Origin of the sequence: Roseicella aerolata (assembly GCF_020523605.1) — a bacterium.
Lineage (GTDB): Bacteria > Pseudomonadota > Alphaproteobacteria > Acetobacterales > Acetobacteraceae > Paracraurococcus > Paracraurococcus aerolatus.
Genome location: NZ_JAJAQI010000033.1, coordinates 1 through 55,371 on the forward strand (window position 1 = coordinate 1; position 55,371 = coordinate 55,371).

Consider the following 55,371-nt stretch of genomic DNA (forward strand, 5'->3'; position numbering starts at 1 on the left):
CGCCGATGAGGTCTACGCAGCCCCATACAACGAGCGCAGTTAGGATATGCCGCGCGCGTCGTTGCGTGCGGCCTTTCACCGCACGCTCCCGTGAGGTGCGGCTGCTACATAAGACCGGATATTTCCGCGCGCCGGAAAAGACGCGGGCCCTGTTCGACGGCTCCTGGCTGGAGAGCGGCGACCGTGCCTACATCGCCGGCGGCGACATCCATATCACCGGCCGGATCAAGGACATGATCATCCGGGCCGGCCGGAACATCTACCCGCAGGAGCTGGAGGAGCTGATCGGCACCCTGGAGGGGGTGCGCCGGGGCTGCGTCGCCGTGATCGCCAGCCCCGACCCCGGCAGCGGCACCGAGCGCCTGGTGGTGGTGGCGGAGACCCGGCTGCGCGACCCGGCGGGCCAGGAGGCGCTGCGCCAACGGATCGCCGAGGCCTCCCGCGCCATCCTGCCGGACATGCCACCGGAGGAGGTGATCCTTGCGCCGCCGCATGCGATCCCGAAGACCTCCAGCGGCAAGCTCCGCCGGGCCGCGACGCGCAGCCTGCATGAAAGCGGCGAGCTCGGCCGGCCGCGGCGGCGGGTCTGGTGGCAGTTGGCCCGGCTCTCGGCGGCCGGAATCGGTCCGCGGCTGCGGCGCGGGGCCTCCCGTGCCGGCACGCTGCTCTATGCGGGGTGGTGGTGGACGCTGCTGGTCGGCATGGCGGTGCCGGTCTGGCTGCTGGTGATGGCGCTGCCGCGGCGGCGCTGGCGGCAGGCGGTGGTGCGCCGTGCCATGCGTACCTTTTTCCGGCTGACCGGCACTCCGCTGGCGATGGAAGCGGAGGCGCCGCTGCCGGCGGGAGCCGCGATCCTTGCCGGCAACCATGGCAGCTATCTCGACGTCGCCGTGCTGTCGGCGCTCCTGCCCGGCCCCCTGGTCTTCGCGGCCAAGCAGGAACTGGCGGGGCAGCGCATCGCCGGCCCCTTCCTGCGCCGCCTCGGCACTGTCTTCCTGCGGCGCCAGGATGCGGCCAGCGGCATCGCCGATGCCGAGGCGGCGCTGCCCGTGCTGCGCGAGGGGCAGCACCTCGTGTGGTTCCCGGAAGGCACCCTCACCCGGATGCCGGGGCTGCTCCGCTTCCACCTGGGGGCCTTCCGCGTCGCCGCCGAGGCCGGCCTACCGGTGGTGCCGGTGACGATCCGGGGCACCCGCGCGGCGCTGCGCGGCGGCCAGTGGTTCCCGCGGCGCGCGACCATTGCCGTCCATATCGGGCGGCCGATACTGCCTGAAGGCCAGGATTTCGCGGCGGCGCTGCGCCTGCGCGACCGGGTGCGGGCCGCCATCCTGGCGCGGTCCGGCGAGCCGGACCTGTCGCACGAGCACGCGGTGCCGACGGTGCGGCCCCCGGGCGGTGGATAGCGGCCGCGCGGCCTTGTCGAAGGCGCTCACGCTCGGCCGCGGGCCTGCGACCCGGGAGAGGCTCGGGGATGATGGCGGGAGTATTCCCGCAGCGAAGGCCAAGCCGCCGGGGGGGGTGGCGTCCCATAGGGGATTCGAACCCCTGTTGCCGCCGTGAGAGGGCGGTGTCCTAGGCCTCTAGACGAATGGGACCTGGGAACTGACCTGACGGGCTTGCCGGAACGGGCCGGCAGCCTGCCGCGACATCAGTTCAACGCTTACGTGCCGTCGCTGGCGTCCCATAGGGGATTCGAACCCCTGTTGCCGCCGTGAGAGGGCGGTGTCCTAGGCCTCTAGACGAATGGGACGTGGAGGCGACGTGGGCGGGCTTCTAGGGGCGCGGCGGCGGGGGGTCAAGCATTCTTCGCAGCTTTTCCGGCCGCGGGCCGGGCCGCCCCGTAGCGCCCGTCCCGGCAGGCCTCCGAGCAGTAGCGCACGGTCCCCCAGTCGCGGGCCCATTTCTTCCGCCAGGCAAAGCGCCGGCCGCAGGCCGCGCAGGCCTTCTCCGGCAGGTGCGGCTTGCGGTGCGCCATGCGCCGCCCTAACGCCCTGGCCGGATCTCGCCGACCACCCGGCCGCGCCGCGGGTCCACCACCAGGACCCGGTCGCCATCCGGCCGCGTCACCCACACCCCGATGCCCTGCTCGGTCGCGGCGATGCCGGCAATCCGCGTCCCCTCCGGCTGCTCCAGCGCGGCTTCCCACCTCGCGCCAGCGGCCGGACCACCCATGCGCTGGACGAGCAGCACCGCAAGGGCCACGGTGCCGCCGACGATCAGCACCCCCATGACGACGACGAGAACCTTGAGCGCGCGCACCGAACCCTCCCCTGACTCCACGACCGGCGAGACCATCACCCTGACGGCGGCGCCCGAGCAGGCCGGCCTGCGGGCCGACCGATTCCTCGCGGAGGCGATAGGTTCGCTCTCGCGCTCCCGCGTCAAGGCGCTGATCGCGGCCGGCGGCGCCAGCCGGGACGGCAAGCCCCTGCGCGACGCTGCCGAGGCCGTGCGCCCTGGCAGCGTCTATTCGCTGGCGATCCCGGCCGCCGCCCCCGCCTTGCCCGTCCCGCAGGACATCCCGCTGGCCATCCTGTTCGAGGATGCCGACCTGATTGTGCTGGACAAGCCAGCCGGGCTGGTGGTCCACCCCGCGCCCGGCAACCAGGACGGTACGCTGGTCAATGCCCTGCTCGCCCATGCGGGGGAGGACCTGCCGGGCATCGGCGGGGAGAAGCGGCCGGGTATCGTCCACCGGCTGGACAAGGACACCTCAGGAGTGATGGTGGTGGCGAAGACCGAGCGCGCCCACCGCGCCCTGTCGGACGCCTTCGCCACCCGCGACCTGGACCGTGAATACCTCGCCCTGGTCTGGGGCGTCCCGACCCCGACGGCCGGAGAGATCGAGGCGGCGATCGGCCGCCACCCGACCGACCGGAAGCGCATGGCGGTGGTGCAGAAGGGCGGCAAGCCGGCGCTCACCCGCTATGCGACGGAGCGCGCCTGGGGCACCGCCTGCGCCCTGCTGCGCTGCCGGCTGGCGACCGGCCGGACCCATCAGATCAGGGTCCACCTAGCCGAGATTAACCATCCTTTAATCGGGGACCCGGTGTATCTTCGGCGGGTACCAGCCGCCGCCCGCAGCTTGGCGGAGCCGGTCCGGCAGGCGCTTCTGGCCTTTCCTCGTCAGGCCCTGCACGCCGCGTCCCTGGGCTTCCGGCACCCCGTCACGGGTCGGGAATTGAGCTTTTCGGTCCCGCCACCCCCGGATTTCGTTTCGCTTATCACATTGCTGTCTGGTAACACTTAGTAACCAAGCGGGATACTTGGTTTTTCTGGACAAGCGGCACCGTTGGCGGTACAAACCGCCAGTGGCAGCGCATCGGGTGCCGAAAATGCCGGACCCGCCGTCCTTACTCGCCCCGTCGTGACCGGGGCAGGCGACGTCCGGTGGGCCTGCATGACGTTCGAACTGCCAGGATCGGTCGCGGACCGGGCACCGCCGTCACGGGGTGACCCTCCGCGCGCAGGAGGCAGATGTCCCCAATGGCTTCCAGCTCGGTCATTCCAATCGCCCCGGAGGGCAATCTCTCCCGCTACCTGCAGGAGATCCGCAAATTCCCCATGCTCTCGCCGGAGGAAGAACTGAACCTCGCCCGGCGCTGGCGTGACAACGGCGACGAACGTGCCGCGCACAAGCTCGTCACCAGCCATCTCCGGCTCGTGGCCAAGATCGCGATGGGCTACCGCGGCTATGGCCTGCCGGTCGGCGAGCTCATCTCAGAGGGCAATGTCGGCATGATGCAGGCGGTGAAGCGGTTCGATCCGGACCGCGGGTTCCGCCTCGCCACCTATGCCATGTGGTGGATCCGTGCCGCCATCCAGGAATACATCCTCCACAGCTGGTCGCTGGTGAAGATGGGGACGACGGCCGCCCAGAAAAAGCTCTTTTTCAATCTCAGGCGCTTGAAGGGCCAGATGGCCGCGCTCGAGGACGGCGACCTGAAGCCGGAGCAGGTGGAAAAGATCGCCCGCGTCCTGCAGGTGCCGGAGCAGGACGTGGTCTCCATGAACCGCCGCCTGGCCTCCCCCGATCATTCGCTGAACGCGCCGGTGCGCGCGGACAGCGAGGGCGAGTGGCAGGACTGGCTGGTGGATGAGCAGGAGACGCAGGAAAGCGAGCTTTCCGAGCGGGAGGACCTCACCAATCGCCGCATGCTGCTCGGCGAGGCGTTGAAGACGCTGAACGAGCGGGAGCGGCACATCCTGATCGAGCGGCGCCTGAAGGACGAGCCGACGACGCTGGAGGAGCTCTCGCAGCAGTACAACATCAGCCGCGAGCGCGTGCGCCAGATCGAGGTGCGCGCCTTCGAGAAGCTGCAGAAGAGCATGAAGACGCAGATCGTCGAGCGGCGGCTCGCGGTCTGAGGCTGCGTCGGCTCGCGGTCTGATCGGGCCGGCCGAAGGCCCGGCAGGCTCGCAGCCCGGGCCTTCTGCTTGGCGCGTCACCCTGGCCCTGGTCATCCTTCAGGGATCGGGAGCCAGGCGGTGGCGCGGCGGCCGCTCCCGCACGGCCCGCCGGTTCCTGACGGCTGGCCTGGGCACTCCGCGCGGCGGGCCTGGCGGCATGTCGCCGAACTCCGCAGGCCGGGTCCGGGATGGGATGCTGCCGTCATTCCCGCGCCCCATGCCGCTCATTGCCACCCGCGATTGGCGCTCCGCCCCGCCCGGAGGCATTCATCCCGGTGAGACGAGGAGCCCTCCATGCCCGACACCCTCCCCCAGCCCGGCCCGGCCGCCGCCATCCATCCGCAGGTCCGCATCGGCCATGTCCATCTGAAGGTCGCCGATCTCGACCGCGCCCTGGCCTTCTGGCGGGACGTCATCGGCATGGAGGTGCAGCAGCGCATGGGCGACCAGGCGGCCTTCCTCTCGGCCGGCGGCTACCACCACCATATCGCGCTGAATACCTGGGAAAGCGCCGGCGGTCCGCCACCGCCCCGCGGCACCACCGGCCTCTACCATGTCGCCCTGCTCTACCCGGACAGGCCCTCGCTCGCCGCCGCGCTGCTTCGCGTGCTGCAGGCCGGCGTGCCGCTGGAGGGCGCCTCCGACCATGGCGTCTCGGAGGCCATCTATCTCCGCGACCCCGACGGCAACGGCATCGAGCTCTATCGCGACCGGCCGCGCAGCGAATGGCCGCGCGACGCCGAGGGCCGGCTCCGGATGACCAACCGCCATTTCGATCTTCAGGCGCTGCTCGCCGAACTGCCAGGGGTGGCCGCGGGCTAGCCCTCGGCACGCCGCGGGGCGGATTCGGGCCGGGCCGGCCCCGCCATGCCGGGCATCCGCGCGGCCCCACGTTCCAGCGGGGACACCACGCGGATCACGGCCCACCCGGCCGGCATCCACCCTGGCCGCTGGCGCTCAGGCCCGGGCGGCCACTGCCGGAACGGCATGCCGGTTGCGCGCCCGGCATCCTGCCATCGCCGCGTCCTGTCGCCCCCGCAGCCGGAACAGCCGCACCAGGCCTGCCGCCTGCCTTCGCCGTGATTGGCCGGCCGGGAACCTTCAAGCTACCGAGACGCAGACGGAGAGACGGCCGAAGCAGCTGGGACGCGCGCGATGATGGCACCGAAGACTCCACACGCGACCTGGCGGGCCACCGCCTCCCGCTTCTGGGCGATTGCCGGCGGCTTCTGGTACCGGCCGGAAAGCCGGCGCCAGGCTTTCGGCCTCGTCACCGTCCTGCTGCTGCTGGCCGCCACCGAAGTGGCGCTGATGCTGCGGTTCAACACCTGGAACCGCCACCTGTTCGATGCGCTGGAGCGCCGCGACGCCCAGGCCGTGCTGGCCGAATGCGGCGTCCTCCTCCTCATCGTCGCCGGCTTCTGCGTGGCGAGCGCCGGCCAGCTCCTCTGCCGCCGGCGCCTCGCCCTCGGCTGGCGCGCCTGGCTCGGCTATCGCCTCACCGCCGGCTGGGTAGCGTCCGGGGGCGGCAACGCGGCCGACAACCTCGATGGCCGCATTGCCGAGGATGCCCGGGTGGCGACGGAGGAGGCGGTGGAACTCGCCGCGTCCTTCACCCATGCCCTGATGACGCTCGGCCTCTTCGTCGGTGTGCTCTGGGCGCTGTCGGACCACCCGCCGATCGTGCTCGGCGGCGTCTCCTTCGCCCTGCCCGGCTACCTGCTCTGGCTGGCCGTGCTCTATGCCCTGCTCGGCATGGCCATCGCGGTGCTGGCCGGACGGCCGCTGACCCGCAGCACGGACCACCGCCAGGCGAAGGAGGCCGATTACCGTGCCGCCCTGGTCCGCACCCGTGACGGCGGGCGGGCGGGGCGGGAGGAGGAGGGGCTGCTGGCCCGCCTCTTCGGCGACCTCGCCTCGGCCTTCGAGCGGCAGAGCCGCGCCTTCGCCCGGCTGGAATTCTTCGTCTGCGCCGTCACCCGGACCGGGCTCGGCCTGCCCTTCCTGGTGGCGACGCCCGCCTATCTGGCCGGGGTGGCGACGCTGGGCTGGCTGATGCAGGCGGCGCAGGCCTTCCAGACCGTGTCGGAGGCGCTGCGCTGGCCGGTTCAGCACATGCCGCGGCTGGCCACCTGGCGTGCCTCGGCGGAGCGCGTGATCGTGCTGGCCGACGCGGCGCCACCCCCGACGGGCGCGGTGCCGGCGGGCGCCACGCCGGCCGGTGCTGGGCCCGAGCCGGCCCCGCTGCCCGCCACCGCTCCGGTCGGGTCGTAGCCGCAGGCGGCCCGCCCCGGGCCTGGCGGCGACCCGCTCCGGCTGCGATGGCTCCCCGCCCGGGTTCTGACCGGGTTGCAGCCGCCGCGCTGGCGCCGGCGGACGGGAGAGCCTACATGCGGGGCCTGCCCAGAGATTGCCGCCCGCCGCCCCCCAGGGACACCCAAGAGGATTCATGGATCTCGCCGCCGACATCACCGACCGTGCCGCCTCCGGCGCGATGGACAGGGTCGCGCCGGAAGGCGCGCGGGATAAGGTCGCCGCCGAAGCCTCCCGCCGACGGACCTTCGCCATTATCGCCCATCCGGATGCCGGCAAGACCACGCTGACCGAGAAGCTGCTGCTGAAGGGCGGCGCCATCCAGCTGGCCGGCGCCGTCCGCGCCAAGGGCAATGCCCGCCGCACGCGTTCGGACTGGATGAAGATCGAGCAGGATCGCGGCATCTCGGTCGCGACATCCGTGATGACCTTCGAGCGCGGGGGGCTGGTCTTCAACCTGCTGGACACGCCGGGCCACGAGGATTTCTCGGAGGATACCTACCGTACCCTCACCGCCGTCGATGCGGCCGTGATGGTTCTCGACGCGGCGAAAGGCATCGAGAGCCAGACGAGAAAGCTCTTCGAGGTCTGCCGCCTGCGCGACATCCCGATCATCACCTTCGTCAACAAGATGGACCGGGAGGCGCGCGACCCCTTCGAGCTGATCGACGAGATCGAGAAGACCCTGGCCCTGGATGCCGCCCCGGTTGCCTGGCCGGTGGGCCGCGCCAGCGAATTCGCCGGGACCTATGATCTGCTGGAAAGGCGCTTCCTGCCGGTGGATGCCGATGACAGCGCGGCGATCGACCTGAATGGCCTGGACGACCCGAAGCTGGAGGCGCTGGTCGGCCCCGAGCGCGCCGCGGCGCTGCGCGAGGAGGCCGAGCTGGCCGAGGCGGGCCTGAACGCCTTCGACCTGGAGGCCTTCCGCGAGGGCCACCTCACCCCGGTCTTCTTCGGCTCCGCCCTGCGGGATTTCGGCGTCGGCCACCTGCTGGATGGCCTGTCGTGCTACGCCCCGCCGCCCGGCGCCCGCGCCGGCGACCCGCGCGAGGTGCAGCCGGGCGAGGAGAAGCTGACCGGCTTCGTCTTCAAGGTGCAGGCGAACATGGACCCGAACCACCGGGACCGGGTCGCTTTCGTCCGGCTCTGCTCCGGCAAGCTGGTCAAGGGCATGCGCCTGAAGCAGGTCCGGACGGGCAAGCAGGTGCCGGTCAACGCGCCGCTGTTCTTCTTCGCCAAGGACCGGCAGGTGGCCGAAGAGGCCTGGCCGGGCGATGTGGTGGGGGTGGCAAACCATGGCACGCTGCGCATCGGCGACACCCTGACCGAAGGCGAGGAGCTGAATTTCCGCGGCGTCCCGAGCTTCGCCCCGGAGATCCTCCGCCATGTCCAGCTCGAGGACCCGATGCTGGCGAAGAAGCTGAAGACCGCGCTCGACCAGCTGGCCGAGGAAGGGGTGGTGCAGCTTTTCCGCCCGCTCGATGGCTCCCTGCCCGTCGTCGGCGTCGTCGGCCAGTTGCAGCTCGATGTGCTGCAGTCCCGGCTGAAGGTCGAATACGGCGTTCCCGCACGGTTCCAGGAGACGATGTGGTCCATGATGCGCTGGGTGACCGGCGAGGACCGCACGGCGCTGGAGCGCTTCGCCAGCCTGAACCGCCGCGATGCCGGGGAGGACCATGACGGCGAGCTGGTCGCCTTCTTCGGCTCGGACTGGCGGCGCAAGCGGGCCGAGGAGGAATGGCCCATGCTGAAATTCCACGCGGTGCGGGAACAGCACGGGCTGGTCGCGGCGAAGCGCTGAGGCGCCCGCCCCGACCTGGACGGGCCGCGCCCGTCCCCTATCGTCGCAGCACGGCCTCGTCGCGCGGCGAGGCCGGGACCGGTTCCGGCTCCCGCCCCAGGGCGATATCCACCGCCCAGGCCCCCGGCCCCGCCGCGACGAAGTAGAGGAAGACGAAGCAGAACAGGATCGCGGCATCCCCGCCGTTCAGGACGGGGAAGAAGCTTCGCGGCGCATGCGCCATCCAGTAGGCGAAGGCCATCTCGCCGGCGGCGACGAAGGCCGCCGGCCTGGTGAACAGCCCGAGCACCAGCAGCAGCCCGAGCACCAGTTCCAGCACCGCCGCGAACCAGTGCAGGCTGAAGGCATCCGGCCCCGCCGCGCCGCCGGCCATGGGTGGAAAGCCGAACAGTTTCTGCGTCCCGTGCTCGAGGAAGAGCAGCGCCGCCATTATGCGCAGGATCGCGCGCATCCGGGGCGCCATGACGGCCATGTCCCACATGCGTCAGCGCCCTTGCGATGCGCGCAGCGGGCGCGCGGCCATCGTCATGCGGATCATTCGGCCTCTCCTTGCGTGGGACCCCATCGCCGGCACAACGTGCTCCCGCTTCCCGGGCTGCATCCGCGGCCCCGGGAAACTGACCGGGATCGCGGGTGTTCTGGCCTCTCCGATGCGGGCCTGGGATCGCCTCGTCTGCCGGGTTCCCCCCTGCGGATCCGCAGCCACTGACCACCCTGCCCCCCTTCAGGCCCGTCCCCTTCAGGAGAGACGCGTGACGCCAACCACCGACGCCGCCCTGGCGAGGCTTTCGCTCGCCGCCTATTCCGACATGCCTGCCGCGCTGCCCGCCGGCTTCACCGCGCTCGACATCGCAAACTTCCACCTGCCGCTCGCCTCCGGCGAAAGCTTCTCCAACGGCGTGTTCAAGAGCGGCAACGGCGCGGCGCTGGTCACGGTGGCCGAGGTCGAGGGCCTGCCGAGCATCGTGGTTGCCTTCCGCGGCAGCGACGATGTGGTGGACAGCCAGCAGAACCTGAACGGCATCAACCAGGCCTATGCCTCCTTCGGCACGCTTGTCGCCACGCTGGACCAGGCTTCGCAGAACTGGGGCATGCCGGTGATCGTCACCGGCCATAGCCTAGGCGGCGCGATGGCGCAGATCTACATGGCGGACCATCCGAACCAGCCCGGCGAGCCGGGACGCACGGCGATCACCTTCGGCTCCCCGGGCGCGATCCTGCCGCCAGGAGAGGATGAGCGCATCGCCAACTATGTCATCGCCGATGATCCGGCGGTCGTGCTGGGCGCCCAGCGGGCGGAGGTGGGCGAGCTGCTGCGCGGCAACCCCGTGCTGGCCAACCTCGTCGCCGAGCGCATCGCGGCGGAATTGCCGGGCCTGACGCGGGAGCAGGCGTTGGCCTCGTTGCCTAACCTCACCACGAACTACGACAACCGTGGTGCCATCGTGCTGCTGCCGACCAAGGATGGGCGGCTGGATCGCGAGGGGGTGGTGGCCGGCCTCGCGCAGCGCGATCCGGAGCGGCACACGCCGGAACTCTATGTGGCCGAGGTGGCCGATGCCTGGAGCGCCCCGGGACAGTCCCGGGTGGTGCCGGCGACGCCGACGCCCGACGAGGAACTCACCTTCCTGCATGCCCTGTACGACGGCGACGGGCGCAACCCGCAACTGACCGAGGGAGTGGTGCGGGAGTTGGTAGGTGCCTGGGCCGGCAACCTCGCCAGCGGGCTCCAGGCCGGGCTGGACAACCTCACCACCGCAGCAGGTCGCGACCTGGATCTGCTCTGAGGCTTGTGCCCTCCGGGGGCGGCGCCCGGCAGATGCCTACAACCTCGCCGGCATGGGGGCCGTGGCTCTCCCGCTCCCCTGCATGCGCGGCGGGATCAAGCCGGAGCCATAATTCAGTGGCGCTTCAAGGCCAGGCCGGGAAAAGCTGCGCCTGCCATCGGGGAGGACGCCATGCCCTTCACCCTGATCAAGGGGAGCTTCCACGTCGTCGGCTACGCGCCGGATGGCGACTCCATCCGCTTCGGCCCCGATGATCCAACCTTGCTCGATGACCTGATCGGCCCCGCGGCCGAGCTGAACTCCCAGTTGCATGTACAACTTCGGATCGAGGGCATCGATGCCCTCGAGACGCATTACCGGCCCCAGGGCGGCCGCGGGAATCTCCACCAGCCGAAGGCGCAGGCGATCGCCGCGCGCACGGCGCTGCTGGAGTTCCTCGGCATCGGCGGCGTGGTGTGGAATGCGGATGAGACCCGGGTAGTGGCGGCGCAGGACGGCGTCCGGGGCTGCATCCTGACCCGCGCGGTGGAGAAGAACCGGCGGCCCGTGGCCTTCGCTTATGCCGGCGACCCCGCCGGGCAGGACGGCGCGGCGGTTCATCTCGATGTGCCGCGCCTCAAGGGAAGCTGGAACTACCACGCCGTCGCGCGCGGGCTTGCCTATCCCACTTTCTATACCGGGCTGTTCGAGGATTTGCGCGCCGCGATGATCGAGGCGACGGAGCAGGCCCGGATGGGCGGCACGGGGCTGTTCGCCGAGGACACCACGACTGAGTGGTTCCTCGCCGACAGCATCGCGGCAATCACCGAGGATGCCGTGATCATGCCGAAGCTGTTCCGCCGGCTGGCAACCCATCTCTCGCGCACCGGCGGCCTTGCCGGGTTCAAGGCGGCGCTCCAGGCCTCGCGCGAGAGGCTGCTGGATCTGCGCCGCAGCAACTTCACGCATTTCGACAGTTTCGTCGAGGAGCACCCGGATGGCCGACGCATCCGCATGACGCGGCGGCCGGAGGAACTGGTCTTCGACGAGATGCGCCAGCGCACGGGCAATATCTTCTGAACCGTGAATGGCGCCGCCAGGAAGGCTGCGTCTGGTTTTCAATGCGGCAACACACACGGGGCAGTATGAGCCCGCCCCAACCACGCCAGGAATGCATCGCGCCGGGGCATGAACGCCCCGGCGCGAAGTCCTGCTCTGCAACCCGGGATCAGCAGTGGATCGGCGTTGCCAATGAACGCTGGCCGCTGCGGCGCGGGAACGGCTTCAGGGCCTGGTGTAGTTCACCCCGAAGCGCGCCACGAAATCGTTGAAGGCGTAGCGATCGACACGCGCCAGGCAGGGTTCGCCATCGGTGTGTCGGAACTCGTAGATCAGCACATCGGCACCCGAGAGGGCGATGCGGCAGAAGACCTCCTCCGGCCTGGCATTGCTGCCGGGGCAGAGATCGAGATCCATATGCGGGACCTTCTCCTCGAACTCCGCATAGCGGAGGAAGCAGGCCTTCTCCGCCTGGGCGGCGCCGGCCAGCAGCAGCATGAGGGTGATGAGGATCCGCATGTCGCCTCTCCTTCTCCCGGGCCTACCCCGCGAAGGGGTCGCGCAACGTGATGGTGTCATCGCGGTCGGGGCTCGTCGAGAGCAGCACGACCGGCGCCTCCACCAGCTCCTCGATCCGCCGGACATACTTCACCGCCGCCGCCGGGAGGTCGGCATAGCTGCGCGCGCCGCGGGTGCTGCCGCTCCAGCCCTCCAGCGTCTCGTAGATCGGCTCGGCCGCGGCCTGCGCGGCCATGGCGAAGGGCAGCCGGCGCACCGTCTCGCCATTGATCCGATAGCCGGTGCAGATCTTCAGCTCCGCGAGGCCGTCCAGCACGTCGAGCTTGGTGAGCGCCAGGCCCTGCACGCCGCCGATCTTCACCGCCTGGCGCACCATGCAGGCATCGAACCAGCCGCAGCGCCGGCGTCGGCCGGTCACGGTGCCGAATTCATGCCCGCGGTCGCCAAGGCCCTTGCCGATCTCGTCATGCAGCTCGGTCGGGAAAGGCCCGCTGCCGACGCGCGTGGTGTAGGCCTTGGCGATGCCCAGCACCATGCCGACCGCATCCGGCCCGACTCCCGAGCCCGCCGCGGCATTGCCCGCCACGGTGTTGGAGGAGGTGACATAGGGATAGGTGCCGTGGTCGACATCCAGCATCACCGCCTGCGCGCCCTCGAACAGCACGCGCTGGCCGGTGTGCCGGGCCGCGTCCAGCCGCTCCCACACCGCCTCGGCGAAGGGCAGCAGCTTCGGCGCCCAGGCCAGCAGCTGGTCCAGCAGGCCCTGCTTCTCGAACTCCGGCGCGCCCAGGCCGCGCAGCAGCGAATTGTGGTGCAGCAGCAGCTCGTCGAGCTTCTTCGAGAGCGTCTCGGGCTCGCCCAGATCGCAGAGCCGGATGGAGCGGCGGCCCACCTTGTCCTCATAGGCCGGGCCGATGCCGCGCCCGGTGGTGCCGATCTTGTCGCCGCCGCGCGCCGCCTCCCGCGCCTTGTCCAGCGCCGGGTGCAGGGGGAGGATCAGCGGCACGTTCTCGGCGATGCGCAGGTTCTCCGGCGTCACCGTCAGGCCCTGCGCCGTCACCTTGGCGATCTCGTCCAGCAGCGCCTGCGGGTCCAGCACCACGCCGTTGCCGATGATGCCGATCTTGCCGCGCACCACGCCGGAGGGCAGCAGGGACAGCTTGTAGGTCTGGTCCCCCACCACCAGCGTGTGGCCGGCATTGTGGCCGCCCTGGAAGCGCACGACGAGATCGGCGCGGCTGGCCAGCCAGTCCACCACCTTGCCCTTGCCCTCGTCGCCCCACTGGGCGCCGATCACGGCGACATTGGCCATGGGCCTTCAGTCCTCTTGCAAGAAAGGTTGGGCGGGCCGATTCACGGCTCCGCGCTCTTGTCCGGGGGCCCCGCGGCGCGGCGCATCGCCGGATGGCCTGGCGCTCCGCCGACCGGACCGCGGATGCTGGCCGGGCCACTTCACAGTTCCGCGCCCTCCGGCGCTCCACCAAGGGGAACAGCCTGGCCGTCCCGCAGGATGTGGGTGCAACGGAGCGCGCGCGGCGCATCCGCGGGCGAAAGCGCATAGACGGTGGCGAAGCCCTGGGCGCGCAGCGGGGCCAGTTCCGCCTCCGTCGTGTTCAGCGGGGCGAAGATCCGCGGCCTGGGCGCAACCACCGGCGCGGCGCGCTGCACCGCATCCGGATAGAGGCTCATCCCCGTTGCCGGCTCCTCGCCGAGCGAGCGGTAGCGGCCGCCACGGCCCAGTTCCCCCGTCGTGCCCGGGCCGAACACCGTGAAGGCAACGCCGGTGTGGTACTGGAAGCCGCGGAACTCCATCGGGTCCAGCGTGATGCGGAGGCCCGGGTCGCGCGCCCGGATGGCGGCGATGACCGCCACGGCATTGTCGGCGATGGCGCGCGCCGCCGGGGGCAGCGGCATCCCGGCCAGCGCCGCCAGCGCCGCATCGGCCGGGCCGGCGGCCTGCAGCAGGCGGGGCAGCAGGTCCGCCAGATCCACGGCCAGTGGCGCGGCGCGCTCGGCGATGGTCAGCACGGCCACCGGGTCCTTGCGGTCGATGCCCTGGCGGAGCGCCGCGACCATGTCCCGCGCCGGCTTCGGCTTCACCCCGCGTGCCTCCAGCGCCTCCAGGGTCAGGCCGGCCGCCTCCAGCAGCGTGCCCGCCATGGTCGGCAGGCTGATGTCGAGGGTGATGCCGGTAACGCCCGCACGCGCCAGGGCCTCGGCCGCCACCACCGCCACCTCGGCATCCGCCGCCGCGGCCTCACTGCCGATCAGTTCGATCCCGACCTGGGGCAGTTGCCGTTCGGGGGCGATCTGGGTGCCACGCACCCGCAGCACCTGGCCGGCATAACAGAGCCTGAGGGGCCGGGCCTCGAGGCCGAGCCGCGTCGCGGCGATGCGGGCCACCTGGGGGGTGGTGTCGGCGCGCAGCCCCATCATCCGCTGGCTGACAGGGTCCATCAGGCGGAAGGTCTGCTCCGCCACGGCGGCGCCGGAACCGGCCAGCAGGCTGTCCTCGAATTCCAGCAGCGGCGGCTTGACCCGCTCATAGCCATGCGCGCCGAAGGCCGCCATGAGGATCTCGACCAGCGCGGCCTCGCGCTCGGCCTCGGGCGGCAGCAGGTCCATGAGCCCGGCCGGCAGCAGGCCAGTGGGCGGCAGGTCGTTGGGCGCGTCGTCGGTCATGACCGGCCGGGTGTGGCAGGGGGTTGCGGGCTGCGCAAGGGCTGCCGCGCCCCGCGATCTCCGGACATGGCGGCGGGGCGGCGATTATGGCGTCTCCCCGGCCGGGCTGCGGCAGGCCGGGACCGGGACGGGACCGATCGAGGCGCCGGCCCCATGCCCGGAACGGCCCCGGGCCGCGCAGCCACCGCGGCACGGCCGCTTGCGGATGAAGGGGGGATGCAGCCCCCCCTCCGGGGCGGCCCTCGGCACGGCCCCCGCCGGGCGCGGTGGCGCGCCGGCCACCCTCTCCTGCCTGCCCGCGGCGATGTCATCCCCGCTCCCTCCTCCGTACCGTTCCCGCCTCGGCAGGATTGGCCTATGCGCGCAGGATGTCCCGCCGCCTGGTCATCTTCGACTTCGATGGCACGCTCGCCGATTCCTTTCCCTGGTTCCTGAGCGTGCTGAACACCGTTGCCCGGCGTCATGGCCTGCACATGCCGGGCGCGGCGGAGGTGGAGGCGTTGCGCCTGCTCGGCACCCGCGAGATCCTGCAGCGGATGCGCGTGCCGGCCTGGAAGCTGCCCGCCATCATCCGTGACATGCGGGCGCTGAAGGCGGAAGCGGCCGGCAGCATCCCGCTCTTCCCCGGGATTCCGGAGATGCTGCGCGGCCTCGGCGAGGGCGGGGTCCGGCTGGCCGTCGCCAGTTCGGATTCCGAGGCCAGCATCCGCCGCACGCTGGGGTCCGCGGCGGCGCCCATCGGGTATTTCGCCTGCGGTGCCTCGCTTTTCGGCAAGGCGGCCAAGCTGCGGCAGGTGCTGCGGGCGATGGATGCGCCGGCAGAGGCCGCGATCTATGTCGGCGACGAGACGCGGGACGCCGAGGCGGCGGCACGGGCGGGGATTGCCTTCGGGGCGGTGAACTGGGGCTATGCCGCGCCGGCGGCGCTGCTGGCACTCGGACCAAGGCAGGTGTTTGCCTCTCCCGCAGAGATCCTGGACCTGCTGCGGGAGGCGTGAACCGGGCGACGCGGGCCCCGGCACATCTGCCGGCACGGGCGGCAGGGCGGGAAGAGCATGCGCCCGGCCTGCCCTTGATCGCCCGCCGCAACCGTGTGGCGAAGCGCCTGTCGCCCCCGATGGGGTGGACGCCTCCGGGCGGTGCCGCCGCAGGCGAGGCGGCAGCAAAGGACGGCTGAGTGGACCCATTCGGTCGGGGTCGTCGGATCACCCGGACGGCATGCCCGACCGTCCGATGCGCGTCATCACCCGCGTCGGCGGTCTAGGCGATCTCCCGGATCAGCTTCGCTCGCAGCGCCCGGGCGATGTCGCGCCGGTCCTCCGCCGTCATCACGAAGGCGCCCCGCCCGCCGATGACCTCCCGCCGGTAGGTTTCCGCGAGTGGCTCCCCGTATCGCGTCACCTGCCCCGCCGCGGCCACCGCCAGCGCATTGATCTGAAGCCCCCCGGCCACCGCATCGTCGCGCGCCGTCGTGGCAGGCCGCAGCGAGCGCAGGTCCGGCCCGTCACCCGAGAGGTCGATCACCCGCTCTGCCGCCCGGAAGGGCGCGGCCAGCAGCATCCGCGCGCAATGGTCGATCGCATCGCCGATCGCGTTCCAGCTCTGCCGGCTGCGTGGCGCCGCCAGCACCGCCTGCACCAGAGCCCGCGCGCTGGCGGCATCCGAGAGGCGCATGAAATCCACCACTGTCTCCGCCCCACCCGGCGAGCCCCACTCCACCATAGCGACCGCGATGGCCTGATGCGGCCGGCTGGCGATGGCCGAGAGCACGGAGGGATGCGACAGCGCCTCGGCATAGCCCTCCCGCTGCAGCCGGAACTCATCCGCATCGATGGAGCCGGAGGCATCCACCGCGAGGACGAGGAGCGTGTCCACCTCCGGCGCCTGGGCGAGGACCGGCGCGGCGGCGAAGGCTCCGGGCAGGGCAAGGATGCTGCGGCGGTGCATGGCGGCCCCCGGATGTCGTTGCACGGGAGGTGGGGGCGCCCGCCGCTGCCGCCAAGGCTTGGCGGCGCGCCCCGGCCGGGGCATCGTCCCGCCCCGACACAGAAGAGGAAACGCCATGCCCGGCATGATCGTGGACGGCCATGAGCTGAGCTATGCCGAGAGCGGCGCCGGCGATCCGCTGGTGCTGGTGCACGGCACGCTGGGCGATCAGCGCTACTGGGCGCCGCAGATGGCCAGCCTCGGCCGGCACTACCGCGTGCTGGCCCTCTCCATGCGGCATTGCTGGCCGGGCCGCTGGGAGGAAGGCGGCGACTTCACCATCGACCGGCATGTGGCGGATGTGGCCGGCTTCATCCGTGACCTCGGCGCCGGGCCGGTGCGCCTCATCGGCCATTCCCGCGGCGGCCATATCGCCTTCCGCGTCGCGGAACGGCATCCGGAGCTGGTCCGCGCCCTGGTGCTGGCCGAGCCGGGCGGCGAGTTGGACGAGAGCCTGGGCGGCAAGCCCGCGAGCGGCGCCCAGGCCGGCGCCTTCGGCGAGGGCGCGGCGCTGATCGAGGCCGGCGACACCGAGGGCGGGCTGAAGCGCATCGCCGAGCATACCGGTGGGCCGGGCGCCTGGGAGATGCGCAGCGAAGACCGCAAGGCGATCAACCGCGACAATGCCCGCACCCTGCTCGGCCAGCGGAATGAGCGGCGCAGGCCCTATTCCCGCGCCGCGGCGGAGGCGATCCGCGCCCCGACCCTGCTGGTGGTGGGCGCCCGGACCCTGCCGAACTTCGTCGCCAATGCCGATGCGCTGGAGCGGCATATCAGGGGCTGCGAGCGCGTCTCGATCCCTGATGCCGCGCATGCCATGAGCCAGGACAACCCCGCCGCCTTCGACGCCGCGGCGCTCGCCTTCCTGGAACGGCACTGAGACGCGGAGCGTCCTCGTCACCGGCGGCAGTGGCAAGGCGGCCGCGCCATCATCCGGGGGTGCTGGCGCATGGCCATGCCGTGATGAAGCTGGACACCGCGCCGCGGGCCGAGCCGCTCCGCCACTTCATGCCGGCCGAGCTGAGGGCCTTCGGCCAGGCGGCGGCGTGCGTGCGGCGCATGGCGGGGACGCCCGACCGCCGGCGCGATCCGCACGCCGCGGCATAGAGCGGATCGCGGGAGGGCGTGAACGCCCGGGAGCGTGAATCTGCCGGAAAAGTCAACATCTGCAGCGGTTTGGCGTTCCGATGTGAACGCAATCCGCTGCAGCCGGCGAGGGCGGCAGCCGATGCCGGGGGGCGCCGCCATGGCGGCGTCACCGCCCCGTCGGGATCCCCGCCGCCGCGATCACCTTCGCCCATTTCGGGATATCGGCGGCGATCTGCGCCTGCATCTGCTCCGGCGTGCCGGGCGCAGGTTCGAGGCCCATCTGCGCGAAGCGGGCGCGCTGGTCGCCATCCGCCAGCACGCGCATCGCCTCGGCATGCACCTTCTCGATGATCAGCCGCGGCGTGCCGGCCGGCGCCATCAGGCCGAACCAGGAGAGTGCCTCGAAGCCGGGGAAGCCCTGCTCCGCCACGGTCGGGATGTCCGGCGCATGGACCGAGCGCTGCAGCGAGGTCACCGCCAGCCCCCTCAGCCGTCCGTCCTTCACCAGCGGGATGGCGGCGCCGGCATTCTGGATACCGAGCGGCAGCACCCCGCTCATCACATCCGCCAGGTTGGCGCCGCGATAGGGGATGTGCTCCATCCTGATGCCGGCCTGGTGGCAGAACATCTCGCCGGCGATGTGCTGCGGCGTGCCGACGCCCGGCGTGCCGTAGGACAGCCGGCCGGGGCTGGCCCTCGCCTCCGCGATCACATCGGCGAGGCTGCGGAAGGGCGCGTTGGCGCCGGTGAGGAAGACCGAGGCCATGGACAGCGTCATGCCGATCGAGACCAGGTCCTTGAGCGGATCGAAGGGCAGGTGCTGCATGGCGGGCAGTACGGTGATGGCGGCATTGCCGCTCCACATCAGCGTGTAGCCATCGGGCGGCGCCTTCGCCACGCGGTCCACGCCGATGGCGCCGGAATTGCCGCTGATGTTCTCCACCACCACCGGCTGGCCCCAGGCCTGGCTGAAGGCCTGGGCGAAGATGCGGCCCGTGACATCTGTGGCGCTGCCCGCGGTGAAGCCGACGATCATGCGGACGGGACGGCTGGGCCAGGCGGCCTGGGCGCCGGCGGGACGGCCCGGCATGGCGGCGCCAAGCAGCGCGGCGCCGGCCGCGGCGACCCGGCGCCGCGACAGCGGATGGGTCATGACGCTCTCTCCCTCGGTCTCGTTCTTGTCCCGGGCGGCAGGCCGCCAGCCGGGAGAGGGAGAGCGTAACGAGGCCGCGGCGGCGCTGTCCACCGCCGCGGCGCGGCCTCAGGCAGGCGGCGGCGCGGTGCGGGCCAGCGGCGGCAGCGCGGCGACGCGGCCATACCAGGCCTCCAGCGTCGGATGGCCGGGCCGCCAGGGCTCGTGCGGATAGCGGAAGTCGAGATAGCCGAGCGCGCAGCCGATCGCGATCTCACCGATCGTCGCCAGCGCGCCGAGGCTGCCCGCCTCCGCCTCCAGCACGTCGAGAGCGCGGGCGACCTTGCCCTGCTGCAACGCGATGTAGTCCCGCCGTCCCTCATCCTGCGGCAGCGCCAGCTCCCGTCGCCGCGGCTGCGTCGCATCCAGGATGCCGTCGGCCAGCGCCTCCTGCCGCAGGGCGTTCCAGCGCGCCGCGCCGGGCGGGGGAAGGAGGGGCGGCGCGTCGCCGATGCTGTCGAGGTACTGGCAGATCACCGGGCTGTCATAGAGCACGACGCCGTCATCCGTGAGCAGCGTCGGCACCTTCGAGAGCGGATTGACCGCGGCCAGCGACGGATCGGTGGTCGGCACCGTCCAGAGCTCGATCCGGGCCTCGATCCCGCGCGCGATGGCGGCGGCGAGGCATTTCCGAACATAGGGGCTATTGGGCGAATAGGCGAGTTTCATGGGGCTGGCGTCTCCTCCGCTGCCTTCGTTGCGCGCGGGACTGTCCACCCGCGCGCGCGCAACGGCAAGGGACGCGGCGGAGTCAGCCGCCGATCAGCCCGGCCTCCCGCGCCTTGATCTGCAAGGCGAGGGTTTTCGAATAAATCCGGCACTGCGCCAGGCTGCCGGCCATGAACCAGAGCCCCTTCTGCGCCGTCGGCTTCCACATATTGGCCATCTCGCCATCCGCGCCAAAGCCCCAGATCGGCCCGACCTTCTCCGCCACCGCCTCGCCCAGCAGCCGCCGCACCAGCTCCTGCTGCGTGTGGTAGCCGGTCGCCAGCACCAGCAGCTCGGCGGGGATCATCCTGCCGTCCCGCATCAGCGCGCCCTCGGGCACGAAGCGCTCGATATCGTCGAATTGCAGCAGGCCGATCTCGCCACGGATGATGAGGCCGGAGCAGCCGGCATCCAGGTAGTAGCCGCCGCCGCGGCGGCGGTACTTCATCTGGTGGCCGGTCCCGTCCTCCCCGATATCGTAGCGGAAGCCCCTCGCCTTCAGCGCCGCGATCAGATCCTTGTCCAATTCGACCATTCGCTGGACCGCGAGCTGGTAGCCGCGGACGAGCAGCGGATAGGTCGCGGCGGTGGCGATCAGGTCGCAATCCTCAAGCGGCGGCCCCTCGTCATAGAGCGCATAATTCAGCTTGGCGCTCGGGTCGATGCTGACCACGGTGGTGGAGCCGCGCTGGATGATGCTCGTCTCGGCCCCATGGCTGTGCAGATCCTGCGCCACGTCATGGCCGCTGTTGCCCGTGCCGAGCACCAGCGCGCGCCTGCCCTTCCAGGCCGCGCCGCTGGTGAAGGCATGGGAGTGGATGACCTCGCCGCGGAAGTCCTCGAGGCCCGGCAGCGAGGGGATCTTCGGGATGCCGCTGACGCCATTGGCGAAGATCAGGTGGCGCGGGCGCATGATGCGCTCCGTGCCGTCCGCCCGGCGCAGCACCGCGGTCCAGCAGCCCGCCGCCTCGTCATAGGCGCCGCGCAGGAATTCGGTCGAGGTCCAGGCATTGATCTCCATGGCCCAGGCATAGGCCTCGAACCAGCCGGCCAGCATGTCCTTCGGGATGTATTTCGGCCAGTGCGGCGGATAGGGCATGTAGGGCAGGTGGTTGACATGGATCTGGTTGTGCAGCGCGAGGGAATGGTAGCGCCTGCGCCAATTGTCGCCGATCCGCGCATGCTTCTCGACGACGAGCGTATCCACACCGAGCAGCCCGAGCCGCGCCGCGACGGCGAGCCCCGCCTGGCCGCCGCCGATGACGAGCACGGCCGGGTCGCGGTCCGCATAGGACTGCGCCCGCTCCCGCTGGTCCTGCCAGTTGTCGCCGCCGAAATTGCGCGAATAGGCCTCACCGCTCGGCCGGTTGGCGCCGGTCCGCTCCTCGAAGCCGGTCAGCGCCTCGAGCGAGGTCAGCAGCACCCAGGCGCGGGCCGGGTCATCGGCGTGCAGCCGGACCACGCCATCGCCGCGGCCAAGCGCCGTCTCGAAGCTGAAGATTGCCTCGATCACCTCGATGCCGAGGCGGCGAACCCGGCGCGGCGGCGTGCGGTCCTCCGCGATGCGGAAGCCATGCGCCCGCATCCGCTCCTGCGCGGCGCAGAGCGCCCCGGCGATGCCCGCGGCGCCCTTATGCGGCGTGATGCCCCAGGTGAGGGCGAGCAGGTCGCGCCAGTGGCTGTCCGCGGCGAACAGCCCCGCCAGCGCGTCGCGGTCGCGGGCCTGCAATGCGGCCTCGAAGCGGCCGAGCCAGCGGCGGACGGCATCCGCCTCCGCCAGGGCGGAAGCGGCGGGAGCGATGTGGTTCATGGACGCCCTCGTTGCTGGCGCGCGGCGGTCCCGCGGCCGTTGACCGGCGGACGGCGCCCCTCCCGCGCCGCCCGCGCGGCGTTGCGATCCCTGCGGCGGGAGCGTCAGCCGGTGGCGCGCACCAGCCTGCCCGGGCGCGCCCCCGTCTCCTCGCCCTTCTCGAAGATGGGCACGCCGCTCACCAGCGTCATGTCGTAGCCGTCGACGCGCTGCACCAGCCGCCGACCACCGGCCGGCAGGTCATAGGCCATCTCCGGGTGGTGCGGCCGCAGCGCGGCGAAGTCGATGACATTGACATCCGCCTTCTTGCCCACCGCCAGGCGGCCGCGGTCGTGGAAGCCGAAGAAATCCGCCGTCTCGCTGGTCTGGCGCTTCACCACAAATTCCAGCGGCAGACGCTCCCCGCGCGTGCGGTCGCGCACCCAGTGGGTGAGCATGGTGGTGGAGAGCGAGGCGTCGCAGATCACGCCGCAATGCGCGCCGCCATCGGAGAGGCCGAGGACGGTATGCGGGTCGGTGATCATCTCCCGCACCACCTCCAGGTCGCCATGGACGTAGTTGGTGACGGGGAAATACAGCATCCGGCCGCCATCGCCGCCGACCAGGTAGTCGTAGCAGAACTCCGCCGGCGACTGGCCGGCCTTGGCCGCCATGGCGGCGATGCTGCGCTCCGGCGGCGGCTCGTAATTCGGATTGTCGCCCAGGATGTACATGCGGTCCCAGCGCGAGGCGATCTGGCGCGAGAGCGGCGGCAGGATCTCCATCAGGCGCGGGCTCGCCTCCTGCGCCAGGATGGCGGCGCGCACGGCCGGGTCCCGCAACCGGGCGAGCTGCTCGGCCGGCGGCAGGCGCGAGAGTTCGGAAAAACCCTCGCGCAGGGCGAAGGGGTTGAGGGAGGTGGTGAGGCCGAGGATGAGGCCCACGGGCCGCCCCGCCACCTGGGCCGACAGCGCGAGGCCATCCTTCCGGGCGGCGCGGATGCCGTCCATCAGCCGGCGCCAGCGCTCCGGGTCGTAGCTGCGGTCCGTCAGCAGGAACCAGACGGGCCGGCCGCTGTCCCGCGCCACCTGGCGGAGCCAGCCGAACTCCGCCGCCTCATCCTCGAAGTCGGAGAGCATGCCGAAGGCGCCGCGGCCGGCGCGGCCCATCGCCTTGCCGATCGCGATCAGCTCCTCATGCTCGGCATAGCGGCCCGGGACGAGCTCGCCGGAAGGGGTCTTGTGCTGGTCGGTGCGGGAGGTGGTGAAGCCGAAGGCGCCGGCCTTCAGCGCCTCCTCCGTCAGCTTCGCCATCAGCTCGATATCCTCCGCGGTCGCCATCTCCCGGTTGATGGCGCGCTCCCCCATCGCATAGACGCGCAGCGGGTGATGGGCGATCTGGGCCGCGACATCGATGGTGCGCGGCAGGCGGGCCAGGGCGTCGAGATAGGCGGGAAAGTCCTCCCAGTCCCATTTCAGCCCCTCGGCCAGGGCGATGCCGGGGATGTCCTCCACCCCCTCCATCAGGTCGATCAGCGCCTGGTGGTGCGCCGGGCGGACGGGGGCGAAGCCGACGCCGCAATTGCCGAACATGATGGTGGTGACACCGTGCCAGGAGGAGGGTGCCAGCACGGGGTCCCAGGTGGCCTGGCCGTCGTAATGGGTGTGCACATCCACCCAGCCGGGGGTGACGAGGCGACCCTCGGCCTGAACCTCCCGCCTCGCCGGCCCGGCCTTGCCGCCGACCTGGACGAGCCGGTCGCCGTCGATGGCCACATCGCCGGTGAAGGCCGGTGCGCCGGTGCCATCCACGATGGTGCCACCCCGGATCACGACGTCATGCATGGCCCGCCTATCCCCCCGCTTCCGTGTTCTTGGTCAGACGACCGAGTGTGCCCTCCCCGGCGACTGGCGTCCATGGGGGTGTGGCGGTTGCAGCGCAGCACGCGCTGTGCGCCAGCGCAAAGACGCCCATGCAGCGCCGGCCGCAGCCTTCCCTCGGGCAAGCCAAGGCAAGGAGAGGAACAGTGTGGGCAACGGGCGTCTGGCGACAGGTGATGGAGACGTGGTTTCCCCCCGGGCTGGACCGGGCGGATGCCGCAACCCATGCGCGGATGTTCGAGCGCTGGTTCGGCGGCGCGCCGGAGGCCATGCCCGCCCGGTTCGCACCGCTGGCGGACGCGGCGCTGTCGGGCCGCCTGGATCACTGGGGCACGACGCCGCTCGGAAGGCTCGCGCTGATCCTGCTGCTCGATCAGGCGCCGCGCGCCTTCCATGCCGGCACGCCGCTGGCCCATGCCGGCGACCAGGACGCGCTCCGGATTGCCGAGGAGGGGCTCCATGACGGCCAGTACGACGCGCTGGAGCATCCCTGGGAGAGGACCTTCTTCTTCCTCCCCCTCGCCCATGCGGAAGGCCCGGACCACCGGGAGCGGCTGGTCCGCGTCGCCGCCATGGCGGAGGCGGTGGCCTGGACGGCGCCCGACCACCTGCGACCGCTCTACCTGCACTCGGCCGAACAGGCGCATGGCCACCTTGCCGTGATCGCCCGCTTCGGCCGCTACCCGCACCGCAACGCCCTGCTCGGCCGGCGCTCCACGCCGGAGGAGGAGGCCTGGCTGGCCGAAGGCGAACTGGTGCACCGCCGGCCGCTGCCGGCCGCGCTGCGCGGCCCCGAAGCCCCGCGCTACGCCACCACCGCATAGGCCGGCCGGCGCGGATCGGCGCCGGCGGCCAGCATCCCGCGGCGCGGGTCGGTCTTCACCACCTCCACCGTGCCGGCCAGCCAGGTCTTCTCCGGCCAGTCCCGGATCTCATGGCCCTTCGCGGCCAGCGCGTCGCGCGTGGATTTGGGGATCGCGGCCTCCACCGCCAGCCGGCCGGGAAAGAAGTCGAAGGGCGCGAAGCTTGAGGGGAAGGAGTAGGAGGCCACGCGCGGCGCCTCGATCGCCTCCTGCACCTCCATCCCGTGCTGCAGGATGTTCAGCAGCACCTGGATCATGGCCTGGATCTGCACATCGCCGCCCGGGGTGCCGAAGGGCATGACGCCGCCCTCCGCCGTCACCACCATGGCCGGGTTGGGCGTGAGGCGTGGCCGCTTGCCCGGCGCGACGCCGCAGGGATGCGCGGGGTCCGGCCGGCTCTGGCTGCCGCGGTTGGAGGGGATGATGCCGAGGCCGGGCACCACCGGGGAGTTCCAGGAGCCGTCCGAGGGAGTGGCGCTGAAGGCATTGCCCCAGCGGTCCACCACGGCGCAGTAGGAGGTATCGGCCTCCACCGCGGGCATGCTGCGGTCGGCCGGGCCGGGCAGGCCGGTACCGGCGCCGAGGATCGGCCCCGGCATGCCGGGAAGCGCGCGGTCCGGGTCGATCCCGGCCAGGCGTGCCGCCAGATGGCCATCGGCGAGCAGCGCATCGAGCGGGACATCGAGGAAAGCCGGGTCGCCGAAATGGTATTCCCGGTCCGCCATGGCCGCCTTCAAGCATTCGGTGAAAAGGTGGAGGTATTCGGCGCTGTTGTGCGCCATGCCACCGATGCCGCCCTTTTCCATCAGCAGCAGCGCCTCCAGCAGCGCCGGGCCCTGGCACCAGGGGCCGCAGGTGATGACCTCATGCCCGCGCCAGCCCCGGCGCACCGCGGGCTCGAGGCGGGAGCGGTAGCCGGCCAGGTCCTCCATGGTCAGGTAGCCGCCCTCGCGCCGCATGAAGGCGGCGATCTCGCGGGCAATGTCGCCGCGATAGAAGGCGGCATGCGCGGCGGCGAGGCCGGCCAGCCGCCCCTTCCCCGCCGCCTTCTTCTCCTCGTCGGCCATGTATTGCAGGGTGCGGGCAAGGTCGCTTTGCACGAATTTCTCGCCCACCTGCGGCTGCCGCCCGCCCGGCAGGAAGATCGCGGCATTGCCCGGCCAGCGCGCATAGTCGGCCGCGTGGTCGCGGATGTTGTCGGCCAGCAGCGGATAGACCGCGAAGCCATCACCGGCGAAGCGGATGGCATGGCTCGCCACCTCCCCGAAGCCCATGGTCCCGTGCCGCTCCAGCGCGGTGATCCAGGCATCCGGCGCCGCCGGCACCACGGTGCGCAGCACGCCGTCCGGGATGACGCCGGCATGTTCCCGCAGGAAGAGGTCGGCCGGGATCGTGCGTGGCCAGGTCCCGAGCCCGGCAATGGTCTCCACCGTGCCATCCGCCTTGCGGATCAGGATGGGCGCGACGCCTGCGACATTGACCAGGTCCGGCAGCAGCACGCCCAGGGCGATGCCGGCGGCGCAGCCGGCATCGATGGCGTTCCCGCCGGCTTCCAGCACCGAGAAGCCGGCCGCGGCAGCGAGGTAGTGGCCGGCCGAGACGGCGTGGCGCGTGCCATAGAGGGTGGGGCGGGTGGCGAACATGGGCGGCATCCTCCGGTCGCGGGGAGCCTCGGCGTCCCCCGCCGGCCCTGTCAATCGCCGGCTTCCCGGCTGGCCACGCCGGGGGCACAAGCAGGGGCATCAGCGAGGAAACCGCCATGCCCGAGGAACCGCCCGTCCTGCTCAGCCGCGATGCCCGCGGCATCGTCACTGTCACTCTGAACCGCCCGCAGCGCGGCAATGCCTATAACGAGGCGCTACTGAACGCCCTGATCCAGGGGCTGGACGGGCTGGCCGCCGATCCGGCCGTCCGCGCCCTGGTCATCCGCGGCGCGGGGAAGCATTTCGCCGCCGGGGCCGACATCGACTGGCTGGCCGAGGTCGCCGGCTACCCGCCGGAGCGGGCCTACCAGGCCTCGCTGGCGACGACGCTCGCCATGCAGAAGCTGAACGAGTTCCCCCGCCCGACCTTCGCGCTGATCCAGGGCGCCTGCTTCGGGGGCGGCGCCGGCATCGCCTGCTGCGTGGATGTGGCGCTGGCGACCCCGCAGGCGATCTTCGGCCTGACCGAGGTGCGGGTCGGCGTCTCCCCCACCCCCATCTCCACCCACATGGTCCATGCCATGGGCCTCCGGCAGACCCGCCGCTACGCCCTGACCGGCGAGCGTTTCGGACCGGAGGACGCGCTGCGCATGGGCCTGGTGCATGAGGTGCTGGAGGCCGAGCGGATCGAGGCGCGCCTTGCGGAGATCCTCGACCAGACCCTGCTCTCCGCCCCCGGCGCCGTCGCCGTCACCAAGGACAGCTTCCTCGGCGCCAACGGCCTGAAGCTGGACGCCCGGCAGATGGCCTTGCTGGCGCATGAGGGCTGGATGCAGCGCGCCTCCGCCGAGGGGCGGGAGGGGTTGGCCGCCTTCCGGGAGAAGCGCCGCCCCGCCTGGTATCCCGGGTAGTCTCGCCGGGGCGGGCGCGAATCCTGCGCCCCCGCGCCAACCCGCTTTGCGCCGCTCGACCGCCCGCCGCCATCATGCGTTCCCGTGGTGGCGTGGCCCGGATGGCCGGGCGGCATGTCGGGTGCCTGTCATCGAAGCTTCATAAAACTGCAATCCTCCCGACTTGCCGCCGGACTAGGTAGGCGCCGCCGCTCCGGGGCCGGACTCGCCCCGGGGCCCATCCCTGTCGGAGAGAGACGCGTGAACCGACGCTCCCTGCTCATCGCATCCGGCCTCGCCGCGGCCAGCCCGCTGCTCGGCCGCCCCGCCTTCGCCCAGCAGGCGCAGATCACCGGTGCCGGCGCGACCTTCCCCCGCCCGCTCTATGAGCGCTGGGCGCAGGCCGCACGCGAGGCAACGGGCGTGCAGCTCAACTACCAATCCATTGGCTCCGGCGGCGGCATCAACCAGATCACCGCCCGGACCGTGGATTTCGGCGCCTCGGACGCGCCGCTCTCGGCCGAGCAACTCAACGAGCGCAAGCTGATGCAATTTCCGACGGTGCTCGGCTCGGTCGTGCTCTCGGCCAACCTGCCGGGCGTCGCGGACAATGCGCTCCGCCTCACGCCGGAGATCGTTGCGGACATCTTCCTCGGCAAGCTGACGCGCTGGAACGACCCGCGCATCGCCGAGGTGAACCGCGAGATCCGCATCCCGAACCTGCCGATCGGGCCTTGCTACCGGGCCGACGGCTCGGGCACGACCTGGGTCTTCACCACCTACCTCTCCCGCGTCTCGGAGGAGTGGAAGAGCGGTCCGGGCGCCGGCACCAGCATCCGCTGGCCGGTCGGCAACGGCGCGCGCGGCAATGAGGGCGTGTCGAACATCATCCGCAACACCCCGGGCGCGATCGGCTACATCGAGAACGCCTATGCGGTGGTGAACCGCATGGCGACGACGCAGCTCCGCAACAAGTCGGGCAGGTTCGTCCGCCCCGAGCCGCCGGCCTTCAACGCGGCCGCCGCGGCGGCCGACTGGACGGTGCCGAATTTCGCGGCCGACACCATCAACCTGGATGGCGAGAATGTCTGGCCGATCACCTCGCCGACCTACATCCTGCTGCCGGTGAACCCGCCGGCCGAGAAGGTGGAGGCCAGCCGCAACACCATGCGGTTCTTCGACTGGACGTTCCGCAACGGCAGCGAGATTGCCTCCCGCCTGGAATACATCCCGCTGCCGGCCTCGGCGCATGACCTCATCCGCAAGGGCTGGGGCCAGCATGTCCGCACGCCGTCGGGCGAGGCCGTCTGGACCGCCTGACCGGGCCCAGGCACCGCCCGGGTCAGGAACGGCCCGGGCGGCATGGTATTGAGGCCCCGGCAGGATTGGGGAGAACTTATCAGGTGAGCGACATCGCACTGGGCGCGCCGGCCGCCCCCGCCACGGGCCGGCGGAAGACGGCCGGATCCTTCGGCGACAGGCTCTTCGCAGGCCTCTGCCTCAGTGCCGGCATCCTCGTCCTGCTGACGCTCGGCGGCATCATCGTCACGCTGTTCATCGGCGGCCTGCCCGCCTTCCGGCATTTCGGGCTGGACTTCCTGATCTCGACCCGCTGGGACCCGGTGGAGGGGCGCGAGGAATTCGGCGCCTTCGTCTCGGTCTTTGGCACGGTCATCACCTCCGTGCTGGCGATCATCTTCGCCGTTCCGGTCGCCTTCGGCATCGCCTATTTCCTGACCGAGCTGGCGCCGCAATGGCTGCGCCGGCCGGTCGGCATCGCCATCGAGCTGCTGGCCGCCATCCCCTCCATCATCTACGGGATGTGGGGCCTGTTCGTGCTGGTCCCCTTCGTCCAGATGAACATCCAGCTCACCTTCGGCGAGGCGCTCGGGGCCATCCCGCTGGTCGGCTTCCTCTTCGCCTCCAACTCCTTCGCCGGCACCTCGATCTTCACTGCCTCGCTGGTGCTCGCCATCATGATCCTGCCATTCATCGCCGCCACCATGCGCGATGTGTTCGAGCAGGTGCCGCCGGTCTACAAGGAAAGCGCCTACGGCCTCGGTGCCACGCGCTGGGAGGTGGTGCGCGGCGTGGTCGTTCCCTATACGCGGATCTCCGTGGTCGGCGGCATCATGCTCGGCCTGGGCCGGGCACTCGGTGAGACAATGGCGGTCACCTTCGTCATCGGCAACGCCAACCGGATGCCGACCTCCATCTTCGACCCCTCCACCACCATCGCCTCCGTCATCGCCATGGAGTTCCCGGAGAGCCTGGCGGGCAGCCTCCAGCAATCGGCGCTCTTCGCCATCGGCTTCCTGCTGTTCGTGATCTCCTTCGTGGTGCTGGCGACGTCGCGCTGGCTCCTGCGCTCGCGGCTGAAGGGCTGAGACGATGAGCACGACCTCCCACACCGCCTCCCGCCCGGTCACCGACCTGGCGGCGATGCGGGCACGCGGCGCCCGCCGCGGCCGCACGGACAGGATCATCACCGCGCTGTCGCTGCTGGCGACCGCCATCGGGCTGTTCTTTCTCGCCTCGATCCTGCTCACGCTGTTCTGGCGAGGGCTCGCGGCGATGGACCTGACCATCTTCACCACCGAATTCCGCCCGACCCGCTACGGCGACGAGAGCCTGCCGAAGGGCGGCCTGCTGCATGCTATCGTCGGCAGCCTGATCCAGGTGGCGATCGGCACCGGGATCGGAACGCCGATCGGGCTTCTGGTCGGCACCTACCTCGCCGAGTACGCGCAACGGACCGCGCTGGGCAACGCCGTCCGCTTCGTCTCCGACATCCTGCTCTCGGCGCCCTCCATCCTCATCGGCCTGTTCATCTACCAGCTTGTCGTGCTGCCGATGGGCGCCTTCTCCGGCCTCGCCGGAGCCCTTGCCCTGGCCATCATCGTCATCCCGGTGGTGGTGCGCACCACGGAGGACATGCTGTCCCTGATCCCGAACACCCTGCGGGAAGCGGTGATCGGGCTCGGCGCGCCGAAATGGAAGATGATCACCCTGGTCGGCTACCGCGCGGCGCTGTCCGGCATCGTCACCGGCGTGCTGCTGGCCATCGCGCGGATCGCCGGCGAGACGGCGCCGCTCCTGCTGACCAGCTTCGGCAACTCGGTCACCTCGACCGACCTCACCCGCGCCATGGCCAGCCTGCCGATCGCGATCTACCAGCAGGCCAATTCCGGCTTCCCGGACCTGATCGAGATCGCCTGGTCGGCCGCCCTGCTCGTGACGCTCGGGGTGCTGGCCATCAACATCATCGCGCGCGTCGCGCTCCGCAAGAAGCATTGAGGGGTCCCATGAGCGATACCGGAACGGCCGCGCGGCAGCCCGCGACGCAGGAGAGAAGCTTCGGCGGCATGCAGGCCCGCTCCTCCGCGGTGCTGAACGAGACCGCGCGGATCTCGGTCAGGAACCTGGATTTCTTCTACGGCGACAACCGCGCCCTGAAATCCATCAATTTCGACCTGCCGGACCGGCAGGTGACCGGGATGATCGGCCCCTCGGGCTGCGGCAAGTCGACCCTGCTGCGCGTGCTGAACCGGATGTACAGCCTCTATCCCGGCCAGCGCGCGAGCGGCGAGGTGCTCCTCGATGGCAAGAACATCCTGGACGACGATGTGGACGTGAACGAGCTGCGGGCCAAGGTCGGGATGGTCTTCCAGAAGCCGACCCCCTTCCCGATGACGATCTACGAGAACATCGCCTTCGGCGTCCGACTGCACGAGAAGCTCTCCAAGGCGCAGATGGACGAGCGGGTGGAATGGGCGCTCTCCCGCGCCGCCATCTGGGGCGAGGTGAAGGACCGGCTGAACACCAATGCCATGGGCCTCTCGGGCGGGCAGCAGCAGCGGCTCTGCATCGCCCGCTCCATCGCGGTGCGGCCGGAGGTCATCCTGTTCGACGAGCCGACCTCCGCGCTCGACCCGATCAGCACCTTGAAGATCGAGGAGCTGATCGATGAGCTGAAGCGGGACTTCACCATCGCCATCGTCACCCACAACATGCAGCAGGCTGCCCGCTGCGCCGACCAGGTCGCCTTCTTCTACCTGGGCGAGCTGATCGAGGTGGCGCCGGCCGCGCAGCTCTTCACCGCGCCGCAGCATCCGCGGACGCAGGAATACATCACCGGCCGGTTCGGCTGAGCGGGAGGGCCGAGAGGTGGAGAAGATGCAGGAACACACCGTCCGCTCCTACGGAGAGGAGCTGCGCCGGCTGCGCGAGATGATCGCCCGCATGGGCGGCCTCGCGGAGCGGCAGGTGGCGGATGCCGTCAGCGCCCTGGTCCGCCGCGATGCGGAGCTGGCGACCGAGGTGATGGCGCGCGACGCGGAGATCGACGCGCTGGAGCGGGAGATCGAGAATTTCTGCATCCGGCTGCTGGCCCTGCGCCAGCCGGTCGGCCAGGATCTGCGGCTGGTGATCGCCTCGCTGAAGATCATCCATGCCATCGAGCGGATCGGCGACTATGCCCGCAACGCCGCCAAGCGCAGCATCGTCCTCGCGCAGCAGCCCCCCCTCGGCAGCCTCAACGGCTTCCAGCGCATGGCGGTGCTGGTGCAGGAGGAGTTGAAGGGCGCTATGGACGCCCTGGTGAACGACGACGCCGCGCGCGCGAGCGAGGTCTGGGCCAGCGACCAGTCGGTGGATGAGGTCTATAACGGCATCTTCCGCGAGATGCTGACCCATATGATGGAGGATCCGCGCAACATCACCGCGGCGACCCACCTGCTCTTCGTCGCCAAGAACCTGGAGCGGATCGGCGACCACGCCACCAACATCGCCGAGACGGTCTACTACGCCGTCAGCGGCAAGCCGATGACCGAGGAACGCCCGAAGGCCGACAGCTCGCCCTTCGCGGTCGTCCGGCCGCCGGCCTGAGCCAGGGGAGCCGCAGATGCCCGATCTGGTTCCCGGCGGCGCCCGCCCGACCATCCTGGTGGTCGAGGATGAGATCCCGCTGCTGACCCTGCTGCGCTACAACCTGGAGAAGCAGGGCTTCCGGGTGGAGGAAGCGGCCGATGGCGAGGAGGCGCTGGTCCGGGTGGCCGAGGCCAAGCCCGACTTGGTCCTGCTGGACTGGATGCTGCCGCAACTCTCGGGCCTCGAGGTCTGCCGCCAGCTCCGCCGCCGGCCGGCGACGCGCGACCTGCCCATCATCATGGTGACGGCCCGGACCGAGCAGCAGGACACGGTGCGCGCCCTCGATACCGGCGCCGATGACTACATCAGCAAGCCCTTCGCCATGGACGGGCTGCTGGCCCGCATCCGCGCGCTGCTGCGGCGTTCCGGCAGCCTGGCGACGCGCGGAATGCTGACCTTCCGCGACCTGACCATGGACCAGGACGCCCACCGCGTGTCCCGCAACGGCCGCCCGCTGCATCTGGGCCCCACCGAGTACCGGCTGCTGGAATTCCTGATGCAGCATCCGGGCCGGGTCTTCTCGCGCGAGCAGTTGCTGGACGCGGTCTGGGGGCGCGACATCCATGTCGAGCCGCGGACGGTGGACGTGCATATCCGCCGGCTGCGCAAGGCGATCAATGGCGAGGGCGAGCTGGACGTGATCCGCACGGTGCGCTCGGCCGGCTATGCGCTGGATGTGGAGGACGCCTAGGGCCGGACGCAGGCCGGCCCCGCCCCCCGCGGCGAGCCCGGGCTGAGGCGGTGGTGCCTCAGCGCGCCGCCCTGAATACCCTCGCCGCCGCCGCCACGCAGCGGGTGAAGGCCGCCAAGTCGCGCCACCGCCGCTCCGCCGGGACCTCCTCCAGCTCGAAGGCGCCGCCGGAGGCGTGGATGCCGCCCTCCAGCATCAGGTTGTCGTGGAGGTCGAATTCCTCCACCGCCATTCCCCCATCATCCTCCCAGGCGCCATCCGCCCGACGCCGCGCCGTGGGGCCCAGCGCAGCCAGGGTCCGCGCACCGAAGCGCCGCGCGACATGGCTGTAGCCGAAGACCGGCCGGCCGAGGGCGCGCATGAACCCCAGTTCATAGACCGTCCCGGCATCCGCCGAGGGCCCGCGGAAGGGGGTAAGGTTGGCGATCAGGGCATCGCAACTGCGGATATGCCCCTCATTCCCCAGGTAGATGCGCAGCCATTCCGGCTGCGCCGGATCGGGCGGGACGGGCGGAGGCTCCAGGGGAAAGACGCCGGTCAGGCCGTGCGCGGCGCAGATCGCCCGCTTCTCCGCGGCGACCGCCTCCGCATCGGCGAGGAAGACCTCGGGGCCGGCCAGGTAGATTCGCATCCCGCTTCCTAGCCCGTGCGCGGGCCGGGTGGAATCACCTCGCACCTGCATCGCCCCTGTGCGAGGAGGCGAGGCCACCCTGTCCCGGACGGCGCGTCACCACCTCGCAGGGAGCGGAACCGCATTGCCGCCCCGCGCCGCTTCGCCTTGGAATGCCGTCATGGATGCCGAAGCCGAATACAACAACCGTGCCCGGGTGCCGGAGAGCGCCGCGCTGATCGCCGGCTGGGCGCGCGACGCCGCCGCCTTCCGGGCGGGCTGGCCGCATGCGGGATACGGCCTGCCCTACGGCCCGGGGGAGCGGGAGAGGCTCGATCTCTTCCGCCCCGGTCCGGGCGAGGCCTGGCCGCTCGCCCTCTTCCTCCATGGCGGCTACTGGCAGGCGCTGGACCGCTCCTTCTTCAGCCATGTCGCCCGCGGGCTGCTGGCCGAAGGCGTCGCGGTCGCCATCCCCTCCTACGATCTCTGCCCGGCCGTGCCACTGGCGAGGATCGTGGATCAGGCCCGCGCCGCGGCGATGATGCTGCACCGGCGGAGCGGGCGGCGCCTGTTCGCCGCCGGCCACTCCGCCGGCGGCCAGCTCGCGGCGATGCTGATGGCGACCGACTGGCGCACCCTGGACCCTGCCCTGCCGGCCGGCCTGGTGCCCGCCGGCCTGCCCATCTCCGGCGTCTTCGAACTGGCGCCGCTGCTGGGGACGACCATCGCCGCGGCCCTGCGCCTGACGCCCGAGGCGGCCCGTGCCCTCTCGCCCCGCTTCCTCCCCTCCCCCGGCGGCGCGCTGCATGTCGTGGTGGGCGGCGGGGAGAGCGCCGAGTATCTCCGCCAGTCCCGAGATTTCGCCGCTGCCTGGGGCGGCGGGTTCGAGGCGCTGCCCGGCCGCGATCATTTCACGGTTCTGGACCCGCTGGCGGCGCTCGGGGGCGCGCTCGCCCGCCGCGCCGCCGCCATGGCCCTTGCGGTCGCGTGACGCTTCCCGTTTAACGCCCGCACAGCCTTTGGCCGGGGAGCAGCGGGATGACGGAGATCGGGCGGCGCATGGCGCTGGCGGGTGCGGCAGGGCTGCTGGCGGCGCCGGCGGTGGCGCGGGCGCAGGGGCCTGGCGTGAAGATCGGGCTGGTCGCGGTGCTGACCGGGCCGCAGGCCGCGCTCGGCACCCAGACGCGGGACGGCTTCCTGCAGGGGCTGAAGCACCTGGACGGCAGACTCGGCGGCCTGCCGGCCGAGGTGCTGGTCATCGATGACGAGCTGCGGCCCGAGGTCGCGGTCACCAAGGTCCGCGCCGCGATCGAGCGGGACAAGGTCGATTTCGTCGTCGGCGTCGTCTTCTCCAACATCCTCGGTGCCATCATCCGGCCGGTCACGGAATCGAACACGATCCTGATCTCGACCAATGCCGGGCCTTCGACGATCGCCGGCCGCGGCTGCCACCCGCTGTTCTTCGCGGCGTCCTACAACAACGACCAGGTCCATGCGGTGATGGGCCAGGCGGCGCAGGATGCCGGCTACCGGCGGGTCTTCCTGCTGACCCCGAACTACCAGGCCGGCCGCGACGCCATGGCCGGCTTCAAGAGCCGCTTCAAGGGCGAGGTGGTGGACGAGGTCTACATCCCCCTGACCCAGCTCGACTTCTCGGCGGAACTGGCAAGGATCGCGGCAGCCAGGCCGGATGCGCTATTCACCTTCATGCCGGGCGGGCTCGGCGTGAACCTGGTGCGGCAGTACCGTCAGGCGGGGCTGGCCAATATCCCCTTCCTCTCGACCTTCACGGTCGATGAGGCGACGCTGCCGGCGCAGCAGGACGCCGCGCTCGGCTTCTATTCCGCCTCCACCTGGGCACCGAACCTGGACAACCCGCGCAACAGGCGGTTCGTCGCGGATTTCGAGGCGAGCCATGGCTATGTGCCCGCCAGCTACGCCGCGCATGCCTATGACGCGGCGGCGCTGCTGGACAGCGCGATCCGCAAGGTGGGCGGCAAGCTCTCCGACAAAGATGGGCTGCGGGCGGCGATCAAGGCGGCGGAATTCGATTCGGTCCGCGGCCGCTTCCGCTTCGGCGCCAACCAGTTCCCGGTGCAGGATTTCTGGCTCTGCCAGGTCGCGAAGCGGCCGGACGGCAAATTCCAGACCGAGGCGGTGAGGCGCGTGCTGGAGAACGACGTCGACCCCTACGCGGCCGAGTGCCGGATGCGCTGAGGCACCTGCGCCGGGCATGACCATCCAATTGCTGCTGGTGCAGGCGCTGAACGGCCTGCAGCTCGGCGTGCTGCTCTTCCTGGTGGCGGCGGGGCTGACGCTGGTTTTCGGCGTCATGGATTTCATCAACCTCGCCCATGGCGTGCAGTACATGCTGGGCGCCTATCTGGGCGCCAGCCTAGCGGCGCTGACTGGCAGCTTCTGGTGGGCGCTGCTGCTTGCCCTGCCGGCGGCGCTCGCCATCGGGTTGCTGCTGGAATGGCTGGTCTTTCGCCATCTCTATGATCGCGACCACCTCTCCCAGGTGCTGGCGACTTTCGGCGTCATCCTCTTCCTCAACCAGGCCGTGAAGGCGGTCTGGGGCACGGCGCCGCTGCAGATGCCGGTGCCGGACCTGCTCTCGGGCGGCATCTCCCTGATGCCGGGGCTGCAATACCCGGTCTATCGCCTGGCGATCCTGGTGGCCGGCCTCGCCATCGCGCTGCTGCTCTGGCTGCTGGTGGAGCGGACCAGGGCCGGCGCCCTGGTCCGTGCGGGCGCGAGCAACCGGCCGATGCTGGCGGCACTCGGCATCGATACGGGGCGGCTCTTCATGCTGGTCTTCGGCTTCGGCGCCATGCTGGCGGGCTTCGCGGGCGTGATGGCGGCGCCGATCCTCTCGGTCGAGCCCGGCATGGGCGACACGGTGCTGATCCTCGCCTTCGTGGTCATTGTCATCGGCGGCATCGGCAGCGTGCGCGGCGCCTTCCTGGCCGCCCTGCTGGTCGGACTGATCGAGACGCTCGGCCGATCCCTGATGCCGGACCTGATGCGGATCTTCCTCGCCCCGGCGCCAGCACGGCAGGCCGGGGCGGCGCTCGCCTCCATGCTGGTCTATGTGGCGATGGCGGCGATCCTGGCCTTCCGGCCGCGCGGCCTCTTCCCGGCGCGCGGGGGCTGAGCATGGCGCGGCTGCGGGGTGCGGCGCTGCCGCTGCTGGTGCTCGCGCTGCTGGCGGCAGCGCCCTTCCTGGGCTTCGGCGCCGGCCATGCGCTGACCCTGCTGGCGCGCGGCATGATCCTCGGCATCGCCGCGCTTGGCCTCTGGCTGCTGGTGGGCGGGGCGGGGCTGGTCAGCCTCGGCCATGCCGCCATGCTCGGCATCGGCGCCTATGCCGTGGTGGTGCTGGATGCGGCCGGCATCTCGGAGGCAGCGGTGGTGCTGCCGGCCGCGATGGGCGCGGCGGCGCTGTTCGCCCTGCTGACGGGCGCGATCGCCATCGGTACCAGCGGCGTCCATTTTATCATGATCACCCTGGCCTTCGCCCAGATGGCCTTCTTCACCACCGGGTCGCTCTCGGCCTATGGCGGTGATGACGGCTACACGCTCTATGGCCGCACCACGGTGCTCGGCGCACGCTGGCCAGAGGATCGCCTCGCCTTCCACTATCTCTGCCTCGGCCTGCTGGCGGCGGTGCTGGCGCTCTGCCAGGTCCTCCTGGCATCCCGCTTCGGCCGGGTGCTGCGGGCGGCGAAAGAGAATGCGGAGCGCGTCCAGGCGGTGGGGTTCAACCCCTACCCCTACCGGCTCGTCGCCTACACCATCGCCGGCGGCATCGCCGGCCTGGCCGGGCTGCTGCTGGCCAATGCCACCGAATTCGTCGCCCCCTCCTTCCTGGCCTGGCAGCGCTCCGGCGACCTGCTCTTCATGGTCATCCTGGGCGGGCTCGGCGCGCCGCACGGCGCCATCCTTGGCGCGCTGGCCATCGTGCTGCTGGAGGAATGGCTGGCCGGCTTCACCGAGCACTGGCGGCTGATCTTCGGTCCGCTGCTGGTGCTGGCCGTGCTCTTCCTGCGTGGTGGCCTGGCCGGCCTGCCGGGGCAACTCCGGGGGCTGCTGCGCCGTGGCTGAGCCGATCCTGCGCCTGGAGCGCCTGCGCAAGCGCTTCGGTGGCCTGACCGTGACGGACGATGTCTCGCTCGCGGTCGCGCCCCGCGGTCTCCATGCCGTCATCGGCCCGAACGGCGCCGGCAAGACCACGCTGATCCATCAGATCAGCGGCTCGCTGCGCCCCGATGCCGGGCGGATCCTCTTCGAGGGCCGGGACGTCACCGCACTGCCGGTGCACCGCCGCGCCCGGCTTGGGCTCGCCCGCAGCTTCCAGATCACCTCCGTCCTGCCCGGCTTCTCCGCGCTGGAGAATGTGGCGCTCGCGGTGCAGGCGCGGAGCGGCTCCTCCTTCCGCTTCTGCCGGCCTGCCGCCGGGGAGCGCCGGCTGAACGCGCCGGCCATCGCGGCGCTGGAGCAGGCCGGCCTCGGCGCCCGCACCCATGCGCCGGCCGGCGCCCTCTCCCATGGCGAGAAGCGCCAGCTTGAACTCGCCATCGCCCTCGCCCTGGAGCCCCGCCTGCTGCTGCTGGACGAGCCGCTGGCGGGCACCGGCCCGGAGGAGGCGGAACGGTTGATCGGCATCCTCGGCGCGCTCAAGCAGGACCACGCCATCCTGCTGGTCGAGCACGACATGCAGGCGGTCTTCGCCCTGGCCGATGTCATCTCCGTCCTGGTCTATGGCCGCGTCATCGCGACCGACACGCCGGCGGCGGTCCGCGCCAGCGCCGAGGTGCGGGCGGCCTATCTGGGCGAGGACGCCGCCTGATGCTGGTGGTCGAGGACCTCTCCGCCGCCTATGGCGGCGCCCAGGCACTCTCGGGCGTCACGCTGCATGTCGGCGCCGGCGAGGTGGTGACGCTGCTCGGCCGCAACGGCATGGGGAAGACGACGACGGTGCGCGCCGTCATGGGGTTGCTGCCCTCGGTCGGCGGGCGCCTCCTGGGCGGCCGGATCGGCTTCGAGGGGGCGGTCCTCACCGCCCAGCCGCCGCATCGCGTGGCGCAGCGCGGCCTCGGCCTGGTGCCGGAGGGGCGGCAGGTCTTCCCGACCCTGAGCGTGGAGGAGAACCTGACCGCCACGGCCGCCAATCGTGGCGGCGGCACGCCGCGCTGGACCCTGGCGGCGGTCTACGCGCTCTTCCCGCGGCTCGCGGAGCGACGCCGCAACATGGGCGCGCAGCTCTCGGGCGGGGAGCAGCAGATGCTGGCGATCGGCCGCGCGCTGATGACCAACCCGAAGCTGCTGATCCTGGACGAGGCGACGGAGGGGCTGGCGCCGCTGATCCGCGCCGAGATCTGGGCGGTGCTTGCGCGGCTGAAGCAGGAGGGCCAGGCCATCCTGCTGATCGACAAGACCTTGTCGGAGGTGATGCGGCTCGCCGACCGACATGTGGTGCTGGAGAAGGGCCGCACGGTCTGGGCCGGCAACAGCGCGGCGCTGGCCGCCGATCCGAAGATCCGCGAAGACCACTTGCATGTTTGATGCCGGGCGGCAGGGGGCGGACCGGCCTCGACATGCCGGCTGCATCGAACGCCGCGCGGGGTAGGCGGGTACCATCGCGGCACGCGGTGCCGCGCCCTTGCGGCGTCGCCGCGGACCGAAGCGGCTGCCTGTGCAGCCGGCAGGCCGGATCGGCCCGCCGGCGATGGCGGATCAGCGTCCAGCCCTGAACGCCAGCCCGCTGTGGATCATTGGCTGCAGAGCAGCGTCCCGCTTCCGCGCGTTCACGCCCGGAAGCGATTTGCGCCGCCGGGACGGGGCGCTACTCGCCGCCCGCCTCGTGCTGCTCGGGCGCCGAGGCGCTGTTGAGCTGGATGTAGTTCTGGATGCCGATCAGCTTGATCAGGTCGAACTGCCGCTCGATGAAATCGACATGCTCCTCCTCATTGTCGAGGATGCGGCGGAACAGGTCGCGGGAGACGTAGTCGCGGACGCTCTCCATATAGGCGATGCCCTCGCGCAGGTCGGACATCGCCTTTTCCTCCAGCTTCAGGTCGGACTGCAGGATCTCCTCGACCGTCTGGCCGATGAGCACCTGGTTCAGCCGCTGGACATTGGGGATGCCGCCGAGGAAGAGGATGCGCTCGATCAGCCAGTCGGCGTGACGCATCTCCTCGATCGACTCGTCGTATTCGTGCTTGCCGAATTTCGTCACGCCCCAGTGCCGGAGGATACGGGCGTGCAGGAAGTACTGGTTGATGGCGGTCAGCTCATTGGTGAGCTGGGTGTTGAGGAACTCGACGACCTTTGGATCGGACTTCATTCGGGCAACTCCCGGCACAGGACCACAGGATAATGGTCCGTGCCGGCATTGCCGCAAGCCCGCACCTCACGATCAGGGGAGGCCGGCGATGCTCCCGGATTGGGTCGGCGTCTCGCGGATCATGGTCAGGATGGTCTTGGTGCAGACGCCGCACTGGGCGGTGCCGCCGCAGGCGCAATAGACGTCCTTCGGACGGCGCGCGCCCTTGGCGATGGCATCGGCAAGCTGCGCATCGCTCAGCGCATTGCAGAGACAGACGATCACGGTCCCGATCCCCCCGGATCAGCGCCAGCCGGAGCGCTGCAGGATCTGCAGCGCCTGGGCGGCATGGGCATTGGTCTTCTCGGCATCCACCGGCTCGGCGCGGAAGCGCCCCATGGCCTCCAGCGCCGGGTGCAGCGGCGCGTCCGGCACCGCGGGGTATTCCATGTTGCCGAGCGCAATCGCGGCCTGGGCCTTGTCGCTGGTGAGATATTCCAGGAGGTGGGCGGCATTGTCGCGGTTCGGCGCGGTCTTCACCAGGCCGGCGCCCGAGATGTTCACATGCGTGCCGCGGTCACCCGCGCCCTGGTTGGGAAAGATCACGCCGATGCGCTTGAACAGCGCCTGGTCTTCCGGCTTCTGGGAGGCACCGAAAGCCGCGAGGTAGTAGGTGTTGGCCAGCGCCAGGGTGCACTGCCCGGCCGGGATGGCACGGAACTGGTCGCGGTCGCCGCCCTGCGGCGGGCGCGCCAGGTTGGCGGCGACGCCCTTCGCCCAGGCTTCGGTCTTCTCCGGCCCGTCCGACATCAGGATCGAGGCGACAAGGCTGATGTTGTAGGGGTGGTTGGAGGAGCGGACGCAGAGCCCGGCGCCGGCCGGCCCGGACAGATCCTCGTAGCGGTTGAGGCCCTGCGGCGCGCCCTTCTCCTTGTCATACATGATGACCCGGGCGCGCTGGGAAATGGCGAACCAGAGCCCGTCTTTGGACCGCAGCGCGGCGGGGATGCGCTGCTCCACCACCGGCGACCGGAAGGGCGCGAGAATGCCGGCATTGGCGGCGCGGGCGAGGCGCGCGGCATCCACCGTGATGAAGACGTCGGCCGGGCTGTTCGCGCCCTCGTTCCGGATGCGCTCGATAAGCTGGTCGGCATCGCCCTCGATCAGGCGGATGCGGATGCCGGTCTCCCGGGTGAAGGCCTCATAGAGCGCGCGGTCGCTGTCGTAATGGCGCGAGGAATAGAGATTGACCTCCTGCGCATCGGCGGCAGGGGCCAGGCCGAGCGCGGCGAATCCGGCGGCGAAGAGGCCGAGCAGGCGGCGCCCCAGGGGAGGAAGCGTCGGGCGGGAGGTCATGACGTCACTCCGTGCGTGTCGGAGTTGTTGATAGAGATAATGAGAACCATTCGCAAGTGCCTCTCGGCGGCATCCCGGAAAAACCCTGCCCGACGGCCAGCGGCCTCGCCTTGCGCTGGCGCAAGCGGCAGCGAGGTGCCGCGGCAGGCCCGCCCCGCGGGGGCGGGCCTGCCGGCGGGTCAACCGGCCGGCTGGAGGCCGCGGAGGAACTTCGCCCGCGCTGTGGCGCCGGCCATCAGGAAGCTCTGGTCGTTGCCCGAGAGCAGCAGCCGCGCGCCGAGGCCAATATAGGTGGCGGCATGCACCTCGTCATAGACGCCGCCCATGCCGAGCGTCTTGCCATGTCGCTTGCAGGCGGCCGCCACGGCCTCATAGGCCGCCATCACGCGCGGATGGCCGATCTGGCCGCTGATGCCCATGCTGGCCGTCAGGTCGCTGGTGCCGATCATCAGCGCATCGATCCCCGGCACGGCGGCGATGGCATCCGCGGCCTCGACCGCCTCCGGCGTCTCGATCATCACCGTGACCAGGATCGCCTCGTTCAGCTCCGCCTGGGCCTCGGCATTTGAGGGCGGCAGCATGTTGTAAGCGAAGGGCGGGCCGCCCCAGCTCCGCGTGCCGATGGGCGGGAAGCGGTAGGCGGCGGCGACCGCCCTCGCCTCCTCCGCCGTATCGACATGCGGCACGACCACGCCCATGGCGCCGTTGTCGAGCGCCCGCGTCCCCTCGAAGAGCGCGTCCTTGCAGCAGCGCACGATCGGCGTGACGCCCTGGTTCAGCGCGGCGATCGCGATCTGCGTCGCCTCGTGCACCGACATGGCGCCATGCTCCATATCGATGAACAGCCAGTCGAAGCCGGCCGCCGCGGCGATCATCCCGGTGCCGGCAGTGCGCAGGTGGTGCACGCCGAAGCCGAGCGCGAGTTCATCCTTCGCCAGGCGCTGCTTCACGCGGTTCGGTGCGAGTGGCATGGACGCTTCCCCCGATGGTTCCTGTTCGGGGCGGAGCATGCGTTCCTGCGGCGGCCCGCGCAACCCGCAGGGGGGGAACACCGCCCCCCTGCAGCCTGCCGGTCAGAGCCGTTCCACCACCGGCGGCTCGGCGCCGAACCAGCTCTTTTGCAGCATGGACCGCGCCTTCTCGGCGCCCTCGGCATCGCCCCGCATCTCGGCGGCCTTCAGCAGGCCGGCCGCCGCCCAGGCATTGTTCGGCACGCGCCTGAGGGCCTGGCGGAAGGCCTCCTCCGCCTCCGCCGGCTTGCGCTGCGCCAGCAGCGCCGCGCCGAGCGACTGGTGCACCGGGTAGTACCAGAAGGGCGGCTCCATATAGGGCAGCGTGTCCTGGATCGCCGCCGCCTCGGTGAAGAGCGTCGCCGCCCTGGCATGGTCGCCGGCCGCCTGGGCGATGCGGGCATTCACCACCCGCTCGGCGATGCCGAGCACCTCGGGCGCCGGCACGCCATCCGCGGGCAGGGCCTGGATCTGCCGCGCCTTGGCCAGTTCGCCGATCGCAGCGGCTTCCGCGCGCGCCTCATCGGCGCGGCCCGACTGGACGAGCGCGACGCCGCGGGCATAGTGCCAATGGGCGCGGATATAGGGGAATTCCTCCGCCGGCGCCGGCAGCGCCAGGATCGTCTCGGGCGCCGAGAAGCGCGCATGCGCGACGAAGGGCGCCGAGGCGACCGGCTGGGTCAGGCCGGGAAAGGCGCGCTTCGCCTCGTCCGCGACAAGGGCGGCGAGGCGCGTGGCCGCCTCCACCGCGCGCGGCCCGTCGCCGCCCATCAAAGAGGAGACCATGACGAAGTGGACGTTGTGCGCGAAATAGCCTTGCGCATAGAGCGGGCTGGCGCCGCCGCGGGCGATCTGCGCCTCATCCGCCGCGACCGCCGCCAGGTTGCTCTCCAGGCTCTCGCGCCACAGGCCGAGGCGGTACCAGATATGCGCCGGCATATGCACGATATGCCCGGCGGCCGGCATCAGCGCCGCCAGCCGCGCCGCATGCGGCGCCGCGCGCTCCGGCCGGTCGGAGGCCTCGACGGCGTGGATGTAGAGATGGATGGCGCCGGGGTGCAGCGGGTTGGCGGTGATGGGCGAGGGCCGCGCGCCGAGCACGCCTTCCAGCAGCGCCACGATCTGCTCGGTCGCGCCCTTCGGCTTGCGGCCGGCATCCTCCCAGTAGTCCCAGGGCTGCAGGTTCATCAGCGCGTCGGCGGTCAGCATCGCCACCTCCGGGTCGGCCGGCCAGCGCGCCTGCACCTGCCGCATGGCATCCGCATAGGCCTGGTCCAGCGCCTTGCGCTCCGCCCCCTGGGTCGTCCGCGCATCGGCCGAGTAGCGCTTCGACAGCGCCTCGATCAGCGCGGCGCGCATCTCTCCGGGCATTCCTGCCTCTCGGGACACAAGCTGGCGGGCGCGCTCGATCGCGGCGACGGCGCGGCGATTGGCATCCTCCTCCATGATGAAGTTGATATGCGGGCCGAGCACATAGGCCTCGCCCCAGTAGCACATGGCGCAGTCCGGATCGGCCTGCTGGGCCATGCGGAAGGCGCGCGCGGCCTCGGCATGGTTGAAGCCCCAGGCCCAGCGATAGCCCTGGTTGAACCAGGCCTGCGCCTCGGCACTGGTGGTGCCGGCCGGCCAGGTAAGCGTGCCTAGCTCCGGATTCAGCACCGGCGGCGCATCGCTGGTCGGCGCCGCGGCACCGCGCGGCAGGTCCGGCACATGGCCGCCGAGTTCGGTGCGACGCGGCGTCGCGGCGCGGGCGCTCTCGGCCTGCGGCAGGGCGGGATTGATGCGGAAATGGTCGTGCTGCTGCTGCGCAGCGGGAGACTGCGCGGCATGGTCATGCGCCTGCTGCGCACGGAGCGGCGCGGCACAGAGCGCGGTGCCGGCGAGCAGCAGGCCCAGCAGCGGGACGGGTTTCTTCATGGCGCGTCCTCCCAGCAAGCGGCAGCGATGGACTGCCGCGCCGCGGCCAGCATAGGAAAGGCGTGGACACGGCCGGGAACGAGAAATGCTGATGCCGCGGATCAGCGGCGCTCATGCCGGCCGCGGGCGACGACGCTTCGCCCTGATATCCCTGCGCAGGCCGCGAAGCACCGCCGGCGACGGCCCGCGACGGCCTGTGCGCCAGGTCACAGCGCGCCGGCGGGGGCCGCAACCGCAACTGTCAGCCGGCCGCGTCCTCCTCGGCCGGGGCGCGCCGTTCGACATAGGACATCAGGTTGTCCAGCCGGTCCGCCTCGCTCGCCGGCTTGTCCGTCCGGATGCGGGCGATGCGCGGGAAGCGCAGCGCGACGCCCGACTTGTGCCGGGAGCTGAGCTGCGCCGCATCGAAGATCACCTCCAGCACCAGGCTCTTCTCCACCTCCCGCACCGGGCCGAAGCGGCCGGTGGTGTGGTTGCGGATCCAGCGGTCCAGCCAGGCGAGCTCCTCATCCGTATAGCCGGAATAGGCCTTGCCGACCGGCACCAGCTCCTCGCCGCCTTCCCCGTCCGGGCGCCACAAGCCGAAGGTGTAGTCGCTGTAGAAGCTGCTGCGCTTGCCATGGCCACGCTGCGCGTACATCAGCACGGCGTCGATCGAGAGCGGGTCGCGCTTCCATTTCCACCACAGCCCCTTCTGCCGCCCGGCGGCATAGGGGCTGTCGGCGCGCTTCAGCATCAGCCCCTCGATCGAGGCGGCACGCGCCCCGTCCCGGATCTCCGCCAGTTGCGCGACGGAGCCGAAGGCGATCTGCGGCGAGAGGTCCATCCGCGCCGGCGCGATGCGCGCCACCCAGTCCTCCAGACGCGCGCGGCGCGCATCGAAAGGCAGCGGGCGGAGATCCTCGCCGCCCTCGAAGAGCAGGTCGTAGAGCCGGACGCCGGCCGGGAAGTCGCGCATCATCCTCGGCGTCACCGCCTTGCGGTTCAGCCGCTGCTGCAGCTCGGCGAAGGGCGCGACCACCCCATCGCGGATGACCAGCAGCTCGCCATCCAGCACCGCATGGAATTCCATCGCCTCCGCGATCTCGGGGAAGGCATTGGTGATGTCCTCCCCGCCGCGGGACCAGAGCCGCCGCCCACCCGGCCCGGCGGTGAGCTGCACGCGGATGCCGTCCCATTTCCACTCGGCGCGCCATTCCTCCGGCCGCAACGCGGCGACATCCGCATCCTCCAGCGGATGGGCGAGCATCAGCGGGCGGAAAACCGGCGCCTCGCGCGGGTCGGGCTTGTCCGCATTGCCCTCCAGCCAGCGGAACAAAGCAAGGTATGGCGGCGCAACGCCATGCCAGACCTCCTCGATCTCCTCGACCGGCTTGCCGGACCACTCCGACAGTGCCACGCGCGCCAGCCGCCCGGAGACGCCGACACGCAGTCCGCCGGTGATGAGCTTGATCAGCGCCAGCCGCCCGGAACTGTCCAGCGTATCCAGCCAGCCGCCGATCAGCGCCGGCAGTTCGGGCTTCGGCGTCAGTTCCAGCGCCTCCACCACCTCGGACAAAGCGGGCGGGGGCGTGTTCACGCCGGCGCGGACGGGCCAGATCAGCGCAACGGTCTCGGCGAAGTCGCCGACATAGTCATGGGAGAGCGCGAGCAGCACCGGGTCGGTCCGCGCCGCCACCAGGTCGCGGATCAGGGAAGGCTTGGCGGCGGTGAAGACCAGCTCCTCGGTCAGCGCGGCGAGGCCGACGCCGCGGTCCGGGTCCGGCTGCGTCGCGAACCAGTCCCGCAGCAGGGCAAGTTTGGCGTTGCGCCCGGGGGTGAAGACCAGCCGCTCCAGCAGCGCGGCGAAGGCGGGGACGCTCATGGCGCGCCCCGGCCAGACAGGTCACGGCCCCCCGTCATGCCTGGACCCCGCCCTCGGCGGCGGAAGCCGGCTCGGCCACCTCCGGTGCCGGCCCCTCATCCTCCTCGCCGAGGCCCACCAGGTGCAGCGCCCGGCCGCGGATGCCGCGCAGCGCCAGGGCATGCACCAGCGCATCGTCGCGGCCATGCGTCACCCAGACCTCGGGCGCGCCCACCTCATCAATGGTGCGGTTCAGCTCGTCCCAATCGGCATGGTCGGAGATGACCAGCGGCAGTTCCACGCCGCGCATCTTCGCGCGCTGGCGCACCCGCATCCAGCCGCTCGCCACCGCCACCACCGGCTCCGCCAGCCGCCGCGCCCAGCGATCCTGCACGGCGGAGGGCGGCGCCAGCACGATCGCACCCTTCAGCGCCGCCTTGTTGGCGACGGTCGCCGGCGCGAGCGGGCCGAGCGCCACACCCAGCTCCTCATACAGCCGGCAGAGCGAGGCCAGCGCCCCATGCAGGTGGATCTGGGCATCCCATCCCGCCTCCCGCAGCAGCCGGATCAGCCGCTGGCACTTGCCGAGCGCGTAGCAACCGACGACATGGGTGCGCTCCGGGAACAGCGCCAGGCTCTTCAGCAGCTTCGCCACCTCCGCCTCGGGCGGCGGATGGCGGAAGACCGGCAGGGCAAAGGTCGCCTCGGTGACAAAGACGTCGCAGGGAACGGGCTCGAAGGGGGCGCAGGTGGGGTCGCGCTGGCGCTTGTAGTCGCCGGAGATCACGGCACGGCTCCCCTGCCAGTCCAGCACCACCTGCGCCGAGCCGAGCACATGCCCGGCAGGCGCCAGCCGGATCGCCACGCCGCCCTGTTCCAGCACCTCCCCCGGGCGGATCGGCTGCTGCGCGGCGCCCGCCGCCCCCTCCCCCATCCGGGCCCGCATGATCGCGAGCGTCTCGGGCGTCGCGAGCACGGCATCATGGCCCGGGCGGGCATGGTCGGCATGGCCATGGGTGATGACGGCGCGCCCGACCGGCCGCACCGGATCGATGAAGAAGCCGCCCGGTTCGCAGTAGAGCCCCTGGGGGGTCACGCGCAGCCAGGATTCCGGATGCGGAGGCATTTATTACGGATAATCCTTCTGCCGCGTTGCCCCGGGGGCAGGGTCATGCTGATCCAGACCCCGAAGGAAACTGTGGGCTGCCGGTCGCGAGACAAGCAGGAGCTTGATTTCCACGGAACCCGCGGATGTGCCATGCGTCATCCAAGATCGGCTGCGCAACGGCAGCGGGCGGGGGATCATGCCGTATGGCGGCGGAGGAGGCAGAACCGAGCGGTTTGGAAACCCTGGTGGAGGAGGCGCAGTTTCGCGCCCTTGCCGATCACGCGCCAGTGATGATCTGGCGCGCCGACCTCAGCAAGGGCTGCGACTACTTCAACCAGCCCTGGCTGGACTTCACCGGCCGGACGCTGGAGCAGGAACTCGGGCATGGCTGGACGGAGGCCGTGCACCCCGACGACCTCGAGCGCTGCCTGCGGACCTATACCGAGGCCTTCGACGCGCGGCGCGAATTCTCCATGGACTACCGCCTGCGCCGGCATGACGGCGCCTGGCGCTGGCTGCTGGACAAGGGCAGGCCGCTCTATCTGAAGGGCCGGTTCGTCGGCTTCATCGGCAGCTGCGTGGACTATACCGAGGCGCGGCAGGCGCTGGATGACCACCGCAAGGCGCTGGAGGAGCGGGAGACGCTGCTCTCCGAGCTGCACCACCGGGTCAAGAACAACGCCCAGGCGACCACCTCCTTCCTCAGCCTGCAGGCCAGCCGGGCGAGCGACCCGGCGGTCGCCGCGGCCCTGCGCGGGGCGGCGACGCGGGTGATGCTGGCGACTCTGGTGCAGGACCGCATGTTCCGCGTGCCGCCTGATGCCGGGGTGGATCTGGGGCCGGAACTGGCCACCACTGCCCAGACCGCGCTGGAGGTCACTGGCCGGCCGGGCATCACCCTCGACCTGCATCTGGAGGACCGGCTGACCCTGCCCGTCGCGCAGGCGACGCCGATCGCGCTGATCGTCAACGAGTTGGTGGTGAACGCCGCGCGCCACGCCTTCCCCGGCGGGCGGGCGGGGCGGATCCGCCTCGCGGTCCGCCGGGCCGGGCCGGGTCTCGGCGAGGTGATGGTGGAGGATGACGGCATCGGCCTGCTGGAGGCCCCACGGCGGAACACGCCGCAGGGCTGCCTCGGCCTGCATCTGATCCCCCGTCTGGCGCGCCAGGCGCATGCCAGCCTGAAGCTGGATGGCAGCCAGGGTGTCCGCGCGACGGTCCGTTTCGCCTGCCGCTGAGGCTCTGCGGCGCTGTGAGGCCATGTGCTGCGCGGCATCCTGCCCAGGCGCGGAGGCGGGCGTGGAGACATGACCCGCCGGCCGCGTTGCGGCACCGGAGCCCAGCAGGGACCTGCCATGCCGCGCTGCCTGCCGCCGCTGCTCCTCGGCCTCCTGCTCCTGCCCCTGGCCCCGGCCGCGGCGCAGGACGAGCCGATCGAGCTGGCCGACGACCCTTTCGAGATCACCGACCCCATCGCCGCCGCCCCCGGCGCGGCGGAGATTGCCTTCGTCGGCGCCTATGAGCGGGCAAGGCGGGGTCGCGTCCGCAGCACCCTGGCAGCGGAGACGGAGCTCGAGATCGGGGTGGTGCCCGGCCTGGAACTGCGCATCGGCCAGGCCGGCGCCCGCGGCAACCTGGAGACCCGGCGGCGGCTGGGCAATCTCGACGAAGCCGAGGCGACGGAGAACGGGCGGGAGGCCGCCTGGGGCGGCGCGACGCAGCTTGGCGCCCTCTACCAGCTCACCGATGACCGCGGCGCGCAGCCGGCCATCGGCCTGCTCGGGCGGATGCGAACGCTCTACGGTCCCGGCCGGCCCGGCCATGAGGCGGAGGCCGTCGCCCTGATCGGCAAGACCCTCCGGCGCGGGGAGCGGCCGCTCGGCCTCCACCTCAATCTCGGCTGGGTGTCGCGCCTCGACCCGCTGCCGGGTGAGCGGCCGAGCCGCGCCCTGTTCAGCGCCTCGGTCGGGCAGGCGGTCTCGCCCAGCACGGCGCTGGTCCTGACCTATGCCTGGGAGCAGCAGGAGCGCGGCGACAGTGACTTCAGCCTGGTCCAGGCCGGCCTGCGCCACCGGCTGCCCGGTGGGCGGGTGGTGCTCGGCCTCGCCGCGGGGGTCGGGACGAACCGGGATTCGCCGCGCTTCCAGCTCGCCTTCGCCGTGCAATGGCAGCTCAGCGAGGGCTGGCGCTGAACCCGGGCGGCCCCACCTTCCCTGCGACCGAACTGCCCGCCATAGTGCCGCCCGCATGGGAACATTGCCGGAACCTTTTGCCGCCTGGTTCGCCGGGCGCGGCTGGACACCGCGGGCGCACCAGATGGCGCTGCTGCGCGCGGCGGAAGCCGGCGAGAGCGCCCTGCTGGTGGCGCCGACCGGCGGCGGCAAGACCCTGGCCGGCTTCCTGCCCAGCCTGATCGAGCTGACCGGGCGGCCGCGGCCCGGCGGGCCGGGTGCTCTGCACACCCTCTATGTCTCGCCGCTCAAGGCGCTGGCCGTCGATATCGCCCGCAACCTGCTGGCCCCGGTCGAGGAGCTGGATCTCCCGATCCGCATCGAGACCCGCACCGGCGACACGCCGCAGAACCGCCGCGCCCGGCAGAAGGAGGACCCGCCGAACCTGCTCCTGACCACGCCGGAGAGCCTGGTGCTGCTGCTCTCCCAGCCCGAGGCGGGGCCGTTCTTCGCCGGCCTCGGCGCGGTGGTGGTGGACGAGATCCATGCCCTGGCCGGCACCAAGCGCGGCGACCAGCTCGCCCTCGGCCTCTCCCGCCTCGGCACGCTCGCCCCGGCGGCGCGGCGCGTGGGGCTTTCGGCGACGGTCGCGCATCCGGAGCCGCTGCGGGCCTTCCTCTCCCCCACCGGCAGGCCGGACGACGTCCGCCTCGTGCAGGTCCGCGGCGGCGCGGCGCCGGAGCTCTCGGTGCAGCTGCCGGCGGGGCGCCTGCCCTGGGGCGGGCATATGGGCCTCGCCTCGGCGCCCGAGATCTACCGGCAGATCCGGGAGGCGCGCGTCACCATCGTCTTCGTCAACACCCGGGCCCAGGCGGAGCTGGTCTTCCAGGCCTTGTGGCGGCTCAACGACGACAACCTGGCGATCGCGCTGCATCACGGCAGCCTGACGGTCGAGCAGCGCCGCAAGGTGGAGGCGGCGATGGCCGCCGGCAAGCTGCGCGCGGTGGTGGCGACGGCCTCGCTCGATCTTGGCATCGACTGGGGCGATGTGGACCAGGTGATCCAGGTCGGCGCGCCCAAGGGCGTGGCGCGCCTGCTGCAGCGGGTCGGCCGCGCCAACCACCGGATGGACGAGCCCTCCCGCGCCGTGCTCGTCCCGGCCAACCGCTTCGAGGTGATCGAATGCGCCGCGGCGCTGGAAGCCGTGCGGCACGAGGAGCTGGACGGCGACCCGCCGCGGCCGGGCGGGCTCGACGTGCTGGCGCAGCATGTGCTGGCCATGGCCTGCCATGCGCCCTTCCACCCGGACGCGCTCTATGCCGAGGTGATGCGCGCGGCGCCCTATGCTGGGCTCACGCGCCGCGACTTCGACGACGTGCTGCGCTTCGTCGAGGACGGCGGCTATGCGCTGCGCGTCTATGACCGCTTCCGCAAGCTGTTCCGCGATTCCGAAGGCATGGTGCATGTGCGGGACCAGCGCGTGGCGCGGCAGTTGCGGATGAATCTCGGCACCATCGTCGAGAGCCCGATGCTGAAGGTGCGGCTGCGCGGCGGCCCCGTCCTGGGGGAGGTGGAGGAGTGGTTCGTCTCCACCCTGCTGCCCGGCGACAGCTTCCTGTTCGCCGGCCAGACCCTGCGCTTCGAGGCGCTGGACGCCATGACCGCCATCGTGACCCGCGGCGGCGAGGGTGATCCGCGCGTCCCGACCTATGCCGGGGCGAGGCTGCCACTCTCCACCTGGCTGGCGGCGCGGGTGCGGGAGATCCTGCACGAACCGCGCAAATGGCGGCTGCTGCCCGCGCCGGTGCAGGAATGGCTCCGCCTGCAGCGGAAGCGCAGCATGCTGCCGGAGAAGGACGGGCTGCTGATCGAGACCTTTCCCCGTGGTGGCCGCTGGTTCCTCGTCGCCTATTGCTTCGAGGGGCGGCTGGCGCACCAGACCCTCGGCATGCTGGTGACGAAGCGCATGGAGCGCGCCGGCTACGGCCCGCTCGGCTACCTCGCCACCGATTACGTCCTCGCGGCCTGGAGCGCCTTCGAGCCGACCGAGGTCGAGAGCCTGTTCGAGGAGGACATCCTGGGCGAGGACCTCGAGGAATGGATGGCGGAGAGCTCCATGCTCCGCCGCACCTTCCGCAACATCGCCACCATCGCCGGGCTGATCGAGAAGAACCACCCCGGCCACGAGAAGCGCCCCCGACAGATGACCATGAATGCCGACCTGATCTACGACGTGCTGCGCAAGCACGAGCCCGACCACATCCTGCTGCGCGCGACCCGGCAGGAGGCGGCGGGGGGCCTGACCGATGTCGCCCGCATCGGCCTGCTGCTGGCCCGCGCCCGCGGGCGCATCCGCCACATGCGGCTCGACCGCGTCTCGCCGCTTGCCGTGCCGGCGCTGATCGAGGAGGGGCGCGAATGGGTCGCCGGCGGCGCCGAGGATGCGCTGCTCGCCGAGGCAGCCGCGCTGGTCGAGGAGGTGACGGGCGGCGAGGAGATCTTCGCCGAGACGCTCGCCGCGGTGACGGAGGGCGTGCGGGTGCGCGCCGGCGTGGTGGACAAGCCGCGCCATAGTAAGGGGCGCGAGCGCCCGCGCCGCAGCCGCTTCATCCGCAGCGCCCCGGGGAGCGTGACCGGCGCATGACCCCTGCCCCGCTGCATGTCGCGGGCGAGCGCCTGATGCTCGACCCCGCGGGCCTGCTCTTGTGGCCGGCGCGCCGCACCCTCGTCGTCGGTGATCTCCATCTGGAAAAGGGCAGCCATTTCGCCCAGGGGGGTCGCTTCGTCCCGCCCTATGACACGCGGGAGACGCTGGACCGCCTGCAGCTCGCGCTGCGCCGCTGGCGGCCGGCGCGGCTGATCGCGCTTGGCGACAGTTTCCATGACGCCGCCGGGGCGGGGCGGCTGCCGGCGCAGGATGCGCAGTTCCTGCACCGGCTGCTGGCCGGCATGGAGATGCTCTGGGTGCTCGGCAACCACGACCCGGTGCCGCCCGAGGGCCTGCCGGGAACGGCGGTGGAGGAGTTCCGGGATGGCCCCCTTACCTTCCGGCACGAGGCGCGCCGCGGCCCGGTGAAGCCGGCGGAGATCTCCGGCCATTTCCACCCCAAGGCCACCATGCCGACGCGCTGCGGCGGCGTGACACGCCCCTGCTTCGTAGCGGATGCCTGGCGCGTCATGCTGCCGGCCTTCGGCGCCTATACCGGCGGGCTCGATGCCGGGGACCCGGCGATTGCCGGCCTCTTCCCGCGCGGGGCGCGGGTCTTCCTGCTGGGCAAGGACCGGCTCTACAGCATGCCGGTCGCCCCCTCCCGCGCGCGCCTGGTCGCGGCCGCCGGGGCAGCCGGTCCCGGCTGATCGGGCAGGTCCCATCGGCGGCGCCGGCACCGCGCCGAGGCTTCCGGGCCGCCCTCCCGGCAGGCCTGGCGCACAGCAGCACGCCCAGGGCCAGGGAATGGCCGATGCCGCCTGTCGTCCTGCGCACCGCGACGCAGGGAACCGCACCGGCATTCCCGCCATCGCGCCCCGATCGGGAGTGTCGCGTTCCGCCGGCATGGCCCCTACATGTCCGGAATGGACAGTCCCGCCCTGCTCTGGTTCCGCCAGGATCTTCGCCTCGCCGACAATCCCGCGCTGCATGCCGTGGCCGGGCGGCCCGTGCTGCCGGTCTTCGTGCTGGACGACGAGGCCGCCGGCGTCTGGGCCCCTGGTGGCGCCGCACGCTGGTGGCTGCGGCAGTCGCTCGCCGCGCTGGGCGCGGAACTCGCCATGCGCGGCGCGCCGCTGCTGCTGGCACGCGGGCGCGCCGAAATCGTCATCCCCGCGCTCGCCGGATCGATCGGCGCGACGGAAGTCCTTGCCGGGCGGCTCTACGAGCCCTGGGCGCGCGAGCGCGACAGGCGGATCGCCGAGGCACTCGCGGCCGCCGGCCGCAGGCTCCGCCTCTGCACCTCCGCCGTGCTGCGCGAACCGGCCAAGGTCATGAGCGGCAGCGGCAAGCCCTATGCCGTCTATACACCTTTCGCCAAGGCGGTCGCTGCGCTCGGCGAGCCCGACGCGCCGCTGCCGGGGCCCGAGCGCCTGCAGCCCGTCGCCGCGCCGCCACCTGGCGAGACGCTCGGCGAGCTTGGCCTCTACCCCGTCCCGGGCGAGCCGGACTGGGCGGCGGCGTTCGGCACGCTCTGGACACCGGGCGAGGCCGGGGCGCAGGCGCGGCTCGCGCGCTTCCTCTCCGGGCCGGTCGCGGGATACGGGGCGCAGCGCAACGACCCGGGGATGGAGGGTACCTCCGGCCTCTCGCCGCATCTGCGCTGGGGGGAAATCTCGCCCCGCCAAGTCTGGCATGCGGTGCGGCGGGCGCAACCCGGCGACCTCTCCGTGAGTTGGCCTTTCCTGTCGGAAATCCTCTGGCGCGAATTCTCCTACCACCTCCTTTGGCACCGCCCCGAAATGCCCGAGCGCGCTTTGCGTGAGCGCTTCACCGGCTTCCCCTGGCAGCCCGATGCCGCCCTGCTTCGCGCCTGGCAGCACGGGCGCACCGGCTACCCCATCGTCGATGCCGGCATGCGCCAGCTCTGGCGCCTGGGGTGGATGCACAACCGGGTGCGGATGATCGCGGCCTCCGTCCTGGTGAAACACTTGCTGCAGCCCTGGCAGGCCGGAGCCGCATGGTTCTGGGACACGCTGGTGGATGCCGACCTCGCCTCCAACAGCGCCTCCTGGCAATGGGTGGCGGGCAGCGGCAGCGATGCCGCACCCTATTTCCGCATCTTCAACCCGGTGCTGCAGGGCGAGAAATTCGACCCCGCCGGCCGCTATGTCCGGCGCTTCCTGCCGGAACTGGCGCGGCTGCCCGACCGGTGGCTCCACCGGCCCTGGGAGGCACCCGAGGCGGTGCTGCGCGGCGCCGGCGTCACGCTTGGGCGCGACTATCCGCGCCCCGTCGTCGGCCCGGCCGAGGGGCGGCAGCGCGCCCTCGCGGCCTTCGCCGCGCTCGGCGGCGGGGCGGAGGAGCCGGCCGCGTGACCGATCCCGCCATGGCCGACCTGCAGCGGCGCGGCTTCGCCGGGCTGCGCGTGGTCGGCGACGTGCATGGGGATGCGGTGGCCTTCGCGCATGCGGTCGCGGGGGCGGAGGCGGAGCGGCTTTTCCTGCTCCAGCTCGGCGACCTGACGGATCACGGGCCGGACAGCCCGGGCGCGCTCCGACTCATCTTCGGCCTGCTGGATGCGCGGCGCGGCCGCTTCCTGCTGGGCAACCACGACCACAAGCTGCGCCGCGTGCTGACCGGGCAGCGGGTGCATGTCCCGCCGGAAGGACTGGGCCGGACGCTGGCCCAGTTGGCCGCCGCGCCGGATGGTGAGGCGCTGAAGCGGCGCGCCGTGGCGGAGATTGCCGTCGCGCCGGCCTGGCTACGGATGAACAACTGGCTCTTCGTCCATGCCGGCTGGCACCCGGCCATGCTGCTCCGCCCCTCCCCGCCCGATGCCGGGGTGCAGAAGCCCGACCCGCTGCTCTCCCGCGCCCTGTTCGGCCAGGTGACCGGCCGCTTCCGGACGGATGGCTACCCGGACCGGGTGCATGGCTGGGTGGACCGCATACCGCCCGGCATGACGCTCTATTGCGGGCATGACCGCCGGTCGCCGGACGGCCGGCCCTATGTGCAGGAGGGCGCTGACGGCGGCCTGGCGGTCTTCCTCGACACCGGCGCCGGCAAGGGCGGGCACCTCTCCTGGATCGACCTGCGGTGGTGACCATCCGGCCGGTCGCGGAGACGCGGCATGTCGTCGAAATAGGCGGCTGGCTGCATGCGACATGGTGGGCGGCGGAAGGCTGGACGCTGCCGGCGACCCGCGCCTTCCTGCGCGCCGCGGCCGGACCCGCGGCGCCCATCAGCTTCGTCGCGGAGGAGGCGGGCCGGCCGCTCGGCACGGCGACGCTCGACACGGAGGACCTCGCCGGCCGTCCGGATCTGGCGCCCTGGCTGGCGAGTGTGCTTGTGGCGCCGGCGGCGCGCCGCCGGGGCATCGGGACGCGCCTCGTCGGGCATGTCGAGGCCGTGGCGGCGGCGCTCGGGCACCGCCGGCTCTACCTCCACACCATGGACCGATCGGCCTTCTACGCGGCGCGCGGCTGGCAGGCGCTGGGCACGGAACTTTGGCTCGGCCGGCCGACAGTGCTGATGGCAAAGGACCTGCCCGGCGCTACCCATCCCGCCGGATGATGAAGCCGTTCGGCACCCGCTCCATGCCGAGCTTAGGGTACCAGGTCATCGGCTCGGGCGCCGAGAGCAACAGCAGCATGCAGCCGGGGCCAAGGATGCGCTTGGTCTCGGCGATCAGCGCCCGGCCGATGCCGCGGCCCTTCCAGGCGGGATCGACGCAGAGATCGGAGAGGTAGCAGCAATAGGCGAAGTCGGTGACCGAGCGGGCGACGCCGGCGAGCCTTCCCGCCGCGTCCCGCGCCGTGACGACCAGGTTGGCGCCCGCCAGCATCGCCGCCATGCGCGCCGCGTCCTCCACCGGCCGGCCGAGGCCGGAAGCGCGCACCACGGCGGTGAACTCGGCGGGGTCGAGCCGCCCCTCCTCCCGCGCGAAGGCGATGCCGGGCGGCGGCACGGCGAGCGCGGCCCAGGCGGCATGGCCCGCAAGGATCGGTGGGTCGGCCAATGGCCCGGGCGGCGTTGCGGTCATCCTGGCGGGTTCCGTCCTGTCTCGCGCCATGCTCGCCCCGTGCCCGCCGGCCGGCAACCTGCCGCATCGCGCCGGCCCGGCATGGCTCCCCGGCCGCCAGGTCAAGGCCCCGCGCCCTGGATC

At 71.6% G+C, this 55,371-nt stretch carries 53 protein-coding genes and 2 tRNA genes; 32 read left to right on the forward strand and 23 right to left on the reverse strand.

The window, feature by feature from the left end; all coding sequences use genetic code 11:
* Positions 1-95: 95 nt before the first annotated feature.
* Positions 96-1,403: a 1-acyl-sn-glycerol-3-phosphate acyltransferase gene (locus LHA35_RS19215; RefSeq protein WP_226611106.1), complete on the forward strand. Its 1,308-nt coding sequence runs from the start codon at positions 96-98 to the stop codon at positions 1,401-1,403.
* Positions 1,404-1,519: 116 nt separating this feature from the next.
* Here the strand turns inward: LHA35_RS19215 and LHA35_RS19220 are convergent.
* The 4 genes from LHA35_RS19220 to LHA35_RS19235 form a co-directional block, all read right to left on the reverse strand.
* Positions 1,520-1,595, reverse strand: a tRNA-Glu gene (locus tag LHA35_RS19220).
* Positions 1,596-1,674: 79 nt separating this feature from the next.
* Positions 1,675-1,750: transfer RNA gene (locus LHA35_RS19225), tRNA-Glu, on the reverse strand.
* A 45-nt stretch (positions 1,751-1,795) separates the two neighbouring features.
* Entirely contained in the window at positions 1,796-1,975 is a 180-nt protein-coding gene (locus LHA35_RS19230) for a DUF2256 domain-containing protein (RefSeq protein ID WP_226611108.1), read from the reverse strand.
* 8 nt (positions 1,976-1,983) lie between these two features.
* A complete protein-coding gene (locus tag LHA35_RS19235; RefSeq protein ID WP_338050924.1) occupies positions 1,984-2,259 on the reverse strand; it encodes a DUF6476 family protein in 276 nt (91 codons plus the stop codon).
* Here LHA35_RS19235 and LHA35_RS19240 point away from each other — a divergent pair.
* From LHA35_RS19240 to LHA35_RS19260, 5 genes are all read left to right on the forward strand, one after another.
* The gene (locus LHA35_RS19240) at positions 2,246-3,250 is read left to right on the forward strand and encodes an RluA family pseudouridine synthase (protein ID WP_226611112.1); all 1,005 of its coding nucleotides are present in this window, start codon (positions 2,246-2,248) and stop codon (positions 3,248-3,250) included. The two genes, LHA35_RS19235 and LHA35_RS19240, sit on opposite strands and share 14 nt — an antisense overlap.
* Before the next feature lie 236 nt (positions 3,251-3,486).
* Positions 3,487-4,368 carry an RNA polymerase sigma factor RpoH gene (gene rpoH, locus LHA35_RS19245; RefSeq protein ID WP_226611114.1) on the forward strand — a complete coding sequence of 294 codons (882 nt, stop codon included), beginning with the start codon at positions 3,487-3,489 and terminating at the stop codon, positions 4,366-4,368.
* A gap of 336 nt (positions 4,369-4,704) precedes the next feature.
* A complete protein-coding gene (locus LHA35_RS19250) occupies positions 4,705-5,232 on the forward strand; it encodes a VOC family protein (RefSeq protein ID WP_226611117.1) in 528 nt (175 codons plus the stop codon).
* 333 nt (positions 5,233-5,565) lie between these two features.
* Complete coding sequence (locus tag LHA35_RS19255) at positions 5,566-6,684, forward strand: SbmA/BacA-like family transporter (RefSeq protein ID WP_226611119.1); 1,119 nt, start codon at positions 5,566-5,568, stop codon at positions 6,682-6,684.
* Positions 6,685-6,904: 220 nt separating this feature from the next.
* Entirely contained in the window at positions 6,905-8,527 is a 1,623-nt protein-coding gene (locus LHA35_RS19260; protein WP_226611234.1) for a peptide chain release factor 3, read from the forward strand.
* A 37-nt stretch (positions 8,528-8,564) separates the two neighbouring features.
* Here LHA35_RS19260 and LHA35_RS19265 read toward each other — a convergent pair whose 3' ends face one another.
* On the reverse strand, positions 8,565-8,990 hold the full coding sequence (locus tag LHA35_RS19265) for a DoxX family protein (protein ID WP_226611121.1): 426 nt from the start codon (positions 8,988-8,990) through the stop codon (positions 8,565-8,567).
* 289 nt (positions 8,991-9,279) lie between these two features.
* Between LHA35_RS19265 and LHA35_RS19270 the strand changes: the two genes are divergently transcribed.
* Both LHA35_RS19270 and LHA35_RS19275 read left to right on the forward strand, forming a co-directional pair.
* On the forward strand, positions 9,280-10,314 hold the full coding sequence (locus LHA35_RS19270; RefSeq protein WP_226611123.1) for a lipase family protein: 1,035 nt from the start codon (positions 9,280-9,282) through the stop codon (positions 10,312-10,314).
* 171 nt (positions 10,315-10,485) lie between these two features.
* The gene (locus LHA35_RS19275) at positions 10,486-11,373 is read left to right on the forward strand and encodes a hypothetical protein (protein WP_226611125.1); all 888 of its coding nucleotides are present in this window, start codon (positions 10,486-10,488) and stop codon (positions 11,371-11,373) included.
* A gap of 204 nt (positions 11,374-11,577) precedes the next feature.
* On the opposite strand, the gene LHA35_RS19280 is transcribed toward LHA35_RS19275, so the two are convergent.
* The 3 genes from LHA35_RS19280 to LHA35_RS19290 form a co-directional block, all read right to left on the reverse strand.
* A complete protein-coding gene (locus tag LHA35_RS19280; protein WP_226611127.1) occupies positions 11,578-11,871 on the reverse strand; it encodes a hypothetical protein in 294 nt (97 codons plus the stop codon).
* Positions 11,872-11,893: 22 nt separating this feature from the next.
* Complete coding sequence (locus LHA35_RS19285) at positions 11,894-13,183, reverse strand: adenylosuccinate synthase (RefSeq protein WP_226611131.1); 1,290 nt, start codon at positions 13,181-13,183, stop codon at positions 11,894-11,896.
* A 140-nt stretch (positions 13,184-13,323) separates the two neighbouring features.
* Positions 13,324-14,553 (reverse strand): ATP phosphoribosyltransferase regulatory subunit, encoded by a 1,230-nt coding sequence (locus tag LHA35_RS19290; protein ID WP_226611133.1) that lies wholly within the window; start codon positions 14,551-14,553, stop codon positions 13,324-13,326.
* A gap of 368 nt (positions 14,554-14,921) precedes the next feature.
* Here LHA35_RS19290 and LHA35_RS19295 point away from each other — a divergent pair, with 368 nt between their 5' ends.
* Positions 14,922-15,551, forward strand: coding sequence for an HAD hydrolase-like protein (locus tag LHA35_RS19295; protein WP_226611135.1), 630 nt, complete (start codon positions 14,922-14,924; stop codon positions 15,549-15,551).
* A 262-nt stretch (positions 15,552-15,813) separates the two neighbouring features.
* On the opposite strand, the gene LHA35_RS19300 is transcribed toward LHA35_RS19295, so the two are convergent.
* Positions 15,814-16,500: a DUF1194 domain-containing protein gene (locus LHA35_RS19300; protein ID WP_226611137.1), complete on the reverse strand. Its 687-nt coding sequence runs from the start codon at positions 16,498-16,500 to the stop codon at positions 15,814-15,816.
* 115 nt (positions 16,501-16,615) lie between these two features.
* Between LHA35_RS19300 and LHA35_RS19305 the strand changes: the two genes are divergently transcribed.
* The gene (locus LHA35_RS19305) at positions 16,616-17,419 is read left to right on the forward strand and encodes an alpha/beta fold hydrolase (RefSeq protein ID WP_226611140.1); all 804 of its coding nucleotides are present in this window, start codon (positions 16,616-16,618) and stop codon (positions 17,417-17,419) included.
* A gap of 83 nt (positions 17,420-17,502) precedes the next feature.
* Complete coding sequence (locus LHA35_RS19310) at positions 17,503-17,646, forward strand: hypothetical protein (RefSeq protein WP_226611142.1); 144 nt, start codon at positions 17,503-17,505, stop codon at positions 17,644-17,646.
* A 148-nt stretch (positions 17,647-17,794) separates the two neighbouring features.
* On the opposite strand, the gene LHA35_RS19315 is transcribed toward LHA35_RS19310, so the two are convergent.
* The 4 genes from LHA35_RS19315 to LHA35_RS19330 all read right to left on the reverse strand — a co-directional run bounded on the left by LHA35_RS19315 (position 17,795) and on the right by LHA35_RS19330 (position 23,161).
* A complete protein-coding gene (locus LHA35_RS19315) occupies positions 17,795-18,781 on the reverse strand; it encodes a Bug family tripartite tricarboxylate transporter substrate binding protein (protein ID WP_226611144.1) in 987 nt (328 codons plus the stop codon).
* Between the two features lie 108 nt (positions 18,782-18,889).
* Complete coding sequence (locus LHA35_RS19320; protein ID WP_226611146.1) at positions 18,890-19,489, reverse strand: glutathione S-transferase N-terminal domain-containing protein; 600 nt, start codon at positions 19,487-19,489, stop codon at positions 18,890-18,892.
* An 82-nt stretch (positions 19,490-19,571) separates the two neighbouring features.
* Positions 19,572-21,338, reverse strand: a complete 1,767-nt coding sequence (locus LHA35_RS19325; RefSeq protein WP_226611149.1) for a flavin-containing monooxygenase — start codon at positions 21,336-21,338, stop codon at positions 19,572-19,574.
* Positions 21,339-21,442: 104 nt separating this feature from the next.
* Positions 21,443-23,161 (reverse strand): N-acyl-D-amino-acid deacylase family protein, encoded by a 1,719-nt coding sequence (locus LHA35_RS19330; protein ID WP_226611151.1) that lies wholly within the window; start codon positions 23,159-23,161, stop codon positions 21,443-21,445.
* Positions 23,162-23,343: 182 nt separating this feature from the next.
* On the opposite strand from LHA35_RS19330, the gene LHA35_RS19335 reads away from it, so the two are divergent.
* Entirely contained in the window at positions 23,344-24,021 is a 678-nt protein-coding gene (locus tag LHA35_RS19335; RefSeq protein WP_226611153.1) for a DUF924 family protein, read from the forward strand.
* Here LHA35_RS19335 and LHA35_RS19340 read toward each other — a convergent pair.
* The gene (locus tag LHA35_RS19340; RefSeq protein ID WP_226611156.1) at positions 24,003-25,703 is read right to left on the reverse strand and encodes a gamma-glutamyltransferase family protein; all 1,701 of its coding nucleotides are present in this window, start codon (positions 25,701-25,703) and stop codon (positions 24,003-24,005) included. The genes LHA35_RS19335 and LHA35_RS19340 overlap by 19 nt on opposite strands.
* Positions 25,704-25,819: 116 nt before the next feature.
* On the opposite strand from LHA35_RS19340, the gene LHA35_RS19345 reads away from it, so the two are divergent.
* The 7 genes from LHA35_RS19345 (at position 25,820) to phoB (ending at position 32,213) form a co-directional block, all read left to right on the forward strand.
* Positions 25,820-26,614, forward strand: coding sequence for an enoyl-CoA hydratase-related protein (locus LHA35_RS19345; RefSeq protein WP_226611158.1), 795 nt, complete (start codon positions 25,820-25,822; stop codon positions 26,612-26,614).
* Positions 26,615-26,854: 240 nt separating this feature from the next.
* On the forward strand, positions 26,855-27,913 hold the full coding sequence (pstS, locus tag LHA35_RS19350) for a phosphate ABC transporter substrate-binding protein PstS (protein WP_226611161.1): 1,059 nt from the start codon (positions 26,855-26,857) through the stop codon (positions 27,911-27,913).
* 83 nt (positions 27,914-27,996) lie between these two features.
* On the forward strand, positions 27,997-28,980 hold the full coding sequence (gene pstC / locus LHA35_RS19355; protein WP_226611163.1) for a phosphate ABC transporter permease subunit PstC: 984 nt from the start codon (positions 27,997-27,999) through the stop codon (positions 28,978-28,980).
* 55 nt (positions 28,981-29,035) lie between these two features.
* Positions 29,036-29,890 carry a phosphate ABC transporter permease PstA gene (gene pstA, locus LHA35_RS19360; RefSeq protein ID WP_226611236.1) on the forward strand — a complete coding sequence of 285 codons (855 nt, stop codon included), beginning with the start codon at positions 29,036-29,038 and terminating at the stop codon, positions 29,888-29,890.
* A 68-nt stretch (positions 29,891-29,958) separates the two neighbouring features.
* Positions 29,959-30,744 carry a phosphate ABC transporter ATP-binding protein PstB gene (gene pstB, locus LHA35_RS19365; RefSeq protein ID WP_226611238.1) on the forward strand — a complete coding sequence of 262 codons (786 nt, stop codon included), beginning with the start codon at positions 29,959-29,961 and terminating at the stop codon, positions 30,742-30,744.
* Between the two features lie 25 nt (positions 30,745-30,769).
* Entirely contained in the window at positions 30,770-31,480 is a 711-nt protein-coding gene (phoU, locus tag LHA35_RS19370) for a phosphate signaling complex protein PhoU (RefSeq protein ID WP_226611241.1), read from the forward strand.
* 16 nt (positions 31,481-31,496) lie between these two features.
* The gene (gene phoB / locus LHA35_RS19375; RefSeq protein ID WP_226611164.1) at positions 31,497-32,213 is read left to right on the forward strand and encodes a phosphate regulon transcriptional regulator PhoB; all 717 of its coding nucleotides are present in this window, start codon (positions 31,497-31,499) and stop codon (positions 32,211-32,213) included.
* A gap of 58 nt (positions 32,214-32,271) precedes the next feature.
* Here phoB and LHA35_RS19380 read toward each other — a convergent pair whose 3' ends face one another.
* Positions 32,272-32,844, reverse strand: coding sequence for a nucleoside 2-deoxyribosyltransferase (locus tag LHA35_RS19380; protein WP_226611165.1), 573 nt, complete (start codon positions 32,842-32,844; stop codon positions 32,272-32,274).
* A 160-nt stretch (positions 32,845-33,004) separates the two neighbouring features.
* On the opposite strand from LHA35_RS19380, the gene LHA35_RS19385 reads away from it, so the two are divergent.
* From LHA35_RS19385 to LHA35_RS19410, 6 genes are read left to right on the forward strand one after another with little or no spacing between them, the layout of a single operon-like run.
* Positions 33,005-33,814: an alpha/beta hydrolase gene (locus LHA35_RS19385; RefSeq protein WP_226611166.1), complete on the forward strand. Its 810-nt coding sequence runs from the start codon at positions 33,005-33,007 to the stop codon at positions 33,812-33,814.
* Positions 33,815-33,861: 47 nt separating this feature from the next.
* Entirely contained in the window at positions 33,862-35,040 is a 1,179-nt protein-coding gene (locus LHA35_RS19390; RefSeq protein ID WP_226611168.1) for an ABC transporter substrate-binding protein, read from the forward strand.
* 16 nt (positions 35,041-35,056) lie between these two features.
* Complete coding sequence (locus tag LHA35_RS19395) at positions 35,057-35,980, forward strand: branched-chain amino acid ABC transporter permease (protein WP_226611170.1); 924 nt, start codon at positions 35,057-35,059, stop codon at positions 35,978-35,980.
* Positions 35,981-35,982: 2 nt separating this feature from the next.
* Positions 35,983-36,930 carry a branched-chain amino acid ABC transporter permease gene (locus LHA35_RS19400; protein WP_226611172.1) on the forward strand — a complete coding sequence of 316 codons (948 nt, stop codon included), beginning with the start codon at positions 35,983-35,985 and terminating at the stop codon, positions 36,928-36,930.
* Complete coding sequence (locus LHA35_RS19405; protein WP_226611174.1) at positions 36,923-37,675, forward strand: ABC transporter ATP-binding protein; 753 nt, start codon at positions 36,923-36,925, stop codon at positions 37,673-37,675. The genes LHA35_RS19400 and LHA35_RS19405 overlap by 8 nt, the downstream gene beginning before the upstream one ends.
* Positions 37,675-38,391, forward strand: coding sequence for an ABC transporter ATP-binding protein (locus LHA35_RS19410; RefSeq protein ID WP_226611176.1), 717 nt, complete (start codon positions 37,675-37,677; stop codon positions 38,389-38,391). Before LHA35_RS19405 ends, LHA35_RS19410 begins: the two co-directional genes overlap by 1 nt.
* A gap of 280 nt (positions 38,392-38,671) precedes the next feature.
* Here the strand turns inward: LHA35_RS19410 and bfr are convergent, their stop codons facing one another.
* From bfr to LHA35_RS19445, 7 genes are all read right to left on the reverse strand, one after another.
* On the reverse strand, positions 38,672-39,172 hold the full coding sequence (gene bfr, locus LHA35_RS19415) for a bacterioferritin (protein WP_226611178.1): 501 nt from the start codon (positions 39,170-39,172) through the stop codon (positions 38,672-38,674).
* Positions 39,173-39,244: 72 nt separating this feature from the next.
* On the reverse strand, positions 39,245-39,436 hold the full coding sequence (locus LHA35_RS19420) for a (2Fe-2S)-binding protein (protein ID WP_226611180.1): 192 nt from the start codon (positions 39,434-39,436) through the stop codon (positions 39,245-39,247).
* Between the two features lie 18 nt (positions 39,437-39,454).
* Positions 39,455-40,507: an extracellular solute-binding protein gene (locus LHA35_RS19425; RefSeq protein ID WP_226611182.1), complete on the reverse strand. Its 1,053-nt coding sequence runs from the start codon at positions 40,505-40,507 to the stop codon at positions 39,455-39,457.
* Positions 40,508-40,686: 179 nt separating this feature from the next.
* Complete coding sequence (locus LHA35_RS19430; protein WP_226611184.1) at positions 40,687-41,478, reverse strand: HpcH/HpaI aldolase family protein; 792 nt, start codon at positions 41,476-41,478, stop codon at positions 40,687-40,689.
* Between the two features lie 102 nt (positions 41,479-41,580).
* Complete coding sequence (locus LHA35_RS19435) at positions 41,581-43,434, reverse strand: tetratricopeptide repeat protein (protein ID WP_226611186.1); 1,854 nt, start codon at positions 43,432-43,434, stop codon at positions 41,581-41,583.
* A gap of 241 nt (positions 43,435-43,675) precedes the next feature.
* Complete coding sequence (locus LHA35_RS19440) at positions 43,676-45,298, reverse strand: cisplatin damage response ATP-dependent DNA ligase (RefSeq protein WP_226611188.1); 1,623 nt, start codon at positions 45,296-45,298, stop codon at positions 43,676-43,678.
* A gap of 34 nt (positions 45,299-45,332) precedes the next feature.
* A complete protein-coding gene (locus LHA35_RS19445; protein ID WP_226611190.1) occupies positions 45,333-46,403 on the reverse strand; it encodes a ligase-associated DNA damage response exonuclease in 1,071 nt (356 codons plus the stop codon).
* A gap of 185 nt (positions 46,404-46,588) precedes the next feature.
* Here LHA35_RS19445 and LHA35_RS19450 point away from each other — a divergent pair, with 185 nt between their 5' ends.
* From LHA35_RS19450 to LHA35_RS19480, 7 genes are all read left to right on the forward strand, one after another.
* Positions 46,589-47,623 carry a sensor histidine kinase gene (locus LHA35_RS19450; protein WP_226611192.1) on the forward strand — a complete coding sequence of 345 codons (1,035 nt, stop codon included), beginning with the start codon at positions 46,589-46,591 and terminating at the stop codon, positions 47,621-47,623.
* Between the two features lie 69 nt (positions 47,624-47,692).
* Positions 47,693-48,577 carry a hypothetical protein gene (locus LHA35_RS19455; RefSeq protein ID WP_226611194.1) on the forward strand — a complete coding sequence of 295 codons (885 nt, stop codon included), beginning with the start codon at positions 47,693-47,695 and terminating at the stop codon, positions 48,575-48,577.
* A gap of 124 nt (positions 48,578-48,701) precedes the next feature.
* Positions 48,702-51,200 carry a ligase-associated DNA damage response DEXH box helicase gene (locus LHA35_RS19460; RefSeq protein ID WP_408902363.1) on the forward strand — a complete coding sequence of 833 codons (2,499 nt, stop codon included), beginning with the start codon at positions 48,702-48,704 and terminating at the stop codon, positions 51,198-51,200.
* Positions 51,197-51,913: a ligase-associated DNA damage response endonuclease PdeM gene (gene pdeM, locus LHA35_RS19465; protein ID WP_226611199.1), complete on the forward strand. Its 717-nt coding sequence runs from the start codon at positions 51,197-51,199 to the stop codon at positions 51,911-51,913. Before LHA35_RS19460 ends, pdeM begins: the two co-directional genes overlap by 4 nt.
* Before the next feature lie 216 nt (positions 51,914-52,129).
* A complete protein-coding gene (locus LHA35_RS19470; RefSeq protein ID WP_226611201.1) occupies positions 52,130-53,581 on the forward strand; it encodes a cryptochrome/photolyase family protein in 1,452 nt (483 codons plus the stop codon).
* On the forward strand, positions 53,578-54,309 hold the full coding sequence (locus LHA35_RS19475) for a metallophosphoesterase (RefSeq protein WP_338050925.1): 732 nt from the start codon (positions 53,578-53,580) through the stop codon (positions 54,307-54,309). Before LHA35_RS19470 ends, LHA35_RS19475 begins: the two co-directional genes overlap by 4 nt.
* Positions 54,306-54,779, forward strand: coding sequence for a GNAT family N-acetyltransferase (locus LHA35_RS19480; RefSeq protein ID WP_226611203.1), 474 nt, complete (start codon positions 54,306-54,308; stop codon positions 54,777-54,779). Before LHA35_RS19475 ends, LHA35_RS19480 begins: the two co-directional genes overlap by 4 nt.
* On the opposite strand, the gene LHA35_RS19485 is transcribed toward LHA35_RS19480, so the two are convergent.
* Positions 54,760-55,248: a GNAT family N-acetyltransferase gene (locus LHA35_RS19485; protein WP_226611205.1), complete on the reverse strand. Its 489-nt coding sequence runs from the start codon at positions 55,246-55,248 to the stop codon at positions 54,760-54,762. The two genes, LHA35_RS19480 and LHA35_RS19485, sit on opposite strands and share 20 nt — an antisense overlap.
* Positions 55,249-55,371: the final 123 nt, after the last annotated feature.

Bases quoted from the DNA above. Each gene is read 5' to 3' on its own strand.
- LHA35_RS19435 (WP_226611186.1), bottom strand. From the start codon at position 43,434: ATGAAGAAACCCGTCCCGCTGCTGGGCCTGCTGCTCGCCGGCACCGCG.
- LHA35_RS19460 (WP_408902363.1), top strand. From the start codon at position 48,702: ATGGCGCTGCTGCGCGCGGCGGAAGCCGGCGAGAGCGCCCTGCTGGTG.
- LHA35_RS19440 (WP_226611188.1), bottom strand. From the start codon at position 45,298: ATGAGCGTCCCCGCCTTCGCCGCGCTGCTGGAGCGGCTGGTCTTCACC.
- rpoH (WP_226611114.1), top strand. From the start codon at position 3,487: ATGGCTTCCAGCTCGGTCATTCCAATCGCCCCGGAGGGCAATCTCTCC.
- LHA35_RS19285 (WP_226611131.1), bottom strand. From the start codon at position 13,183: ATGGCCAATGTCGCCGTGATCGGCGCCCAGTGGGGCGACGAGGGCAAG.
- LHA35_RS19340 (WP_226611156.1), bottom strand. From the start codon at position 25,703: ATGTTCGCCACCCGCCCCACCCTCTATGGCACGCGCCACGCCGTCTCG.
- LHA35_RS19265 (WP_226611121.1), bottom strand. From the start codon at position 8,990: ATGGCGCCCCGGATGCGCGCGATCCTGCGCATAATGGCGGCGCTGCTC.
- LHA35_RS19430 (WP_226611184.1), bottom strand. From the start codon at position 41,478: ATGCCACTCGCACCGAACCGCGTGAAGCAGCGCCTGGCGAAGGATGAA.
- LHA35_RS19385 (WP_226611166.1), top strand. From the start codon at position 33,005: ATGGATGCCGAAGCCGAATACAACAACCGTGCCCGGGTGCCGGAGAGC.
- LHA35_RS19305 (WP_226611140.1), top strand. From the start codon at position 16,616: ATGCCCGGCATGATCGTGGACGGCCATGAGCTGAGCTATGCCGAGAGC.
- LHA35_RS19280 (WP_226611127.1), bottom strand. From the start codon at position 11,871: ATGCGGATCCTCATCACCCTCATGCTGCTGCTGGCCGGCGCCGCCCAG.
- LHA35_RS19260 (WP_226611234.1), top strand. From the start codon at position 6,905: ATGGACAGGGTCGCGCCGGAAGGCGCGCGGGATAAGGTCGCCGCCGAA.
- LHA35_RS19275 (WP_226611125.1), top strand. From the start codon at position 10,486: ATGCCCTTCACCCTGATCAAGGGGAGCTTCCACGTCGTCGGCTACGCG.
- LHA35_RS19255 (WP_226611119.1), top strand. From the start codon at position 5,566: ATGATGGCACCGAAGACTCCACACGCGACCTGGCGGGCCACCGCCTCC.
- LHA35_RS19425 (WP_226611182.1), bottom strand. From the start codon at position 40,507: ATGACCTCCCGCCCGACGCTTCCTCCCCTGGGGCGCCGCCTGCTCGGC.
- pstB (WP_226611238.1), top strand. From the start codon at position 29,959: ATGCAGGCCCGCTCCTCCGCGGTGCTGAACGAGACCGCGCGGATCTCG.
- LHA35_RS19320 (WP_226611146.1), bottom strand. From the start codon at position 19,489: ATGAAACTCGCCTATTCGCCCAATAGCCCCTATGTTCGGAAATGCCTC.
- LHA35_RS19330 (WP_226611151.1), bottom strand. From the start codon at position 23,161: ATGCATGACGTCGTGATCCGGGGTGGCACCATCGTGGATGGCACCGGC.
- LHA35_RS19450 (WP_226611192.1), top strand. From the start codon at position 46,589: ATGGCGGCGGAGGAGGCAGAACCGAGCGGTTTGGAAACCCTGGTGGAG.
- LHA35_RS19445 (WP_226611190.1), bottom strand. From the start codon at position 46,403: ATGCCTCCGCATCCGGAATCCTGGCTGCGCGTGACCCCCCAGGGGCTC.
- LHA35_RS19230 (WP_226611108.1), bottom strand. From the start codon at position 1,975: ATGGCGCACCGCAAGCCGCACCTGCCGGAGAAGGCCTGCGCGGCCTGC.
- LHA35_RS19300 (WP_226611137.1), bottom strand. From the start codon at position 16,500: ATGCACCGCCGCAGCATCCTTGCCCTGCCCGGAGCCTTCGCCGCCGCG.
- LHA35_RS19315 (WP_226611144.1), bottom strand. From the start codon at position 18,781: ATGACCCATCCGCTGTCGCGGCGCCGGGTCGCCGCGGCCGGCGCCGCG.
- LHA35_RS19455 (WP_226611194.1), top strand. From the start codon at position 47,693: ATGACCCGCCGGCCGCGTTGCGGCACCGGAGCCCAGCAGGGACCTGCC.
- LHA35_RS19290 (WP_226611133.1), bottom strand. From the start codon at position 14,553: ATGACCGACGACGCGCCCAACGACCTGCCGCCCACTGGCCTGCTGCCG.
- LHA35_RS19295 (WP_226611135.1), top strand. From the start codon at position 14,922: ATGTCCCGCCGCCTGGTCATCTTCGACTTCGATGGCACGCTCGCCGAT.
- LHA35_RS19380 (WP_226611165.1), bottom strand. From the start codon at position 32,844: ATGCGAATCTACCTGGCCGGCCCCGAGGTCTTCCTCGCCGATGCGGAG.
- LHA35_RS19250 (WP_226611117.1), top strand. From the start codon at position 4,705: ATGCCCGACACCCTCCCCCAGCCCGGCCCGGCCGCCGCCATCCATCCG.
- LHA35_RS19345 (WP_226611158.1), top strand. From the start codon at position 25,820: ATGCCCGAGGAACCGCCCGTCCTGCTCAGCCGCGATGCCCGCGGCATC.
- LHA35_RS19395 (WP_226611170.1), top strand. From the start codon at position 35,057: ATGACCATCCAATTGCTGCTGGTGCAGGCGCTGAACGGCCTGCAGCTC.
- LHA35_RS19470 (WP_226611201.1), top strand. From the start codon at position 52,130: ATGGACAGTCCCGCCCTGCTCTGGTTCCGCCAGGATCTTCGCCTCGCC.
- LHA35_RS19410 (WP_226611176.1), top strand. From the start codon at position 37,675: ATGCTGGTGGTCGAGGACCTCTCCGCCGCCTATGGCGGCGCCCAGGCA.
- LHA35_RS19390 (WP_226611168.1), top strand. From the start codon at position 33,862: ATGACGGAGATCGGGCGGCGCATGGCGCTGGCGGGTGCGGCAGGGCTG.
- LHA35_RS19400 (WP_226611172.1), top strand. From the start codon at position 35,983: ATGGCGCGGCTGCGGGGTGCGGCGCTGCCGCTGCTGGTGCTCGCGCTG.
- bfr (WP_226611178.1), bottom strand. From the start codon at position 39,172: ATGAAGTCCGATCCAAAGGTCGTCGAGTTCCTCAACACCCAGCTCACC.
- pdeM (WP_226611199.1), top strand. From the start codon at position 51,197: ATGACCCCTGCCCCGCTGCATGTCGCGGGCGAGCGCCTGATGCTCGAC.
- LHA35_RS19485 (WP_226611205.1), bottom strand. From the start codon at position 55,248: ATGACCGCAACGCCGCCCGGGCCATTGGCCGACCCACCGATCCTTGCG.
- LHA35_RS19325 (WP_226611149.1), bottom strand. From the start codon at position 21,338: ATGAACCACATCGCTCCCGCCGCTTCCGCCCTGGCGGAGGCGGATGCC.
- phoU (WP_226611241.1), top strand. From the start codon at position 30,770: ATGCAGGAACACACCGTCCGCTCCTACGGAGAGGAGCTGCGCCGGCTG.
- pstA (WP_226611236.1), top strand. From the start codon at position 29,036: ATGCGGGCACGCGGCGCCCGCCGCGGCCGCACGGACAGGATCATCACC.
- phoB (WP_226611164.1), top strand. From the start codon at position 31,497: ATGCCCGATCTGGTTCCCGGCGGCGCCCGCCCGACCATCCTGGTGGTC.
- LHA35_RS19310 (WP_226611142.1), top strand. From the start codon at position 17,503: ATGAAGCTGGACACCGCGCCGCGGGCCGAGCCGCTCCGCCACTTCATG.